A 52,345-nucleotide genomic window follows, 5' to 3' on the forward strand; every position below is an offset into this window, starting at 1 on the left:
GAAAATAAATCTGACTATCAGGAAATCGTTCGGATTTCGGACGCTCAAAATTGCAAAAGTGTGCTTATATCACCAGCTTGGCGAACTCCCGGAACCGGATTTCGCCCACAAATTCTGGTGAAGAGGCTTGTTTTTTATCTCAACAGCGAGTATTTCTGTCCTGTCAATACAAACAGCAGGATATTTCCGGAGCGCTCCGGAAATTCCCTGCTTTCATCCGTGTGTTCCATTGACTCATCATGATGCTCATAGCCGCAGCCTCCCGGCCGGAAGCGAAACGCCTCCTTCCCGGAAAAACCGGACCGGCAGATGCCGGACACACCCTCTTCCACGGCGGGCGGCGCGGCCCTTCAAGGCGGAAGCAACTATGCCCCCCGTCAATTCCCGGAGGCAGGGTCCGACAAACCGGTACAGCAGCCGCCGAAACGTCACCGACACGGAAACCACAGCCGCACCGCGGGAACAACCGCCGTTCACCGCAATCGCGGCGACTCCTCCGGCATGGACGATCCCGGCCTGCGACACCCGGAACGCGCCGGTACCGGAAGCGGACAAAACCGGCCCGGACGATTCAACCGAATATACCGGCCCGCAGGAGAGAGTCTGCCGTTGTGTCGACAACACCATTGACATCCGATCCCGGGATTATTTTTCCTCTGCAGCGGCCGTACCGTTCTTCTGCAGAACACCGGCTTCAACCAGCTTGTCGATCAGCTGCTGCATCGAATGGAAAGCGCTGAGAAATCCCTGCGGCGGCATAATGATGCGAAGATTCGAAGCCGGGATCGGCGCCTTGCCTTCCTGCTCCGGCTGAAGCGTCACGAAATCAAAACGAATCATGCCGCCGGCAAAATGAATCTGCCCGATACCGTCTGCGAAAACCTCTTGTTTCCTGTCCATTCAGAACGCCTCTCTGTTAGTTGAATTCCCGGTCAAAAACAAAAAAACCGCCCTCCCCGGAAAACAGGGGGAAAGCGGTCTTTGACAAAATAGAATGAATTGCAGAAATAATCTGCAAAAAAGATAGAACGCCCTACATCACAAAGACATATGGCATAAGACTTGCTTGCTTGCTTGCTTGCTTGCTTGCTTGCTTGCTTGCTTGCTTGCTTGCTTGCTTGCTTGCTTGCTTGCTTGCTTGCTTGCTTGCTTGCTTGCTTGCTTGCTTGCTTGCTTGCTTGCTTGCTTGCGCCTCACTTCGTTCGGCGCAAGTTCGCTGAATCCTCAGCGAACCTTCGGGAGCCGGAGATATGGAATCGACAGGGTGAGCGGAACCAGCCGCCCCGGAGACATCTCCGTGCGGCTGAACCGGAAGAAAACGGCACTCTGTGTTTGACCTCATGATCATACTCAAAAAAAGATTCTTATATAAATAATAGTACATTTTTCACGCAGATGCAAGTCAAATATTGAAATAATCCATATTTTTTGTATTATCAGGTGCCAATTGAAAAAGATTCCGCCGATTTTATACTGAAATAACGATACACCCAACCGTTTTCTTCCGATTCGGCTGACATTTAAACGACTAACTCCGGCCACGGCACAAGTCTGTTCGAACCGAAGAAATCATGCATGCAGGAATTGCGAAATCATCGCCCGTTCCTGCCCCCGTTGTTTCTTCAGGTCTCTGCAACCATTTTCGTTTCAGCGGATTTCATCGCTTTTCATTGCATTTCCATGCAATCTCCGGAACGGCCGCGATACCGCCGGGAGAAAACCGCTTATTTGGCGTAACGGTTGTAGTGCCGCCGGAAATCTCGGGGAGAAACGGCGCATTTCTCCTTGAACAGACGCGAGAAATAATACTGATCCTGCCAGCCGCACATGGCGGAAATCTCCTTGACGGTGAAAGCGGTGCTGGTCAGAAGACGCTTCGCGGCAAGTATCCTCGCGTCGATGAGCTCCGCGTAGGGAGACCTGCCGAAAAACTTCCGGTAGAGGACCGAAAACCGCTCCGGGCTCAGATTCACTTCGGCGGCGAGGGAACCGATGCGGAACTCGCGGCGGTACTCCTTCCGCAGGGAATCGCAGATTTTCCGGAACGCCGGGTAATAGTCGCGCTCGCTCGGCGTCATCACGGTCCGGCAGCGCATCTCTTCCGTATAGGCGCGCCGGACGGTCAGCAGCAGCTGGTGCAGCAGCAGCCGGACCGCGGTATCCGAATACCCGTCGGGATTTTCGAGCTCCGCCCGGATCGCCGCGATGCCGGATTCGAGCAGATCCGGCCGCCCGGTCGGCAACAGCGTGTCGTAGGGCAGCTTCAGCTCCGCAACGATCGGCGAAACGACCTCGAAAGCGGCCTTCAGCCAGTCGTTGCGGAACCCCTCGCGGGAACCCGGCACACTGAAATGATACTCCCTGAAGTCGAGACTGTGCAGGATGCAGCATCCCGGCGCGCCGGTTTCGATGCCGTTCCGGGTCAGAATCCGGACGGGAGTGCGGAAACACATGACAAGGCAGGTTTCGTCGATCGCTCCCGGCGAATCGAACCGGAATCCCGGCGCATGACCGGTGTCGATGCCGAGCAGGTGCGGTTGAATCAATTGACGCATACAACGGTTTTCTCCATCATTATAAATCCTTTCTCCATTCCGTTTTCACTAAAATAACGCATAATATCAGCAGACGCAAACAAACGGAAAGTGTATCCAATGAAAAAAATCGGAATCTGTTTCATCGGCTGCGGGAATCATGCCAACCGCTTTGTCTATCCCGCCCTCTCCGGCCTGCCGGACGCGGCGCTGCTGGCGGTCTGTTCACTCGACCCGGAGGAGGCGGAAACGAACCGCCGCAGACACGGCGCGGCACACGCCTACACCGACTACCGGGAAATGATCCGGCGCGAACGGCCGGAGGCGGTGATCGTCGTGGGGCCGCCGCAGCTGCACTTCGAGGCCGGCGCGTTCTGCATCGAATGCGGAATCCCGTTCTATACGGAAAAGCCGTCCGGCGCCGACGTCCGGCAGGCGCGGGAGCTGGCCGGACGGGCGGAAGCGGCCGGAGTCTACGGCCAGGTCGGCTTCATGATGCGTCACAGCGCGGTAATCCGCGAAGCCGGGCGGCTCATGGCGGAGCACCGGACCGGCGCGCCGGAGTACGGCATCGTGCGTTATTTCACCAGCGGCCCCTACCGCTCCGACGAAATCTACGGAATGCCGGGAACGGACGACCTCTCGTTCCTGCGCAGGTACCTGGCCGTTCAGGCGGTCCACCCGGTCAACCTCGCGGCGTCGTTCCTCGGGGATATCGCGGAAGTCACCTCCGAAGTCCGGTTTTCCGGCGAAAACATCCTGACGGAGATCCGGCTGAAGGACGCCGCCGGAAAACGGATGAACGCCCTTCTGCACACCTTCGTCGCGCCGGAATACGGCAACCTGAAATTCGGAACCGAGCTGTTCTTCGCCGACCGCAGCATGATCTTCACCAACGCCTTCGCCTCGCTCGACTACTACCCGCCCGCGCCGTCGCCGCATGGAAATTCACATCACTGGGAATTCGCCGCGTTCGGCAACAGCAACATCAAAATGGGCTACGAAACCGAACTGCGCTATTTCCTCGACTGCGTGCGGGGAAACGAGCCGCGCGAAGGCCTCGCCACGCTCCGGGACAGCCTGAAAACCATGGAAATCCTGGAAACCGTCGCCAACGAACAGGAGAAACGGGAACATGATTCGCAAAATTCTGACATTCAACGGGCTGGATAACGTGTCATTCACCACCGAAGAATACGTTCCGCCGGAGGGCGGCTGCGTGCTCTTCACCGACTTCAGCACGGTCAGCCCCGGAACCGAGCTCTTTTCCATCCGGGAAGGCCGGCCGGTGCAGCCCGGCTACATCCGGACCGGACACACCGCGGACGGACAACACTGTTTCGTCTTCCCGTCGATGGCGGAGAGCTCGGCCGGACACTGCAATCTGCACGCCCCCGGTCCCGGCTCGCTGCTGCTGCCGCTGCCGGACGGGCTGCCGCCGGAACTCGCCGGTTTCCTGCGGTTCATCAACATCGGGCTGCACCCCTTCTGCCGCCGGAAACCTCTGCCGGAACGCGTCGCGGTGATCGGGCTCGGTCCGGTCGGCAACCTCGCCGCCCAGACCTCGAAGCTTCTCGGATGCGACACGACCGGCGTCGATCCGTCGCCCGGACGACGGAAACTCGCGGCCCGGTGCGGAATCGGCCGCGCCATCCCGCCGGAGGATTTCAATACGCGCGAGCGGCAGTTCGATCTGGTCATCGACACGGTCTGCTCTTCCTCCAGTCTGGAAGCCTCCGCGCGAAGCCTGAAGGACGGCGGCGGATGCAGCATGGTCGGCATCGTGAAGGACGGCCCGTTCGCGGCCTCGCAGCTCTGCCGCGAAATCTGGAACCGCGACCTGCATTTCGAATCGGGGTGGGAGATGAAAAATCCACTCTCCCGGACCGAGCAAAATCTGAAGCGCGGCCTGAACTGGGTCCTCGCGGGCGGCTACACGCTGCGCCCGCTGCTCTCCGGCATCGTGGAGCCGGAACCGGAGGCGATCCGCGCCGCCTACCGGAATCTGGCGGACCATCCCGGCGACTGCTTCTGTTACGCGATCGACTGGAGACGGCTTTCCGAACGTTCCTCTCGCCGCAGAGCAGGATATCAATAAGCATCATCCGGATGAATACGGAAGAATTTTCCGGCCGGCCTATTGCCATCGAGCCAGATTTATCATATAATAAATATTCGGAGAGATGCCACGGATGCACGGCCGGCTTCCGCCCCTCTCTCTCCCGACACGGATATCCATGAAACAACCGGAATTCATTCACTCAACCCAAACAGGAGAAAATCATGAACAAACGCCGCTTCACCCTCATCGAACTGCTTGTGGTTATCGCGATCATCGCCATTCTCGCCGGAATCCTTCTGCCGGCGCTGAACCGGGCCCGCGAACGCGGCAGGTCGATCTCCTGCCTGTCGAACCTGAAGCAGCTCGGACAGGGCTTTGAATTCTACGCCATGACCTACAACGACTATTATCCCCGCAGCTACGGCACGATCGGCGGCTACACCGGTACGAATCTCTTCTGGCAGCGTCAGATCTATCCGATGATCTTCTCTTCGCTGAGCGCCGCCGGCAGCGAACTTCAGGCGTTCGCCAAAACCAGGCTCCACTGCCCCTCCGCCCGGCCCGTCGAAGGCGAGTGGCAGGAGTGGACAGTCATCACCTCCTATGCGATGAACGCCTATCTCGGCGGCGTCAACTGGGACAACCACGCATTCCCGGATGACCGCTTCTGCAAGCGGAACAAAATACGAACCCTCTCGCAGGCGTACCTGCTGGCCGAAGACTCTTCCGGCAACACGGGGAACGCCTACTGCCTGTACTCCTACGACTTCAACCTGCCGCCGAAAGTCCAGACGCGCCACACCAACTCCGGCAATTTCCTCTTCGCCGGAGGAAACGCGCGCTCGGTCACAATGGGGGAATTCACCCACTGGGACCAGTGGAACGGGCTTGAGATCGGCCAGGGCGTTTACCATAACTGTTACTGACCCGGCGGTGATTGCCATGAAATCCGGACTCATCTGTATCCTGCTCGCACTCGGTGCCGTTATTTCCGGCGGCGCGGAGGAAAACAATCTCAAATTCTACGCCTCGTTCGACCGTTCCGCGGAGCCGGAGCTCGCCCTCGACGGCGCCGGGCTCCGGGAGGCCGGAAAGCTCTCCTTCGTCGAAGGAAAATACGGGAAAGCGCTTCACTTCAGCCGCAAGGATTCGCCCGGCGACCTGCAGTACAACCTCGGCGGAATTTTCAGCCGGAATGAATGGACGGTCGCCATGTGGGTCAGGCCCGATCAGTCCGGGAATGCGAACTACGGCAGCCGGGAACCGGGGCGTTACCTCTTCCGCACCAACCTCGGCTGGGAGTGCGGCAACCTCTACGCCGGCTTCGACAACTGGGGCAAATTCATCCTGAACCACTTCGACGCGAAAAACCGTTACCGCGGCGTTGCGTTCTCCAGCCTCGGTTTCGCTTCCGGCGAATGGGTTCACCTCGCTTTCGGCTGCCGGAACGGCAAGCACCGGGTCTTCATCAACGGCAATGAAGCCGCCTGCACGAAAAACGAGGATGTCACCGAGCCCGGCCCTCTCCAGACCGTTCTCCGGCTCGGCAGCATGGACTTCCGGGCCGGAGACCAGTTCGAAGGCGCAATCGACGAGTTGAAGCTCTTCGACAAGTGCCTGACCGCGGAAGAGGTCCGGGAAGCGATGGAATCCACACCCGGCAGGGCCCGGCGCAAAACGCTCGTCTACGATCCGTTCGAAGGCGAAACCGCGCCGGCGGGGGCGGGCTCCTTCACGGCCTCGGAACTGGTCTTCCCGGCCGGCGGCGGCGTCAAAATCATCCGCCACGGCTATGACCGGCGCGGCAGCCTCGTGCTGGAGCGGATTCCGGGGCTCGGAGGCCCGGCCGTATCGTTCTCCTGCCGGTTCACGCCGGAATGGAACGGCGCCGACGACCGCGAAACGCACGGAATTCTGTATGCCGACGCGCCCGGCCTGCGCTGCGAGCTGGCCAAACGCGGCGAAAAACTCGCATTCACACTCGCCTCCGGCGGGAACAGACACGAAATCACGCTTGACGCCGCCCCGCTGAAGAAGGGAATCCCCGCAACGATCGCCGCGGGATTCGATCTCGTTTCCGGGGAACTTTACCTGGCGCTCGACGGAACCGTCGAACGGAAACGGACAGCGCCCGCCCCCCCGTCCGCCGCCGGGGCCGCAACCGGAAAACTCGGAGTCGGCGACCTCCCGGATACCGACGTTTACGCCCGGACGCAGGCGGAAGGAACCATCGCGGAGCTCTTCGCGGTCGACGCATTCGTCCTGCCGGACGAGCTTGCCCGTCTCCACGCGGCCGAACGGGCGGCATGGGAACGCAAACGGGCCGGAGAAACCCTCGCCCAGCTCCCGGTCCGGCCGGCGGAACTCCCGCTGTGGTCCCTCAACGGCGCGGAAACCGTCTCGACGGCGACCCGCAGACGAATGACGCTGAATGCACTGTGGCGCTTCCAGCTGACCGCGCCGGACCGGCCGTTCGATGTCCGGAACTGGGAGTATCTCGCCGTTCCGGGCCGGTACAGCGGCCAGGGCAACGGACTGGCCGACTGTGAATTCTACCGCCGGAACGCGCAACTCGCCCGGCTGCCCCGCAATGCGGATTACCACGGCCGGTCGCCCTACGACTATGTGAGCGGTTATTTCGAGCGCGCCTTCCGCGCTGATCCCGCCTGGCGCGGCAGACAGGTCATCTTCCTGCTCGACGAGCTCAGCAGAAGCCAGAAGGGGACGCTCTACCTGAACGGCCGGAAGCTGGCCGACCTGCCGGAAGGCGCCTTTTTCGAAATTCCGCTGCCGGCCGAACGGCTGAAATTCGGAGAGGACAATTTCCTGACCATCCACGCCGTCGACGACGGAGGCTACTGGAACTGGCGCGGAATCAAAGGCGACACCGCGCTTCTCATCAAACCGCCGGTCACGGCGGAATATCCGGGAATCGTCACCTCCGTAACCCGGAAAACCATAACCTTCGAACTGACGCTGCGAAACCGCTCCGCCGCCCCGGCGACTCTCCGCGCCGAAGCGCGAATCGCGGGCGGGGACGCTCCGGACGCCTTTGTCTCTCCGGACGTCACCCTCGCCCCCGGCGAGGAGAAAACGATCTCATTCGGCGGCAGATGGGAGAATCCCAGGCTCTGGAGCCCGGACACCCCCCATCTCTACACTGCGCACTTTCAACTGAAAAGCAGCTCCGGCATCCTCATCGACGAACCGGAGCCGGTCCGCTCTTCGGCTTCCGCGAATTCGAACTGCGCGGACGCGACTACTACCTGAACGGCAGCAGGATTCACCTCTTCAATCACGACGGCTGGGCCAACGCAAGCTCGGACCCCGAAGAAGCGCGCCGCGTCGCCCGGACGCTGAAGCGTCTCGGCTACAACAGCGTACGCACGCTGTTTCCGGTCGAGGCCAAAGACAATTATCCGGACAACATCATGCGCATATGCGACGAAGAGGGGCTGCTTCAGTTCGTGAACCTCGACGGCGTCACCGGCCGGGAGTTCGCAATCTGGAACGATCCGGAGGTCCGCCGGAATCTCGAAACGAGAATGGCCGCATCAATCCGCCGCCGGCGCAACCATCCTTCCTGCGTCATGTACTTTCTTTCCAGCAACTTCCTCGGTTACGGCTGGGATTACCATCCGCTGAAGATGGCCGACGGCTATCTGCCCGCGTTCCAGAAAAGCCGGGCCGGCATCTGCTCCGAGGCCGTGAAGATCATGCGGAAATACGATCCGTCCCGCCCGTTCTTCTTCCAGGCGGGCGGCAATTTCGGGCCGGTCATCACCAGCAACGCCTACTTCTGCTGGTGGCCGCAGGCCGAGCGCAACGCATGGCCGGAGGTCTGGAGCGCCATCGGAACAAAACCGCTGCACATCATCGAAACCGGATTCCCCTACATCCGGTCGTTCTACGGCATGGACCTGCAGTATCCCGGGGAAAAACCGCTGTTCTACCATGAAAACCTCGCGCGTTACTACGGCCCCGCCGTCTACCGGGATTCCGACCGGGAAATGCTTGCCTCCACCGCCGCCTCGACGCAGGGCAAAGCGGCCGAGGTCTACTATGACGCCCCCTGGCACCAGAAGCTCCGGAGCGACCTGCTCCGGGAAACAATCCCCCTCTGGCGCAGCTTCGGAATTTCCGGCATCTGCCCGTTTTCCGAAATCCACTATGCGTTCCGGAAACATGCACCGCACCGGACCAGCCACACCGCCAAAGCATGGGAGGTGGAGGCTCCGGAATTCCGCCGCTTCGGCTGGACCCCCGACCTGCGGAAAATCCAGTATCAGAGCGATATCGACTCCAGCCGGCCGCTGCCCGCCGCTTCGGCGCTGGCGGACGCTCTCGCTCCCCGGCTCACCCTCCTCGACGGAGGGGCCGCCGCGCCGAGCGACAGACGCCGCAACTACTTCGGCGGCGAAACGCTCCGGAAAGGGCTCACGCTGATCAACGACACGCAGGCGGAAACCCGTTTCGAAACCGGCTGGCGGCTGCTTGACGCGGCGGGAAAAACCGTCGCCGGGAACCGGAAAGGAGAGCTCCTCGCCCCCGGGGAAACCGCCCGGCTGCCGGTTGAAGTCAAACTGCCGGCGGTCGCCTCGCGCAGCAGCTTCCGGCTGACCGCCGCCGGCGCGGCGCGTGCCCTCGAAATCACCGTATTCCCGCGCCCGGCGGCGCGGCGGGCGGACTCCGTCGCCCTGTACGACGAAAAGGGATTGACCGCCGCCGCGCTGCAGGCCGCCGGGATCACCTGCCGCAACGCGATCGGGCTCGACACGCTTGACGGCATCACCCTGCTCACCATCGGCCGCGAGAGCCTGACGCCGGAGTTCGCATCCTTCGCCCTCCGGATGCACCTGAAAGAAAGGATCGACGCCGGAAAACTCAACGTCCTGTTTTTCGAACAAACCCCCGAAGCGCTTGCCGGGCTCGGGCTGCGCGCCAGACCGGTCTACGCCCGCGAGGTGTTCCTCTCCCCTGCCCTGTCCCTGCCCGGCCTCTCGGACGGCGACTGCCGGGATTGGGCCGGAAACGGAACGCTCGCGCCGTCGGAGCAGCCGCCCGCGCCGGAAACCGAAGAAAGCGTCGCCAGCCCGCTCTGGCACTGGAGCAACCGCAATATGGTCGCAAGTTATCCGCTTCGCCGCCCCGTGGAAGGCGACTGCCGGATTCTCGCCGCCTGCGGCATGGATTTGCTCTATACGCCGCTGCTCGAAATGCGTTCGGGCGCGGGGCGGATCGTCTTCTGCCAGCTCGAGATCTCCGGCCGGAGCGAGCCGGACCCGGCGGCACTGCTTGTCGCCTCGGGCCTCGTCACGGCCTATGCCGCCCCGAACCCGGAAAGAGGGGAAACGGAATTCCTTGCGCCGGCCGCCGTCACCCCGGCGGAGACGGCCGGTTATCTCGAAAAAGTCCGGAACGGCGCCGTCCTGCTCGCACCGCCCGGCAGCGGCCCGCTTTTCGGCCTGCGCGAAAAGACGGAAAACGTCAACCGGTTCGCCTTCACTCCGGCCGGGAAAGCCCACTGGCCGGACCTGACGGAACGGGACGGCTTTCTGCGTGCGCCGCAGACGCTCACCGTGCTCTCCGGCAAAGGACTCATCCCGCTGACCCTCCCGGCCTTCGCAGCCGAACTCCGGTATGGCCGGGGCAGAATCATCTTTCTGGAAACCCCTGCCGATCCGCAGCGCGAAGAGAGAGAACGCGGCCGGAAAAACGGCCCGGATTCCTCTGCGGAATGGAGCGCCGAGATTCTGGCGGAACGCTTCGCCCAGCTCAGAAACCGGATCATCGCCGCCAACAACCCCGGACTGCCCTCGACGGCGGAACGGCTCGAACGCCCGCTCGCCGCCGGGCAGCAGCTTGATTTAAGCGGCCGCTGGGAGTTCAAAGCCGGAGACGGCGGAAAGCCGGAAACGGTCGTCGTCCCCGGCTTCTACAACCTCCAGCTGCCGCACCACGAAGGATTCGTCGGAATTGCCGAATATCGCCGGACAGTCACGCTGCCGGAACATTTCCGCGGCCGGGAACTGCTCCTGGACCTCGGCGCAGTCGACGACCTCGACGAAAGCTTCGTCAACGGCGTGAAAATCGGAGCGACGGGCGAGGAGACTGCCGGATACTGGGCTGCCCGGCGGCGCTATCCGGTCCCTGCCGATCTCACGCAGTCCGGCAGGCTCGATATCGTCATCCGGGCGGAAAACCTGCGCGGGAACGGCGGCATCACCGGCCATGCCCGCCTCCTGCTGCCGGAAAAAGACGAAGACGCATCCGAGTATCCCTATACCGGGCTGAACGCCCGGTACGACACCGAAACCCACGTCCGCTGGTAAGCGGCCGCCGCGCGGATCAGAGGTCCTGAACCGCATGATCCGCCGGCAGGTCGCAGCCGGACCAGATCTTCACGGAGCTCCACGGTTCGGCCGGGGCGCTCCAGAATTCGTCGCTCTCCGGCAGGCCGAGCGGCAGGAAGGCCGTCGAAGCCAGGTAGAGGCTGCCGGTCGAAATGTATATCTCGCCGAGTCCCGGCTGGTGGCCGCAGAGGCCGATCCGGAGCCAGCCGTTTTCATCCCGGGTCCCGGGGGCATCCAGCGTGCGGGCGATGACGGCGGAAAGCGCTTCGCGGACGGCGGACGGATGCAGCTCCTCCGGCAGTTCCCGGCGCAGCGCGATCGCCGCCAGCGCCTGAAACGCGCCGCAGCGGTAGGCGATGGAGCGCCCGACCGCCGGAAACGACCCGTCCGGCGCGATCAGCCGCTCCTGAATCGCCGCATACCGGCGCATCCGGCGCAGAACCCGGGAGCGGAGAAGCTCCCACTCCTCCGCGTCACCGGCAATCGTCTCGACGACGTCCAGCATCATCGGCTGGATGACAAAACTGTTGTAATAGTCGAAAGCGAAGTTGCGCCCGTCGCCGTAAACGCCGTCCCCCTTGAACCACTGGTCATGCTGGCGCAGCGCATACGCCATGCGGGTCGAATCGGCCGGAAAGCCCATCTTCCGCAGCGCCGCCTCGACCATCGCGGAGAAAAGCAGCCAGTTATTCGGCCCCGGCGTGATGACCCGGGAGCGGATCAGCAGATCGGCCGTCAGCTTCCGCAGCTCCGGCGTCATGCCGCCGATGAGCCGCCGCGGGGCGCGCACCAGCGCGTGCGCGAAAAACGCGGTGTCCACCAGCAGCTGCAGATTCGGTTTCGGCTCGTCCGGCGGCGCCCAGAGGTAATCGGGGGAAGCCGGATCGACCGCCGCGGCGACCGCCTCAAGCGTCAGCTCCGCATACCGGCGGCGCAGGGCGCCTTCATCCGAGCCGTCCGGCCCGAGTTCAAGCCACGGCGCAATGCCGCAGAGCAGCCGCCCGAACGCCTCCATATGGGTGCAGTCGGAACGGGGCGCCGCGGACTCGACCGGCATCGCCTGTTTCAAAACCCTCTGCCGAAGCGCCTCCAGAACCGGGTCGGCCATGCGCCGCAGCTGCCGGACCCACTCCTCCCGCCGATTGTTCGCCATTGTCAACGACCTCTCTTTTCATTGGTGACAGGCACACAGTGTACGAAGAAACCCGAAACCGTAACGGTTCCGGGGCATAAAACGTTTTTTCACCTCTTCAAATCCGCCCGGCCCTCTCCGCTTCAGAGTTGAAATCCGTCGCCGGAGATGACCTTCAGCTGACCGGCCTCCCCTTTCAGCGGAGCCGGGGCGATATGGAATGCGGGCGAAACGGGGCCGAGCTCCGCCGGAGCCGACGCGACCATCTGGCCGTTGATATAGAGCCGCCGGCCTTCCCAGCCGGCCGCGTAGGTCATGCGGGTCCACCGGCCCGGCGGCACGGCTTCATTGGTGCCGATGGGCTCAAGCCACTTCTGCCCCTGCCGGACCCGGTGACGCACCGAGGGGCGTCCCTCGGCGTCGAGCCGGAACTCAAGCGTCAGGAAAGAGCGGTCCAGATCTCCGCCGGTCAGAATCGTTTTGCCGAAATCCTCCTTCTCCGGGCGGAACCAGTAATCGACCGCGCCGGAGAGGTCGCGGACGCCGGTCGCCAGGCGTTCCCCGCGCACCGCAGCTTCCGCGGAGGGTTCGGCCTGCCACGGCCCGGCGGCATCCGGAGCCGGCAGGAGCACCCCGAGAACCTTCCAGTTCTCCGGCTTGGCGGCTTCCGGAATCAGGTACTCGACCGCCGGGCCGGATACGAGACGGTCGCCGGGCCGATAAACGCCGATGCGTTTCTGCCCGGTCATCGTGACGCGGGAAAACATGCCGAATCCGGCCGGAACCCGCCATTCGTGCTCCTTTTCGTCGTCGCTCCAATGCGCATACCGTTTTTCCCCGGAAGACGAGACAAACTCAAGCAGAAAGCGGTTCGGATTCTCCTCCGCCCCGATCCGGCGCGAGAACCGGAAGCCGGCGAGCGCCTTCGCCACCGTCTTGAGAGCGACAGCGGCCGGCTTCTCCATCAGGAACGGCGGCGAAGTGAAGAGCCCGTAGTTGTGTTCGCTGTTGGTCGCGTCGCCGCCGTCGTTCCAGAGGTCATAATAGATCCGGCCATAAGCGAAAGCAGCGCCGCGCGCGGCACGCGCAGAGCCTGCCCGTTCTCGCCGTCGTGCTGGGTTGCGCTGAATCCCCATTCGCTGCAGACGATCGGCGGCAGTTCGCGGCCGGGACCGCGGTATTTCCGCATCAGTTCGCGCAGCACGGCGACATCGTCGAGCACCTCCTCCGGCCGGTGGCGGCGGTACGGGTGGAAGCTCACGGCATCGACATAATCGAACAATCCGGCCTTGAAGCAGGCCTCCATGTATTCCGGGGCGACGCGGTAAGCCGACGGGCCGAGAATCACAGCCTGAGGGTCCGCCTCGCGCATCGCCGGAACCGCGGCTTTCACCAGTTCCATGTACTCGCCCGGATCGTTGCCGGGCCAGAAGCCGCTGTTGTTCGGCTCGTTCCAGATCTCCCAGATCACGTCATGCCCGGCGTAACGCCGCACCAGCGCGGCGGCATAGGCGGAGTAGGCCCGGCGCCCGGCCTCGGAAATCACTTTCTGCTCCGGCTCGTAGAGTTTGTTCGCATAATCGATGATGGCGAGCACGCGCAGGCCGCGCGCTTTCGCATCGTTCATGAGCTTATCGACCTGCGAGAAGTCATAGACTCCCTTTTCCCGCTCGACGCGATCCCAGGTGATGTCCATGCGGAGCCATCGCATATCGAGCGACTTCAGCGCATCCATGCCGGACTCATGGTCGAAGAAATGGATGTTGACCCCCATCCCCTCCGGAACAATGCGGTTCCGGTCGAACAGTTCACTGCCGCGAAAATCGGCGGCAGCCAGCATGCAGCCGGCTGCCATGCTGGCAAGAAATATCGGAAACTTCATTCTGATTTCCCCGGATATCGATTACTGACAACGGAGCTTTCCTCCGGACAACCGGCATACGGAACAACGAAATCACGATATTCCACGAATGCCGCACCTTCCTTTAACATGAATCCAAAGACAATTGATGTCAAGCAGCCTCATGCAAAAATTGCGTCATTTTCCAACTCTCCGGTCCGGCGGTAAAAGATCCGGATAAAATAAGAATTGTTCTTGATTATATCTTAAATGAATACTATATTGATTCAGATTCAAAATTCAAAATCATTCAAACCGGATTGTCATGCCTCCCGAGATACATGCGGAACCGACAACACCCGTTACGACTCCCGGGTGGGAGCGCACGGACATTTTCATCTGTGAAAAAGGCGGAAGGATTCCGGACTTCGACTGGCCGGAAGGCGCAATGATTCCGCAGGAAGCGCTGCCGGAAAGGTCACCCATATGGAGATCCGGATCGTCGGACTTTGCGGACAGTGTTCAGCCGCCGGGCGGCAAAAACAGTTGTTTCCCCTAACCATAATCAACAGAAGGGACGGAAAACATGAGAAGCATCACGAAGTTCGAGCTGCAGTACGCGCACCGATTCTACAAATTCCAGGGGGAGGCCCAGTATCTGCACGGCCACACCGGCGTCCTGACGATTGAGGTAGAGGATGCCATCGAGCCCGGCGTCAACATGGTTTATCCCTGCAACGAGATTCAGAAAGTCGCCTGGAACGTGCTGAAAAACTTCGACCACGCCCTGGTCCTGCGGGAAGACGACCCGCTGCTTCCGGCCATCCTCGACGTCTACGAGAAGCAGGGGATCAGGAACGGCGCTCCCGCCAACAAGATGAAGGGGGAAGCTTTCCGGACCGGGCTTGCAACCGCCTATCCCGACTGCCGCCTGGTCGTCACCAAAGAGACCATGACGGTCGAAGGCATGATCAAGATCGTCTACGATCTGCTGAAGGACAAGCTCAACATCGCGAAGATCACCTTCACCAGCGGCGTCAATGCCGCCGCGCAGGAGTACGCGCCGGGCAAAACGATCGACCGCTGCCCGCTCTGCGGCGTCGCCCTGATCGACGGCGTCTGCCCGAAGTGCGGATACAGGAAGCACTGATCCGGCAGCACCGGTTCCGGACAGGTCATGCTGCGCCGAATACCATTCGCCCCGACCTGCCTTTCCGCTTTCCCGGCGGAAAGACAGGTCGGGGCGGACTTCATGCAAGAACCGGATTCACTCCGGTCACAGAAACCGGCCGGAAGGGAAACTGAGTTACCCTGACTTAACACGTTTCGGCATAAAACATCTGAAAAAAGCTGAATTGCAAATATCAATAAACTGCACTTGATCTCGGAAATTACAAGTGTTCAGCCGGGAAATAGAATTTATATTGGTAAAACGACTGTGCATGTGCTCTTCCTCGAAAATCGAATTTCAACATTGAGTTAAGATTTCCAAATTTCCCGATTGGATTGCCGGGATCGCTTTCCGTATCCGTTCATCCGGCCAGTTCCACCATTGCAGCTCCAACATGCGTGCCACAGTTGCTTCATCAAAACGCCTGCGGATCGGCTTTGCCGGCACTCCTCCGACAATCGTATAGGGCGGAACATCTTTGGTTACCACGGCACGCGTCCCTACGATGGCTCCGTCACCTATCGAAACGCCGGCGAGAATGACCGCCTCATAACCGATCCAGACATCGTTTCCTATGATGATGTCGCCTTTGTTGTCCCAGGCCGAAGCCACCTCTTTCCGCTCAAGTCCCCATTCTTCAAAAAAAATCGGGAACGGATAGGTCGAGAGTGAATGCAGCGTATGGTTCGCGCTGTTGAAGATGAATTTTGCTCCGCAGGCAATCGAACAGAATTTGCCGATGATCAATTTATCATGGTTGACCGGATACTGATACAATACATTGTTTTTCTCGAATAATACCGGATCATTGACGAAATCATTGTAGATCGTATATTCGCCGACCTGAATATTCGGATTCGTAATGACCTTTTTCAGATAAACCGTTTGGGTATCCCCGGTTCTGGGAAAGACGGCATGATTCATTTTCAGACAACTCCTTTGCTTTTTCCGGATTTCGGCTTTGGCGGCCAGGTCGAACAACATGGTTCGGCATTCAGCTGATATTCATCATCAATCAGATATCCCGAGAAGTGAGAATGGTTCCGCCGTCCCGTTTCATGGAAACCGGCACGTTCATACATTATTTTGCGCGAAATCATCAGGTCGCCGGCCGCGACAATAATTTTGCGCGGATTGTCGAAAAAAATCTGGCAGCATATCAAACAACATGCCGCGTGGAAAATCGGGGCTCCTTTCAAAATGACACTTCATTTTTGCCCGATGATCATCGTACTCATGCCGTTTTCATTGCCGGAATGCGGGAGCGCGACAAAACCGCAATGCTGATAAAAATCCCGTTGTCCTTCCGCCGCAAACAGTTCACAGCTTGCCCGCCAGCCGTCCGGAACGTCCCGGGCGATCCACTGCTGAACGGCCAGCATCAGGAACGTTCCTGCACCTTGCTTCTGAAATTCCGGCAGGACAACGACTTCCCGCACCATATACGCCATGGCGCGATCACCGATCAGTCGAGCCATGCCGATCAATGTTCCCCCATTGTAAAGTGAAAATGTGACCAATGAGTTCCGCAGCGCCGCGGCGCTCTGCTTTTCGGACGGCATTTCCCAGCCGGCCGCACATCCCAGGCGGTTGAATTCCGACGCGGTCAGAACATCGGTTTTGACGGAATAATGTTCCGTTCCAAGCAGTTTGACCGGAATCCAGATCCGGCAGAGATAGTCGTCTTTCTGCGAATCCTCCGGAGTTTCGCAGCAGCCGTACTCCTCAATATCCATGCCGTAAATGCGTTCCAGACCGCCCGGCCACTCCTTTTCGATTTCAGGATAGGTGCTCTGAATGGACTTGGGAAGAGCGCCGCGGGCTTCGACCTTCAGCCACGTTTGCGCGGGAATGGTGCGTACTTCAAAGCCGTCCGGTATTCTCGTCAGATCGGGACAGTTGAAAACGTGACAGACCGTTGCGCCGTCAGGCTTTTGCTCCACTTCGCAACGATTGCCGATGCCGTAATGGAATGTTCCGTCGGCGCTGCCGCCAAAACAGATGCCGAATTGTCCGCAGGCGATTGCGCCATTGCCGCTCCGGTAGTATTCCTCCCAGAATTTCGGAATTTCCTCCGCGGCATTTTTTGCATCAAACGACCGAATTTTCGCTAAAACGGTGAACTCCGGTACACACTCTATTCTGTAATTCATTTCTTACGATCCTGTTTTTGCAAATTTTCAGCGGCATATGCGGTTCGCACCGGCGGTCGGTGGGAATGATGCCGCGACAGGCTTGCGCCGCGTCGTTGACGATCTCATAAACGGTTTCAAAATCATCCTCCGCAACCGGACGGATCGCGCCCATGCCGAGGCAGAGCTGTCCTAACCTGACCTGTTTCGTTTTCGGCGGGAAATTCCGGCGATACCGCAAGCGGGCCGAAAGCGGCAATGAGCGGCGGTGAGCCGTCTTTGCGGACGCTGGAGCCTTTCACATAGAAAATCCCCCCGTTCCGGTCTCTCTTTCAGAACGCCGAATGCATGTTTTTCTCGACTTCGGCGATGGCATCAAGCAATTTTTTCATCGGTTCCGCCTGCGCTTCCGGGACATACTCGAAGAAGCCGGAGAGCTTTTCACACGGATATTCCGCGCACTCCGAACAGACCTTCACCTGCTTTCCCCCGACGCACTTGCGGATTTCACACGAATGCTCGCAGTGATGGCATTTGCGCCCGCCTTCGGTCATACAGCCGTCGCAGGGAATCAATTCGGCCCTGATGTCATCGCAATGATACCGTTTGCGCCAGTCGGCCGCAACGAGTTCAAGTTTTTCAGGGCTGTTTTCCTGTGTGGCGCGATAGGCGTCGCAACGGGAACAGACCAAGCCGCAGGGAGCAATATTGATTTGCATTTGATTCAATCCTTCCTTGAACAGATTTCCATTTGAATTTCATTGACATTTGCGGGGCGTTCCGTGAAATTCGCATACGCTCCGGCGACGGGTATTCCGTTCTCGCGCATGATCCGGCGTATTCATCGGCCGAATAGAGCCGCGGCGGACATCCTTCTTCAAAAAACGGATGAGGCGAAGTGCTTCCATACGGAAAATCCTGCTGTCCGCAGAGCAGAATCCGTTCCAGCTTATCCCGCTCGAATTTTGACAGCGTAAGTCCTTTTCTCCGCCATCCCGGAGTTGACTGGGGAAATGGGTATCGGCAAAGTCGCCGTTCATCAGATCCATCAGGTGCTTGCCGCCGGGCTTCAGGGAACGGGAGATGACTTTAAAATTTTATTATTTTCAGCCTATGGTTCGTTTTACTGCGACGAGTGGAGAAGCACTTTATGCGAGAGGGAAAAAATCATGCCTTTCAGATTCATCAACAAAATACAGCTCTCTTATGCCAGGCAGTCTACAGCAGGCAAAAAAAATGGCGGAGAGAGAGGGACTCTCGTAAATCTACATCATAACTATTGAAATTACAATAGTTTAACTGTGATTTATCGGTCGTGTTTTGAGGGAACACTTTGTGTACCAGTTTTTTGTTTTTGAGGTTAAAATTGCTTTTACGATAGCACCGTGACAAGGAAAATGCAAGTTCTCCCTCCTCCTGCGGGAGAACTCTGTTAAGTCCCTCTTGCATTCCGGTCTTAGCGGTGCCGATTGTTTCTACTATTTCCAAAGTATTTTTCGCCGAAGACAGGGTAGCCCTTTTATAATTCCGTTGCAGAGATACCCTCCCGGATAGTTCCGGATGGTCAAGAAATACCATTCGAGACAAGTCGGGGAAAGCCGCCTCGCATGACAATGAGACGGCTTGGAGTTCATCGTATCAGGAGAAATCTACTCTCAATACCATTTCCCGTCTCTCATACGATTGTCACGCCGCCTCTCTTCATCTCTTTTTTGTATTTTCCTTAACTCGTCATTAGTCTCCTGCATTTTCTTCTTAAGCTCCTGTTCAATTTTCTCTTGTTCCCGCATAGCTTCACGGGCTTCTTCCAATTGCTTTTTTGATTGTCTGGTTTTGGCATCATCACAGCCGGTAAAGACAAAGGCGGTCAGAAGGCTTGCGACGGTAAGAATCATTGCCTTTTTCATGTTTGGCATCTCCATAAATTTTCGTTGTTTCTGATTCAAATAAGAGCGTTCTTGAGGCGAATCAAACGCAGTCCATGCGTTTGATCGCCGCTGCTTTGCAGGGCGATTCAACAACGAAAATGGAAAGATGGAGAACGGATATGAGGACAGTAAAGCAGGACAATTGCGGTGATTGTCCACAAGTTATTTTTGTTTTTCATGCTCCTGCCTCCTTCAGGTAGTCTTTCGACTTATTGCCGGAGACAGGTAACTGGTACCATAAAAAGGTGGCCCAGTCACATCATATCGTGGTACCGCTAAGAACCCGTGTAAGAATGCAAAAGGGCCACCAGCACAAAGCAGGTGCTTCCCTTCAGCGACACTCTTACACTGTGAAATTAGCGGTTTCCGATATGAGTCTGCCGAAAGTCAAAAAATTATCTACGATTGTTAATCAAGCTCAGGTTATCATAACCCCAAAATTCCTTATTTTATCTTGAAATTTGCCGTAAAATCTTATTCCATCAACATAACACCATTAAAGGCGTTTTTCAAGCATCGATTACCGATAAAATTCCGATACCTTACCGATATTCGGTAGCAAATCTGCTTATCATGGTTTTAGCTGTTTTTACGCTCAATTAAGGGAGTTTTATCTGTTTATAGGTGGTTTATTCATACTTTTTAACTCTTGACCGTAATTCGGAAAAGGTGCGGAAAACATCAGGGAAAAAGGTGCGGGTTTTCTTTCTGCTTTTGGCCCCGAAAAAGGTGCGAAAAATCATTTGTCTTATAGTGGGGCGTGTCGGAGACGGCAGGGCTTGCCCGTGTGTCTTTCTCCCCACTGACCTGTAACTATAGAGTAATATTATCTACCCTACCTGATAAGGGTATTCCCAACTATACCAACCAAAAAGAGAGAAGAGAAAAAAGCGAAAGGGGCAAAACTCACTGCTCCACTTTCCGGGGACGGCCTCCCTTCCGGTTGGAACGCTGAATCAACCCGGCCTCTTCCAATGCCTTGAGGTCTGACCGGAGGGTCGTTTCCGAAAGACGGTATTTCTTCCGCTTCATCATTGCCAACAGTTCAGTCAAAGAATGATTTTCCGGTTCAAGGCGCAACAGGACCTCTCTCCTGCGTCTCAATTCCTTCTCCTTGTCCGACATCACATTCAGCTTTCCCGCTGCCGGGGGGCGTAATACACGTAATTCCAAGCGTTCCGCCGTTTCCTTGTCGATATTCCAGAATTTTGCCAATACCTGATTGCTGAAAAGGAAGGGGCATTTGTCCTCATCGTGATAAGCTCGCTCAACAACCTTCCTGACCGGAATGTCATTGACTTCGCCCTTTGTCGGATAGGGAGGGCGGCAGAAACGGGCCAGCTTCTCCAAATGCTTAACCGCCTCTGCTTCCTCTGTTCCTGCGTAAAGATGAAACAGGGCCATCGTCCGCAAAGAGTGATAACGCTTCCCCTTTTTTATCAGGCGTTCCCGGAACAGCTTCTCCACATCGGCAAGACGGTATTTCATGCTGGCCTTTACCCCATTGGCACGGGCCGGAGTGGAAAAGGGTGCGGCGGCACGTTTGAAAATCGTCACGGCTGGAGAATCAGGCGAAGGCGTTGCGTCTTTCACCTGTAGAAAGTTCATCATCTGCTCAAGGGTGTAAATCCTTTCCGGGGTCACGTCATCCAATCGGGAGGGCCAGTAACAAACTCTTGTCCCGGTAGAGGTGTGAATCGAGCTTGGAATCCGCAGAATCCGCGCTCCATCGGTCGCAAGGTGGTCTCCGGGCAGAAGCGGCAAACCGGCATTTCCCCGAATGGAATCTACAAGGGCGCGGTTACAGGCTTTGTAGTTCGTCAATATCCAATGCTTTTCGTAGTGGAATTTTACCGGTTCCAGCAACCAGAAGAGATAAATACCTCTGCCGCTCCGGGCGTAAACGCTGACCGGTGGAATCGTTCCCTGTTCCTCCAATATCATTGCCAGCAAAAGAGCTTGTTCCCATGTCAGGCGCTTTTCTCCGGGTATCTTTTCGTCAAGGTCATCCGGCAGGAGTTCCGGGCAATATTTGCCAAGCAGGAACTCATTCTCACAACCGAAACGGCCAACATCAATATCGACATAACAGGCATTCAGCCAGCGAATATTCTTTTCTTGTCTTGCCGGGCGCGGCAAAAAGGTAGCGGTACACGCGCGGCCTAAAGTCCGGTAATAGGAATTGACGGTAAAATACACGTTGTTCGTCAATGCCTGTGGAACATGGTCATAAAGCCTTTCCAGCACTTCATCCGTCTTTTCCTGTGCGATTGCTCCAACTTCTATCATCCGGTTCATTCCTTTGCGGAGCAGACAGAAATAACCATTCCGCCGATGGAACATGCGGAAAAAATCACCGTCAACCCTGATTGACTGTTCCTGCAAGTGCTTCCGAATCTGCTTGAAACGTGCTTCCAGTTCCGCATAAGGCTGAACCTTAAAGGGCACTCCCTCCTGTTCCTCCAAAGACTCCCGGAAATAATCCTCCGGGGTCTGGTAGGGTCTTAAGCGTAGAAAATTACTGTTCATGCCAACCTCCATCCGAAGCCGAATCCTGTGGCTCATAGCCGCAGGATCGGCGCGACTTCCTGCTCACCGTTTCGGCAGTTGTTCCACCTGTCCGGCTATGATTTCATCCTCAAGGGGCATCTTCCCCAATATCTCAAACATATCGATTTTATAATCGAGCTTCATGATATTTTCCAATCGAATCTCGGGGTTATATTCCTTTCCGTATCGGGCGAAGGTCATGGACTTTATCGAATGCCCGACCAATTCGGCAATCATGCTTTCCTGCACTCCCTGCTGTTTCAGGTTATCGGTGAAATTATGCCGGAAACTGTGAAATACCTTCTTGCTGTCCTGCGTCACATAACGCTTGTTGAAGTTCCGGTAGGATTTCGAGAAGTCATGCGCGTAACCGTGCCCCTCTTTGTATTTCAGCATCGGCCAGAGGCGGGGAACTTCCTTTGTCCTGCTCCGCTTCTCTTTCCGGCGCTCCAAGACGTAATTCAGGAATCCCAATTGCAACAGCACCGGATGAACCGGAACAATCCGCTTGCTGCTTTCGGTTTTCACGCTGGCTGTTTCGTCTCCCTCATCGGTTATCTCGAAACTGGGAATCCCCCCGACCGTGAAAATATTATCGACCTGTAGCTGACAAATTTCATTCATCCGTGCCCCGGAGTAAAGAGCAATCAGGGGAATCCAGAGCTTATAGGAGCGCCAGTTACGCAAACGGTCTTCCCGCAGGTTTTCAAATATTTTCTGCAACTCTTTTTGAGAGTACGGCAAGCGCTCCGTATTGGCTTTATGGCGTAAATCCAATTGCAGGTCCTCGGCCGGATTACGATGGACATATTCATGCTTGAAGCACCAGATGAAGAAGCCCCGGATTTGCGCCATCTGTAAATTGACCGTCTTCCGTGCCAGCGTCTTCCCTTTGTGCTTCGCCAGCAACTCCATGAGTGGAAGTCCCTGATACTTCGGATTCGTATTCCGGCCCGGAGGCAGTTTCAAAACCACATTGTCCCGGTAGTCCAGAAGGTTTTGATGTTTGACGGCTTTCACGTCCGTTTCCGCATCGAAGTATTCCATGAGGGTATCAAGCGCCGCCTTTGCAAGGCTTTGCATGGATATTCCCCAAGAGGCGTTCTTTTCGGCAAGGTAACGCTTGACCAACTCCCCAAGCGTCAGGACGGTTTCCGCTTCCCGGATTTCTGCGGCGCTACGATAATTGCCGGACATGATTTCATCATATAAGGTCTGGCTGTATTCCGTAGGGAAACGCTTCCCGGCTATCCGGTCATACTGCACTCGCGCAAGGAAAATCTGCATCAGGGTCCATTCCTGCGCCATGAGGTTGATATCGCTGCCTGTGTGAGGAACATCCCGGAGTGTTGCTTCCGCACATTGCTTGCCGCTGGGATTGCCGGAATTGAGTTCCTGTTCATAATGCGCCATGATATTCAAAGCTCCGGCTAACCCCTGCTTGCGTGTTTTGGGGCATATCGGCCCATAGTCGGCCAGTTGCCGGGCATAGTCTTCGATATATCCGGTTGCATACTCTTCGATAAGAATACGGCGTATTTCGTTCAAGGTCATGGTGCGCACTGCTCCTGTTTTCACAAGAGAATTTAACCTGTCGGTCAGTAATTTACAAGCACTTATGGCAATTTTCTGGTCAGAAGTCCGAAGGGATATTTTTATCTCTGCGGGAGATAAGGCGCTGTAGCCGTTTTGAGGAAGACGACAACGGAAGTAATATTTTCCATTGCGGGATACAAGGTGATTGACCGGGATATTCATTTTCCGCTCCCTGTGGCCCACTTTGTGTACCACTCGGGAACAACCGGTCAAATCCGTTTGAAATTTCAGAACTGTTCAAAATGAACAGGTTATAACGTAAATGGCGGAGAGAGTTACTTTCGACCCCCCTGTGTCTGAAACCCCGTTTTAACCTCACAAAACTCAGAATTTGGCGAGTGAAATGAGTTTAAAAAACGCTTCACTCGGCAGGATTCTGACTCAGAATGGTTCTCCACCCGTTGACAGTAATATATCCCCCTTTTATTCATATTTCAAACTGAAATCCAGAAATCGCGGCAATATCCTCAAAACCGATGACCGTCCCGTCCTCCATGACCAGCGTCTTCTCCGGAACGGAAATATGCCGCACCCGCCCCGTGACGGTAACATACGCACCGCCAGATTTCCGGTCATCGGGAACGAAATATTCGATGGTCGCCTCCGGGCGATCCGGCAGATTGGCGATGAGCGCGGCAAGACGGCGGTTCAATTCTTCGGCCTCCTGCGCGTCCAGTTCGCGCCTTTCGGCGGTCAGCCGGGCGGTTTCCCCTACCGCCGCTTCGTAGCCCGTCAGCGCGGCAAACGGCGCGAACTGTGCGGCCCTGTCGAGCATCGGCATCTGCGGATGGTTCTGCGAGACGTGGTGCGGCAAGTGGATGATGTCGGCATAAGGACTGTTCATTTCCGATGTCCTCCTATCTGTTCGTTCCGCACCTTGCCTGTCGCGCCTTTCTCCAGATTCATGCCCTTGAGGATGGCATTCGCTCCCATACGTTTTTTGATGTTGAGAACTGCCTGCTGAAGACGCTTCTCCTTGTCCAGCTCCGCCTGTTCCGCCGCTTTCTTTTTTTTCAGCGCCTCGTAATCCGCGAAAAGATCGGGCTGCTCCTCCGGGGCAGCCGGGATGTCCTTCTCGTTAAGGACGTGCGCCGCCACAACGGTGATGCGCCGAACCAGCAGATTCGGATCGACGCGGCGGTCGAACAGTTTCATCATGGCATCCGTAATAATTCTGCCGGATGAGGTGAAGCGATCAAGGTTAACCGAGCCGTGTGCCTCCTTGGGAATCTCTCTGCCGTAATGGTCGATTCGAACCGGCCCGGCATATCTCATGCGGCGGTCCGAATCGGTCAGATTGGAGGCGTCATATCCCACGGTCAGGACCAGCTGATCGGTCACGAGATGTTTTTCCACGAGATCGAGCACCAGCTGGTCGGTCATCTCGCGAGCGACCAGTTTCCCTTTGTCAAATTCATACGGCTCCTGCAGAACCTGACCGGAACTGATGCTGTTGTTCTCCGGTTTGTATGCCTTGATCTCCGCGATAGTGACCGGCTCCCAGCCCCAGGCATGGTCGATCAGCAGTTCCGCATTGATGCCGAACATTCGGTAAAGCAAATCCTCATTTCGGACCGACATCCGGGCAACATCACCCATCGTGTACATCCCGGCGGCTTCCAGTTTGCTGGCATATCCTTTGCCGACTCTCCAAAAGTCTGTAAGCGGTCGGTGTGACCACATCTTTTCCCGGTAGGACTGCTCGTCCAGTTCGGCGATTCGGACGCCGTCCTTGTCTGCGGGAATGTGTTTCGCCACGATATCCATTGCGATTTTGGCGAGATACAGATTCGTGCCGATTCCCGCCGTGGCGGTGATTCCGGTATTGGCGAGCACCTCCCGGATCAGCTTCATCGTGAAATCATGGGCGGAGAGTTTGTAAAGTTTCAGATAAGAGGTCGCGTCGATGAACACCTCGTCGATGGAATAGACGTGGATGTCGTCCGGCGAGACGTATTTCAGGTAAATGCCGTAGATCTGCGAGCTGACCTCGATGTAACGGGCCATGCGCGGCACGGCGACGATGTAGTCCAGTTCCAGGGACGGGTTCGCCGCCAGTTCCGGGGCGCTCACGGACTTGCCGCTGAATCGGTGTCCCGGCGCGATGCGCTGCCGCTGGGCGTTGACCTGCCGGACCTTCTGCACCACTTCGAACAGGCGCGGCCGTCCGGGGATGCCGCAGGCTTTCAGCGCCGGGGAAACCGCGAGACAGATCGTCTTGTCCGTCCGGGACTGGTCGGCAACCACAAGATTGGTCGTGAGCGGATCGAGCTTCCGGTCGGCACACTCCGCCGAGGCGTAAAAGGACTTCAGGTCAATGGCTATGTAGACGCGCGCTGTCATTGGTTTAGCACCTTGGCCAATGGGCACATAGTGAAATCAATATCTTCGCCGGAACGGTATTTTTCAAGCAGAGACCTTGAGCGAACCGCCAATTTACGGCGCACCTCCCGCCGCTCGCCCTTGATTCTGGCAATGGACATATTGTCATACGCCGTTGTCTGATGACGCATCCATGCGATTACCGCAGCCTCCGCACGTTGTTGAGTGGGAATGACCGTCAAAACGGCTCAAACCCGCATGAATACAGGGTTTTTGACCTGTCAATCTGCCTTGTGATACTGGATTGATACTATTCGTGTCAACCCGGTACACAAGAGAATGATTGCAAAGGGCAAGCAAGCCGCCCTGCTGAACGACAAATTCAGCAGGGCGGCTTTGCTTGTCCTATTTTTCTTTTCTCCAAGGAACATAGTAGTCAAACCGTTTGCTGTCGTCACAGGTACACGGCCAGTTGATTTTCCATTCAAAGTATTCCTCCCTGGTAATTTCCCCGGCGTGAAGTTCCTGCTGACGCAAGAGCCATTCCCGCATGAACTCATCTACCAGCCCATAGTTGAAGTATATGCCCACGGGAGGTTGAGCGGGCCAGTCGTCCGTGTCATTGTAGCGGACGGCGGTATCATCGGAGGCCCCCGTCTTGCCGGGATTGCGGACAAGCTGAAACAAGCGGATGGAGCCGGGGCTGTCCTCGTCCAGCCAGAAGAATGTCCGCATGAAGTCCTCGGCGCAGCCAGGACGGAGCGTGTAGAAGTTCTGGAAGTCTACCCGAAGCGCCTGGGCAATCTTGTCCAGCAGTTCCCTTTTCGGAACACGGTAATTCGTTTCGTACTGGGCAATACGGTTGTCCGCTCCCTTTTCCTCAAAACCGACAGCCAGCCCCAATTCCTTTTGCGTCATGCCTCGAAAAGTTCGGATTTTCTTGATTTTTTCTCCTACTGTCATATGTTCCACCGCCTTTGAACATAGTATAGCGCAAATAAGCGAAATACGCAAGAGAAAAATTAACAAAATTGCGAAATTTCCTCTTGACATTAACAACCATGCGAATGTATAATAAGGACGTTGGCATTAACAATTTTGCGAATAAGAAGCGAGGAGGTGAAAACATGAGCAAGGAACTGTTTGTACGGGCCGAGGAAGTGGCCGGGGTGCTGGGTATCTCCAAACCCTACGCCTACAAGCTGGTGCGGGAGATGAACGAGGAACTGAAGCAGAAGGGTTTCCTCACCATCCCCGGACGGGTGAGCAGGAATTACTTTGAGGAAAAGTTCTATGGACTGCGGGAAAATCAGTAAGGAGGGAACAAAATGCCAGCATACAAAGACAAGGCCAAAGGCACATGGTATGCGTCCTTTTACTTTGAGAACTGGACAGGGAAAAAGGAAAAGAAGATGAAACGGGGTTTCAAGACCAAGCGGGAGGCGCTGGAGTGGGAACGGACGTTCCTGCAACAGCAGACCGCTGACCTGGATATGACCTTTGAGAGTTTCGTGGCGCTCTACGCTACGGACATGAAAGGCCGTATCAAGGAGAACACCTGGGGGACGAAAGAGCATATCCTCTACAAGAAGCTGGTGCCATACTTCGGCAAGCGGAAAATGAGCGAGATTAGTTCTAAAGAGGTCATGGCGTGGCAAAGCGAAATGCTCAACTACCGGGACAAGAACGGCAAGCCCTACTCCCCCGTTTACTTGAAAACGCTGCACAATCAGTTGAGCGCCGTTTTCAATCATGCGGTGAAGCACTACAAGCTGAAAGCCAACCCCGCCGCCCAGGTGGGCAACATGGGCAAGGCCAAGGGCCGGGAAATGCTGTTCTGGACGAAAGCGGAGTATCTGAAATTTGCTGACGCTATGATGGACAAGCCCCTCTCCTACTATACCTTTGAAATGCTCTACTGGTGCGGTATCCGGGAGGGGGAATTGCTGGCCCTCACCCCTGGGGACTTCGACTTTGAGAAGCAGACGGTTTCCATCTCAAAATCCTATCAGCGTATCAAGGGCCAGGATGTAGTCACCGACCCCAAGACCGCCAAGAGCAACAGGGTCATTCAAATGCCCGCTTTCCTCTGTGAAGAAATGGAGGACTACATCAAGAGCCTGTATGCCGCAAAGCCGACAGACCGCATTTTCCCCGTGACGAAATCCTACCTTCACCGGGAGATGGACAGGGGAGCGAAAGAGGCGGGGGTCAAGCGGATCAGGATTCACGACCTCCGACACAGCCACATTTCCCTGCTGATTGACATGGGCTTCACCGCCCTGGCAATCGCTGACCGGGTGGGACATGAAAGTATCGACATCACCTACCGCTACGCTCACCTGTTTCCCACCCGGCAGGCGGAGATGGCGAACAAACTGGACATGGAGCGAAAGGGGGCTTAAATCATGTCTGCAAAGAACCTTGACAACCACAACCGATGGAGAAGCAAAACCATAGCGTTCCGGGTGTCCCCGGAGGAAAACGAACAGATTGAGATTGCCGTCCGCCTCTCCGGGCTGACCAAGCAGGACTACATCACCCGGCGGCTCTTAGACCGGGCCGTGGTGGTGCAGGGCAATCCCAGGGTCTACAAGGCCCTGCGTGACCAACTCGCCGCCGTCCTGGGGGAACTGCGGCGCATTGAGGCCGGGGGCGGCGTGGGGGATGAACTTCTCGCCACCATTGACCTTATCTCGATGACGCTGGGCGGCATGAAGGAGGATTGATAGATTGATGGATTCCAGAGAAACGAAAAGGACTGTCCCGGTTCCGTCTGTTGGCGCAGACGGGGAACAGCCCATTTCACAAACAACTATCAAAAGTATAGCAGAGGAAACGGCTGAAAACAACCCCCAAGAGGAAAGTTTGGAAGAAATGCTCCGAGATATGCGGCGCATGAGCGACTCGGCTTACCTCCACACGGTTTCTATGAACGACCTTTACCAGAACATCTACCAGAGCAGACCGCCCGTCATTGACGGTCTGCTCTACCCTGGGACATACCTCTTTGCGGGAGCGCCCAAGGTGGGCAAGTCGTTCCTGATGGCCCAGCTTGCCTACCATGTCAGCACCGGCCTCCCGCTGTGGGACTATCCCGTTCACAAGGGGACTGTCCTCTATCTGGCGCTGGAGGACGATCACCGCCGCTTGCAGGGGCGGCTATACCGAATGTTCGGCACAGAGGGCACCAACGACCTGCTCTTTGCGGTCTACGCCAAGCAGCTCGGCGTTGGCCTGGAGGAACAGCTAAAGAAGTTCGTCCGGGAACACCCGGACACCAAGCTGATTATCATTGACACCCTCCAGAAAATCCGAGAGGCTGGCGGGGATAAGTACAGCTACGCCAACGATTACGAGGTGGTGGGGAAACTGAAACGATTTGCCGATGATTGCGGCGTCTGCCTCCTGCTGGTACATCACACCCGGAAACAACAGGCCGATGATAAGTTCGATATGATCTCCGGCACCAACGGACTGGCGGGAGCAGCGGACGGAGCCTTTCTTCTTCAAAAGGAGAAGCGGACGGACGGCAACGCCGTTCTGGACGTGGCCGGGCGTGACCAGCAAGACCAGCGATTCTATCTTACCAAGGACAAGGAACGGCTGATATGGACGCTGGAGCGTACGGAAACGGAGGCATGGACAGAGCCGCCCGACCCGGTGCTGGAGGCCGTAGCCGCCCTTGTAACAGCGGAAAGCCCCTCTTGGGCAGGGACGGCCACAGAACTGGCGGCGGCGCTCCAGACTGACATGAAGCCCAATGCCCTGGCAATGCGGCTGAATGTCCGGGCCGGGAAGCTGCTGACAGACTACCACATCCGCTATGAGAACAGCAGGAGCCACGCCGGGAGAAGTATCAGCCTGACGCTGGAACCGCCCCAGGCGTGACGACCGTGACGGCTTTTTTGAGGGCGGGGGCGGTGTCTGAAACATCGTCACAGTCGTCACGGCTGTCACAGGGAGCGGCCCCAGACGTTTCCCACCCCCACCGCAACCCAGCGAAGCGGTTGCGGTGGGGAGAGGAGGGGCAAGGGAGCGGAGTGAGGGATGGACACAAGGCCGTCCCGAATGGAGCGGACTTTGACCCGACGAGGTGCAGGGTGCCCTTTTCTGCGAAGTATACCCTGCGGGTAAAAGGGCGGCCCTGCTGGGGGAGGCAACCGCACACCGAGCCGCAGCGAGGCGTTTCGGAGGCCAACCGCCGCTTGCGGCGGCTCTTAGGCCGGAGATGTTGCCGGGGACAAAGCCCCCACACCCCCTCGGAGAGCCCACGACACTTTGCAGCCCGAAGGGATGAAAGTGTCATAGTGGGTTATTACACTTCCCGCAGGAAGTGCCTCCCCTGAACTTCCGTCCTCGATCAACAACCCAACATCTGAAACAGGAGGATTTTTGCCTATGGCGAGAGGCGACGGTATTGACCGTATCAACGCAAGAAATATGAGGCTGACCGAAACCAAGATCGGCAACACCCAGCAGCACAATGAGCGTGAGAAAGATTCCTATGTCAACCAAGACATTGTATTAGAGCGGACGCCGCTCAATGTCCATTTCAAAACCCCGTCCGCTGGGTATCGGGAGATATTTGCTCAAATGGAGGCTGATGGCGTGATTTCCACCCGTGGTATCAAGGAGGACGCCTTTCGATACAGTGAGCTGGTCTTTGACGTAAACTCCGCTTACTTCTACAATCACGGCGGGTATGACTTCGCAAAACAATTTTACACCGAAGCCTATAAAGCCGCAATCAAAATCGTGGGTGGAGAGCAGTATATTTTGTCGGCGGTCATGCACGCCGACGAGCGCAACCGGGCCATGTCCGAGGCGCTGGGGGAGGACGTGTACCACTACCACCTCCATGTGGTCTATATCCCGGTGGTGGAGAAGGAGATACGCTGGACAAAGCGGTGTAAGGACAAGTCCCTGGTGGGAAAGGTCAAGGAAACGATCATGCAGGTGAGCATGAGTAAGAAGTGGGCGTCCAAGTCCATTCTGGACGAAGCTACCGGAGAACCGCTATGCACAGCTAAGGGCAAGCCCGTCCTACGAAAGTCGTACAGTGTCCTGCAAGACGATTTCTTTGAGCATATGCGCTCCGCTGGCTATGACAATGTAGAGCGCGGGGAGCGTGGCAGTTCCGAGGAACATCTGACTGTTATGCAGTTCAAGACGGAGCGTGAGCAGGAACGGCTTGCACAGCTTCAAGAGGCATCGGCGCTGGCCCAGGTTGAGGCCGACCAAAAGAATAAGGAGGCGGCAGCAGCCGAGAAGAAAGCGGCCCAGGCCAGGGCAAAGCTGGACGATGTAGCTCCCTTGCTCAAGGGCATGGAAAAGCTGGCGGCGGACTTCTCCGACGATTCAGAGCGGACGCTGCCGGAGGCGGGGCCGCTGGAATCGGCCAAGTCTTACCGAGAGAAGAAGGCCAAGCCCCTTTGGGAGAAAATCGTCAAAGTGCTGCGCTCCGTCTATCGGGCCTATTTCGACCTCAAAAGCAGGTTTGAGCGGTTGCAAAGCGCCTATGATCGGGAGGTCAGCAAGAACGGCTCTCTTTCCACCAGGATTTACGAGGTCTGCGCCGAGAGGGACGGCTTAAAAGGACAGGTCAGGGACTATGAGCGGGTCAGACGGGCCATTGGCCCAGAACAGGCGGACAAGATATTGGAGGCTGTTTACCAGCAGGAACAGGCTGAAAAGGAACGGAAACGGGCCGCAAGGCCCAAAATGAGAGTAGGCGCACGATAATCAAAAAAATGGAGGTAACATTATGGAAAAGTACATCTTCGACGAGAGCAACGGCCTGTGGTATGAGTTGCAGAGGAACTAACAATATCCGGGCGTGTGCGGCGGAAATCGTGGACACAGAAATTATTTGCGCATGAGGCCCCAAATCGAAGGGTGTCCCGGTGAATGCCCTCCTGATTTATTTGGGACAGCGGGTAAAAACTTCTTGCATTTTAGAGTGTACTATGCTATATTGCTGTCATCCTGATTTGAGGAGTCTATTCAACATGCGGCAAGGTATTCTTAAATAAAATTTGATAATGGGCACAAAAATAATTGCCCCTTGCAGGGGCTTGGTTTTTGTACCCAATTTAAGAATGCTTTTGCCTTTTTATCAAATATCGTGACGGATAACGGCTCATGTTAGCTGAATGCGTTTCCATGTATCCGAAGTCATGATCCCCAGTGGTAAAAGTATTTTACTGCTGGGGATTTTTATGCCCTTTGGGGCTGTAAAGGGAGGACAATCACATGAAAATAATCAATATTGGAATTCTTGCCCATGTAGACGCTGGAAAGACGACCTTGACGGAGAGCCTGCTATATGCCAGCGGAGCCATTTCAGAACCGGGGAGCGTCGAAAAAGGGACAACGAGGACGGACACCATGTTTTTGGAGCGGCAGCGTGGGATTACCATTCAAGCGGCAGTCACTTCCTTCCAGTGGCACAGATGTAAAGTTAACATTGTGGATACGCCCGGCCACATGGATTTTTTGGCGGAGGTGTACCGCTCTTTGGCTGTTTTAGATGGGGCCATCTTGGTGATCTCCGCTAAAGATGGCGTGCAGGCCCAGACCCGTATTCTGTTCCATGCCCTGCGGAAAATGAACATTCCCACCGTTATCTTTATCAACAAGATCGACCAGGCTGGCGTTGATTTGCAGAGCGTGGTTCAGTCTGTTCGGGATAAGCTCTCCGCCGATATTATCATCAAGCAGACGGTGTCGCTGTCCCCGGAAATAGTCCTGGAGGAAAATACCGACATAGAAGCATGGGATGCGGTCATCGAAAATAACGATGAATTATTGGAAAAGTATATCGCAGGAGAACCAATCAGCCGGGAAAAACTTGCGCGGGAGGAACAGCAGCGGGTTCAAGACGCCTCCCTGTTCCCAGTCTATCATGGCAGCGCCAAAAATGGCCTTGGCATTCAACCGTTGATGGATGCGGTGACAGGGCTGTTCCAACCGATTGGGGAACAGGGGGGCGCCGCCCTATGCGGCAGCGTTTTCAAGGTTGAGTACACCGATTGCGGCCAGCGGCGTGTCTATCTACGGTTATACAGCGGAACGCTGCGCCTGCGGGATACGGTGGCCCTGGCCGGGAGAGAAAAGCTGAAAATCACAGAGATGCGTATTCCATCCAAAGGGGAAATTGTTCGGACAGACACCGCTTATCAGGGTGAAATTGTTATCCTTCCCAGCGACAGCGTGAGGTTAAACGATGTATTAGGGGACCAAACCCGGCTCCCTCGTAAAAGGTGGCGCGAGGACCCCCTCCCCATGCTGCGGACGACGATTGCGCCGAAAACGGCAGCGCAAAGAGAACGGCTGCTGGACGCTCTTACGCAACTTGCGGATACTGACCCGCTTTTGCGTTGCGAAGTGGATTCCATCACCCATGAGATCATTCTTTCTTTTTTGGGCCGGGTGCAGTTGGAGGTTGTTTCCGCTTTGCTGTCGGAAAAATACAAGCTTGAAACAGTGGTAAAGGAACCCTCCGTCATTTATATGGAGCGGCCGCTCAAAGCAGCCAGCCACACCATCCATATCGAGGTGCCGCCCAACCCGTTTTGGGCATCCATAGGACTGTCTGTTACACCACTCTCGCTTGGCTCCGGTGTACAATACGAGAGCCGGGTTTCGCTGGGATACTTGAACCAGAGTTTTCAAAACGCTGTCAGGGATGGTATCCGTTACGGGCTGGAGCAGGGCTTGTTCGGCTGGAACGTAACGGACTGTAAGATTTGCTTTGAATACGGGCTTTATTACAGTCCGGTCAGCACGCCGGCGGACTTCCGCTCATTGGCCCCGATTGTATTGGAACAGGCATTGAAGGAATCGGGGACGCAGCTGCTGGAACCTTATCACTCCTTCATCCTCTATGCGCCCCAGGAATACCTTTCCAGGGCTTATCATGATGCACCGAAATACTGTGCCACCATCGAAACGGCCCAGGTAAAAAAGGATGAAGTTGTCTTTACTGGCGAGATTCCCGCCCGCTGTATACAGGCATACCGTACTGATCTGGCCTTTTACACCAACGGGCGGAGCGTATGCCTTACAGAGCTGAAAGGATATCAGGCCGCTGTCGGTCAGCCGGTCATCCAGCCCCGCCGTCCAAACAGCCGCCTGGACAAGGTGCGCCATATGTTTCAGAAGGTAATGTAAAGATACATAATCGTCAAGACGGCAACAATCAGAAGTTATGGAGGGTAACAATGGAATATAGTAAGGAAGATTTAATGGAAGCAAAAAAGCAAATTTGGGGAGTGGGAGAGAACATGGGAACAGAGGAAAGTAAAAAAATCTGGGAGGAGAACGCACAATTTTGGGATAATGCAATGGGTGACGAATCTAATGAATTTCACAGAGAGGTAGTGCGTCCCAAAGTAACGGAACTTCTATCTCCTAATCCTGCGGATTACATTTTGGATATTGCGTGTGGCAATGGAAATTATTCTTCGTATCTTGCACAAAGAGGCGCTTCGGTTGTCGCTTTTGATTACAGCAAAAAAATGATAGAATTGGCTAAAAGACGGCAATCACAATATGCAAAACAAATTGAATTTTGTGTGGCGGATGCGACCGATAGAAAAAGTATATTAGAATTAAAAAGAAATCGAGCCTTTACGAAAGCAGTTTCTAATATGGCAATTATGGATATTACGGATATTGAACCACTTCTTATGGCTGTTTATGAACTGTTGCAGGAAAGCGGAATTTTTGTCTTTGCAACGCAACACCCTTGTTTTGTCACGTTGACTGAAAAATATATGACACCGCACAGTTACTATGATATAGCGATTGAAGGGCAACCGAAAGAGCAGATTTATTATCATCGTTCCATACAAGATATTTTTAACCTTTGTTTTAGAGCTGGATTTGTCATTGATGGATTTTATGAAGAATGTTTCAAAACCAACAAAGAAATTCCTATGGTAATGATAGTAAGGCTTAAGAAGGTAAAACGTGATAACTTAAAATAAATTCAAGTTTGTCGGATAAATAGCAAACCCAGCCGAGCCAGCGGGCGGCGGCGCATACGCGCCGCCGCCCGCCTTTGCTGGTAGGCAATCAAGGGGCGACAGCAAGGAGTGCTGCCGCCCTGCACTATTATTCAGAGAGGGGGAATTTCCATGAACGACCAGAAAGCCTACCAAGAGTATATCCAGCGCAGATACAACGCCTTTTGCAAGGCTGTTATCCGCTATGCCTGGCAGCGTCCGTCCGTGCCGGAATTATGTAGAGCTCCACATAATTCTGTTGCATTTCCCTGCCTTTTATGATACTATTTTGATACTAAGAAAATTAACAGCCGAAAATAACAGGTAAAATATTAACAATTTTGCGAATATTTTGCTTGCGAAAACACACCAGATGTAACTTCATATACTTGAATTTGTCGAATGGGAATTCGTTCCGTTCTTGCGACTGTCCCGCTCCCGACCGGAACCGCCTGTTCGGTTACCGCATCGGCAAGACGCCGTGCGAAATCCTCATATCGCGGCGCAAAGGCAAGAAAGTCAATGACTGCCTGTCGGAATTCAATGACATAGGCTTCCTGTTCCGCTTCGCGCTTTTTACGGGCGGAATCCAATTTCTTCTGATACGCTGGATCGGCGCGTTCGGCTGTCAACTCCCGCCGAATGGATTCAATCCGTGCCGAATCGGTCCAAAGTCCGAGTGTTTCGAGCCTGTTTTTCCGCTTATGAACCAAAATCCAGCAAATACCGGTCTTTTTCAAACGGCGGGTCAACGCCGGATCTCCGGCCGGACAAAAACTCCAGCCCGTTGGCGGCGAGACCTCCCGTCCGTCAAGCAAAACGGTATTGGAGGTCTTTCCCCGCCATACCTGAGGATGAGTTGTTTTCGCTGGCTGTGTCATTCCTGCTCATCTCCGCCGTCTTCAAAATTTCCGAGGCAAAAGTCATAAAACGTCACCCTGGTATTTTCTCGGATTGTCTTGCTCAGACGGCGAAGTATCTTGGAAAATTCCTTTTGACTGCATTCATACTGAAGCAGAAAACAGGCCGCCGCCGTCCAGATCATATTATGAAGAAACGATTGCGACGGGGAGTCCGGATCGTTGGCCATGGCCGAAAATATTTTTATGAAAGCATCGTTGTTTACGTTGGCGATATATTCATTTTCCACAAGAGCTTCAATGATGTTTCGGACGAAGGAAATGAAAAAATTGTTGCAATACGCATCCTCCATTGTATCTTTTCGGAAGAGAGACTTCAGCGAAGGGAAGTCCGCCTGAAAATCGCATGATTCCATTCCCATCACGGAAACAATCACTTTGCCCCGCACAAAGTTTTTGACATCCTTTTGGGCCGGGATATTGTCGTGTTCGTCGACAAAAATGCAATCCGGATCGCCATCCCATCGCGGGCATTTCCGCTTGACGAGTTTCAGTAGCTCCGGATGTATGACAGCCGGCGGTTCGGCATCCTCATATTGAGGCGGCGGTTCTCCATGGGAGTTCAGTTCATAATCTGGACAATCATCGTCTTCATCTTCTATTATAAAAGGGGATGTGAATGGCAAAAAATTATGTAATGACGCTGTTTTGTCAGGACAATCTTCCATATTTACGCCCCATTGCGTTTGAATCCCCATAGAATTCAGGTACTCGAAAAACGGATTTCTCGCAGATGATTTTTCAGGACATTCATCTTTCAAATAAGCAATCGCCTGTGGTTTGCCATCGACAACTTTCACATCAACAGAAGCAATGGTATCAGTATCTTCCCGATACTCTCTCCATTTCAACTCAGCTGCATCAAAAACATACTGTGATGCACTATGACCACTTCCGAAGTTTTCTTCTGTAAACTTTTTTAAGAATTTCTTTACATCTGAATATGTCTTTTGCATTATGCAGGCGTTCCATGCAATCATGGTAAAGTTTGCAATAAACTTCCTCATAGCAGACACGACTTCTTTGTCGAGTTTTTCTTGATACTGAGCCTTGTCCCAAAGGCACTCGCAAATTTCAGCAAAATGCTGTTTCGTTTTTTCTGCGCTCATTGTACATTTTCCTTATTTAAAGAGTTCATCTTCTCACTCTGTTCTGCGGATGGCTGCGACTTCCCGTGTTCCCATTCAGAGACCTTTCTGGCAGTAACGCCGAAGATTTCTCCAAACTTCACCTGCGTGAGTTTCATCGCTTTACGCAGAGCGGCGATGTCTTCGGCACAAAGGGGCTTTTTAGGCTCGCTGACGGGCTTTGCTGGCAGTTCCGGGAAAGTGTCCCCCGGTCGGGCTTTCGCCCGTGGAGAGCCGTTTACAAGCGTTGCGGCAACATCACGGATCGCAGTCATTTGCCGGGGATAAAGTTCAATTTTTCGTTGCACAAGACCGGCGATTTCTTTACGGACCAGAATCTGCTGTTCTGCATCAAGTTTGCTTCCGGCAAAGGCGCAGTCGGCAAGCTCCTGCCGCCCGGTAACATGGATGTTCCAAGCAATCATTCCCATTTGCCAGACAATACTCCGTCCGGTAAGATCCGGACCTCTGGAGTCATCAATATATTCCGGCAAGACAGGTTCGCAAAGCTTTTCCAAAGCAATGGATAAGCGTTCCGTCAGCGACTGCTGATTATGGATCGCCTGCTGTTTTTTTGCCTTGAGCTTCGCTTTCCGTTTCTGTTCTTTTGTCGGCTTTGCCATATTACCTGTTCTCCTCTCCGATGCCCATCTTCTCAATCAGGCAGTTCAGGCTTTTGTCGTGCTGGGACTGGCTGATCGCACCGGTGGCAAGGAACGTGTCGAGCAGTTCCTTCTGGCGACGGAATAACTCCAGCTTCTTTTCGGCCGGAGACAAAGTGGCCCAATTATCAGATTTGCCAGCTTCCGTCATTTATACCTCCAGCACAAAGGATTCCAGCCGGTCGTAATCACTGCCGACGTTGACTCCCATGAAGCCGGGAACGACCTCTCCGATCACGCGCCGGTGGGTGTGGCCACAGATCAAATAGTTGTTGTAAAGCGGATCAAAAGGCAGATCGTGAACAAGGTCCTGCATGCCGGTATAAAAGCTGTAATGGCCCGGCTCGTGACCGTTCAGCCTGACGTGCGGAACGTGATGCGTGCAAAGCGCAGTCGGCATCCCCGGCTTCATACTGGTCCGGATCATATCAACGTAATAAGCGTTAAATTCCATGTAGCGGCTTTCAACGTCGATGATCCGCCAATCTTGCCAGCCATCCCACTGGTCGATTCGCTGATTATCCCGGATGCGCATGGAGCCGTCAAAGAACAGCGTTCCGCCGACGAAGTTCACGCCATCGAGGATCACGCTGCCACAAAGGTCCAGATAAAAGATATTTTTGTCGGCAACGGTCTGCGCCTTCAGTTTTTCCAAAGTGTCCTCAAACGTCCGGCCCCAGAACTCGTGATTGCCCAGCGTGACCACGATCGGCAGGTCGCCGGAGATCACGCTTCGCAACAAGGCCGAAAGCAGGCGCACCTGGGCCGGGCAAACGGTGTCCCCGGTAACGACAACGGCTCCAGGAGAAACCTCGGCCACACGCGCCGCTATGCCCGACAGAAACGGAGACAGCTTCTTCCGGTCGATCGCGTCAACGACCGCTTCGGAACGCAGGTGAAGATCGGAAAGGCAGAGGATATGCATAACACGCCCTTTTATAATAACGAGTTATCCGTCCACATTTCGCACTGGCTGATTACGGTTTCCAGAGCTTCTTCCTGACCTTCAGGCGGATATTTGTATTTTTTCAGCAGGCGTTTTACCATTGAACGCATTTTTGCTCTGGCGGTTTCTTTTTTCTGCCAGTCAACGGTTCGATTGCTTCGGAGCATTTCGGTCAGTTCTTTGGTGATCGCCACCAACTGGTCATTGTCGTAAAAGTCTTTGACTGCCTGCGGTTTGGTCAAGGCATCATAAAACGCGATCTCTTCGACGGATAAGCCAAGCTGATTACTGCTGGCGGCGGCAGCGGCGATTTCGGCTGCCATCTTTTTCAGTTCTTCGATCACTTCTTCGTTGGTCAGCATACCGTTGAGGTAAGCGTTCATCGCCCGCTGGAGCTTTTCAGAAAAGAGTTCCGATTTCACCACATTGGTACGACGATAGACCGAGACCTGTTCTGCGATCAGTTTTTTCAGAATTTCAATAGCAACATTCTTTTCCTTCATCTTGGAAATTTCTTCCAGGAACTTTGGATCAAAAAGCGAAAAACCTTCTTTTACATCGGCAAAAAGGTTGATAACGCCGTCGCTTTTGATACTCTGTTTCAGCAGTTCATTGATCCGTTCGTTGATCTCTTTCAATGAGAAATGCTTGGGATTGCCGGTAATACGGGTAAGCATGGTTCTGACGGCTTCAAAGAAAGCAGCTTCATAACGTTCGTTTTGCGGAACAATGCTGCGACAAAGCGACAACGCCTGACGAAGCAGCAGACCTTCTTTGATAAAGAGTTCTTTCTTTTTCGGTTCTTTCGGATCGGAAAGGAAGTTCACGCCGCCAATGATAAGTTGGGAACGCTGAAGGTCGGTTCCGTCCATAAAGTTGGCATAATCGAAACCGTGAAAGAGATCCCGGCAAACTTCCAGTTTCTCCTGAAATTTGGGCAGTACAGCCTTGCCAATATCGGTATCCCCGTAGTTGCTCTGGTCGCGTTTGGAATAGTCGTTCATCGCCTGTTTCAATGCGCTGGCAATGCCGACATAATCGACCACAAGACCGCCTTCTTTATTTTTGAACACACGATTAACACGGGCAATCGCCTGCATGAGATTGTGTCCGGACATGGGCTTATAAACGTACATCGTCGCCAATGACGGAACATCAAAGCCGGTGAGCCACATATCAACAACGATAGCGATTTTCAGCGGATCGTCGTTGTCTTTGAACTTACGGGCAAGTTCATCTTTGCGGGACTTGTTGCCGATGATACTGCGCCATTCTTCGGGATCGTCGTTGCCGGAAGTCATCACCACTGCAATTTTTTCATTCCAAGCGGGACGCATTTCGAGGAGTTTCCGGTAAATATCCATTGCAATCGGTCGGGAGTATGCCACGATCATGGCTTTGCCGGTCAATTCCTGCGCCCGGTAGTTTTCGTAGTGATCCACAATGTCATTGCAGAGAGCTTCTATGGTCTGGGGTGCTCCGAGGATGCTTTCCATTTGGCCCAGCTCTTTTTTGCTTTTTTCGATGGCGTGTTCTTCTGCGTTTTGTGCCAGAAGCTCATATTCAGAGTCGATCTTTTTCAAGATCTTTTCGTCAAGGTTCAAATGAATCACGCGGCTTTCGTAAAAGACAGGGCGTGTTGCGCCATCTTCCACAGCCTGAGTCATATCGTAAATGTCGATATAGTCACCGAAAACCTCGCGGGTGTTGCGGTCTTTTTGCGAGATCGGAGTTCCGGTAAAACCGATAAATGTGGCATTGGGGAGACTGTCGCGGATGATCCGGGCTGTACCGATATGAATTTTGCCGTCCTCGTTGATCTTTTCAAAACCATACTGTCCCCGGTGAGCTTCGTCCGCCATTACAACAATGTTGCGCCGCTGAGAAAGTGCGGAATCGGATTCCTCAAACTTCTGCATGGTGGTGAAAATAATGCCGTTTGCTTCCCGATTGGCAAGCAGCTCTTTCAGGTTCTCCCGGCTGGAAGCCTGCTGCGGAATCTGCCGGAGGAACTCCTGACACTTGGAAAACTGTCCGTAGAGCTGATCGTCAAGGTCATTGCGGTCGGTCAATACAACAATGGTGGGACTGTTGAGTTCCTGCTGGAGCAAGTGGGCATAAAAGACCATAGACAGGGATTTACCGCTGCCCTGTGTGTGCCAGAAAACGCCGCCGCGCCCGTCGGTCTGTGTGGCATTAACGGTGGAAACAACAGCTTTGCGGACAGCATAGAACTGGTGATAACCAGCGAGGATTTTCGCATCATTGCCATTGTCGCGGGAAAAGCAAATGAAGTTCCGCAAAATGTCAAAGAAACGCTGTTTTTCCAACATTCCTTCAAAAAGCACATTAAAGTCAGCAAAGGCTGTGCTTTCGGTTTCGCCGTCAACGGTTTTCCATTGCATAAAACGATCTTCGCCGGAGGTGATCGTTCCGACACGGGTTTCCGCCATATCGCTCATAACACAGAAAGCATTGTAAACAAAGAATGACGGAATTTCCAGCATATAGTTGCGGAGCTGCCGGTATGCTTCCGAGGCATCGGTTTCTTCTCTTGACGGAGATTTGAGTTCAATAACGACCAGCGGCAGACCATTGACAAAGATTACCACATCGGGGCGTTTTTCGGAGTGTTCCTGAAAGGTCCATTGATTGGCGACAATAAAACTGTTGCGGTCAATATGGGCATAGTCGATCAGGTGAACACGCTCATATTTCTGCTCGCCGTTATGAAAATAGGCTACCTCAATACCATTTTGCAGATAATCAGTAAAAATGATATTCCGCTGTTCCAGTTTGCCGTTTTCGATATTGCGGAGTTTGAACAAGGCTTCGTTGATCGCCGCCTGAGGAATACCAGGATTGACAGCGATAAGAGCCCCTTCCAAAACATCCGAATACAACGGATCGGTATAGTCCCGAACCACATCCGGCCCGTAAACATGGGTATATCCGAGCTGTTCAATCAGCTGGATCACCGCATTTTCATAATTTGCTTCTGTATATGCCATATTTTATGCTCTTTTCTTTAATGAAACTGGACCCTCATACAACGATTTATTTTTTTGACAATGGTCCAAAACAAAATCCAACCACGATTGATACCAGCGCCAATCTTTTCCCGCAATCATTACGCCAAATCCTTTTGCAGTATTTTTAGCATCTTCTTGCTTGACTAACATGGTATGTTCATGCATCCTAAATTTTCCATAACCTTTAGACTGCACATAACTTACTATCTGACCAGGTAAAAATTTAGGGCGTTCTGTTTCTTTTATGACAGCGTAGTGAGCATTTACTTTTTCTGCCAATTCAGAATCAGCTTTCACAAATTCAATTACTTGGTCAGCTTGTCCTTTTCTGTTTGCCGTTTTGGGAACAAAAAGAATGCGATAAGCATATTTGGGAGATCCATATTCTACATCAGACAGTAATTTATCAAAATTAAGAATATATGACTTTATATTTCCTGGCAAATCTTTTTTGTCAGACAGCATTTCTTTTTGTTCATCAGAAATAGATGAAAATTGCAAACTAAATGATAGATGACGCTGCATTGTGCTGTCATTAAATAATTTTCTTAAATATTCATCATAGTTCAAACAACAGGCTTGAAATTTAGCGGAGAGAATATCATCTATACGCGTTGTCATTTGGTGTTCTATTTCGTGTCTTATGCCAATGAGAAAACGTAAATTATTGGATGTATCTTTATCTAATGGCGAGGATTCATCGTTTAAACATCTTTCGAGTTCCCAGAATTTATATGCACCATTTTTTGTTCGATCAAATTTTCTTTTTCCATTGGCTTGAGTTTGAAAATAGCGATATTCAATGCCTGTGCTTCTATAAAATGCATGTAACAAATATGTCCAGGCTATTATCATAAGGACAATATAGGTTTCAGCTTTAAAAGAAATATTAGGGTTATTAAATATTTGAACGGCAGAAAGTGCAGCTTCTTTTGATTTTTGCAATAATTCTTGCTTTACTGAACCAACTCTACGAATTCTTCCCATAATTTTCTGCTCCGCTAAATTGCTATTTAGATTTCCACTTCCGACACGTCGATTTCCCCGGACATCAGCTTGGGCAGCAGGGCGTCCCGCAGCCGAGTCAGTCTTTGGTTTTCTGATTCAAGTAATTCTTGCTGGTCAAATAAAGGCTGTGTAATCGTTGAAAAATTCATCAAGGCTTCTTTCGCAGGGATAACAGCTGGAATAGCTTTCATTACACTGCCAGACACTTCTTTAAATGTTGAACCAGATGCCATTGATTCAATCTTAGGCAAATTGTGCTTCAGAAAACAATAAACAAATGCAGTTCCGATATGTAAATGCGGTACAACAGATTTGAACCCTTGATTTGTGGTGATTTCATTTTTTGCAATAGCAATATAACCGATAGGAGCTCTCGAACTAAACAATACTGTTCCGCGTGGCATAATGACAGCACTGCTATTTCGCAATCCTGCTGGCGTTATATCTGACTCTCCCTTCGATATGAACTTTGATTTGTTTCCCGACAAATCTTTAGGCGTTATCCATGCAATTCCATTTGATGTATAGTATTCAGGCTTCGCTTTGGATGGGGTACTTCCGCCAACAACATTTCCCAGATCCGCAATAGTACCTTGTTTCCAATTTGCACAATGCTGCGAATTTATGAAAAAATCTTCAAAGAGCACTCGTATTTGTTCTTCCAAATTATGGTTTATCTGAGTGTTCCATCGTATCTTTGAATCAAGAGAAGATAAAATATCGACAGTCAAATCCTGTTGTGAACGCGGGGGAAGCGGAATCTCCATATTTGCGTATGTTTGAGCATTTATATTTCCGCGTGTACTTCCAGTGTTAAAAGATGCGATCCAACCACGATACGCTTCTGAAATGGCATAATATTTTATAAACAAGGGATTCACTTTCTGGTGATCAAGAGAAAATTTAATCAAAAATCCTGCGTAAACAAGTTCACCATCCCGAGAGTCGTAAAAATAACTTCTTCCCGTACTGTTGCCAGTTCTTGCAAAAACAATGTCATTCTCTTTCAGAATATAATTTTTTGCTTTGGGATCGTTCACAGATTTCTTATCGGCAAGATTCAATGTTCCATCATCATTTATATCCGTTATACGCAGATAAGTGTAAAGATCCTCTGAAAATGGAACCGCAGAAGCAGGGATACCATAATTACCTTTTCCAATGCAAATATCTGATAATTTTACTTTTGTTATATTCATCCCACATACCTCCGGTGAGCAATTTTTACGTTACTTTGATTGACCAGAGCATAGCACATGGTCGTATCAATCTTTTTATGCCCAAGCAGACGCTGGACTTGTTCAATTGGCATACCTTTATCAATCGCACGTGTTGCCAGTGTTCGCCGGAACCGGTGCGGATGTACATTTTCAATAGCAGCGATTCTCCCCAGCTTCCGGAGTAGAAATTCAACCCCGCCGATTTCCAGCCGTTTGTGCGGGGATCTCAGCGAAACAAAAAGAGCCGGGTTATCGTCTGTTCTGCTGTTCAAATATTGCCACAGATGAATCTTTGTCCGGGCATCGAAATAAACTTCCCGTTCGCTGCTGCCTTTCCCGAAAACGATGCAGGATCGCTCGTTGAAGTTTATATCCGTTCGGTTCAGTTTGACCAGTTCTCCAACACGCATCCCGGAGGAAGCCAGCAGTTCCACCATTGCCAAGTTGCGAATTTCAGAACAAGTATCACGCAAAACTTCAATGGTTTCGTCGGTAAACGCTTCTTTAATGATCTTTGCGGTCTTGATCCGATGGATACGCCGCACCGGACTTTTAACGATATAATCTTCATCCTCAAGCCAGGCAAAAAAGCTGGAGAGAATCCGGCGTATATTGTCAATAGTAACCTTGCTGACATTCCGTTCCTGTTGGTATTCTGCCAGATACAGGCGAAGATCGTCGGTATCAATCAGCGTTATTTCTTTTTTGATCCAGGCAAAGAAGCGACCTATTGTTTCCTGATAATAAATGACCGTTTTCCCGGAACAGCCTTCTATTTGCTTTGCCGAAATAAACATGGTCAACAGGCGATTATTCGCTTCTTGTGTATTATCAACAGGCGAGACCGGTTCGGAGATCTGGTATTTTTGCAGACAGCTCCGCATAGCGGTCACCAGCTGTTCTTTCTGGCGATCGCTCAATTTTCCGTTCATAGCCTGTTGAATTTCCTTCATCAATTTTTCTTTCATATTGTTTCTCCTGATTTATGATGGTTAAGGTAAACTGCACATATTATATCAGGATACTCCGCTAAATTGCTATTTAGATTTCCACTTCCGACACGTCAATTTCTCCGGCCATCAGCTTCGGAAGCAGTGCGTCACGAAGCTGTGCCAGTCTTTGGGATTCCATTTTGTTTGTTTCAATAGTTTCCCAGAAAAAAGATGTCAAACGGTCAAATTCTTTTAACACATTTTCTGCGGGAAGTACGATTTTTATTGCATTAAGTATATCTGTTGTCATGCTTGGAACCGCAGAACCACTATTCATAGATGCTAAATCTAAGGCCGATAAAATATGGTATGTATATTTAGCTGCTCCTGCTTTTTTCGGCACAGAATAAAACATCGTATCAACGGTCCAAAAATCGCCAATTACCCGCATAACATTATTCAAAGTACCTTTCCGAGGGATCAAAACTGATTCCCCTGAAAATAAAGCTTTTTCGGCATAGCGCATAAGTCCTCCCGATCCATAAACAGGAATTGCTCCATCCGCCAATTTCTTATGATCCTTTCCATACCGTATTTCAAGCATGTCTTTTAATGTGCCTACATTCCATCCTGCTGGGATCTGTCCAAGTTCAGAGTCGACAAACGCTCCATTCTGGAACGGATCAAAATCTACAAACCAAGATTTGAAGATTGCCTTTGCCTGTTCTTCCAAATTATGGTTTCCATAAGCAGGAAACAGGCACAAAGCCATAAAAATTGTCACGATAACAATTTTCATGCAGCGATCCCCTCCAAATTATGGTTTATCTGAGCGTTCAGCTCAATTTTGTCGTCAAAGGCTGTCAAAATTGAAGCAACTTTTTGTTGTGTCTTCAGGTCTGGTAAAATTACTGAGATGGATTCAAATGTGTCCCGCGTAATGGTATCAAAAACAGAGCCGTGAGTATTCTTTTTTATCGTTTCGATGGAATGACGCAGCAAATAAAAAAGATAGTCATTACAGGTTATTCCAGGCTTTGCTCTTAAACCATAGCAAGATTGATTAAAAGCCATTTCCTTTGCAACCTGGGCCAATACCCCAACTGTTCCCCGCGCAGAAATGATGATTTCTCCTGGATACAATATTCGAGTGGAACTATTGTTTAGTCCAGCCTCTGTAATTGTTTTTTCGGTTGTAAATACATGTCTAAAATCGTTATTAAAGTCGACAACAGAAAGCCAGGGAATATCGCCACCCCAATAATCTGAACGAGAGGTTTTCGGAGTTCCACCACCTATAATATCTGCCAATTCAGACAATTTATATTCTTTCATATCATTCCACCTCGAATCCAATGGCTTTCAGATTCTTTTTGATCTCGCTTTCCAGATCGTGGGATTTTGCGAACAGTGCTGAAAGTTCGGTGGTCAGGCGTTCCATTTTTTCATCGAAAGGCTCGCCGTCATCTTCCTGTTCTTCAATGCCAACGTATCTGCCCGGAGTCAGAATATAATCCTGTTCGGCAATCTGGGCTGTGGTGGCAACAGCACAGAAGCCTTTGACATCTTCCAGCGTCCCGTTTTCGTAGGCATCAAAAGTTTTTGCAAGTTCCTGAATGTCTGCATCGGTCAGCATACGCAGTTTCCGGGAAACCATCGTTCCCATTTTGCGGGCATCAATAAAGCAGGTTTTCCCCTTTTGCTTTTTATTGCGGCTCAAGAACCACAGCGAAACCGGGATCTGTGTCGTATAAAAAAGCTGTGTCGGCATTGCAACGATACAAGATACGAGATCATCTTCAATGATATTTTTGCGGATTTCGCCTTCGCCGCCGGATTGGGACGAAAGAGAACCATTCGCCAACACCATGCCAATTTTGCCGTTGGGAGCCAGGTGGTGGATCATGTGCTGAAGCCAGGCAAAGTTCGCATTGCCTGACGGCGGCACACCATATTTCCAACGAACATCATCTTTCAGGCGATCCGCCCCCCAATCGGAAAGGTTGAAGGGAGGATTTGCCATCACAAAGTCAGCTTTTAAAGTCGGATGACAGTCGTTGAAAAAGGTATCCGCGTTATAATTTCCCAGATTTGCTTCAATGCCCCGGATCGCCAGATTCATCTGTGCCATCTTCCAGGTGGTCGGATTGGAGTCCTGACCGTAAACCGAAATATTGTTGATATTGCCCTGGTGGTTTTCCACAAACTTTGCCGACTGCACAAACATGCCACCGGACCCGCAGGCAGGGTCGTAAACCCGGCCGTTGTAAGGCTTCAGGAATTCAACCAACGTTTTAACCACACAGGCTGGTGTGAAAAATTCTCCGCCTTTCTTGCCTTCCTGTTCGGCAAACATAGCAAGGCAGTATTCGTAAGTGCGGCCCAGAATGTCGCGGGTGTCGCCATGATCTTTCATCTTGATATTGGTGAAAAGGTCCACCACATCACCCAGACGGCGTTTGTCCAGTTCCGGGCGGGCAAAGTTCTTCGGCAAGATGCCTTTCAGTCGGACGTTTTCTTTTTCAATCAGAATCATCGCATCGTCAATGGTTCTGCCGATTTCAGGCGTATGAGCCGCGTCTGCAATCTTTGCCCAACGTGCTTCCGCCGGAACGAAGAACACATTGCAGGAGGTGTATTCGTCCCGATCTTCCGCAAAGTCCGGATCTTCCGCCATAAGTTCATTATAGCGGGCCTCAAATTTGTCCGAGATATATTTCAGAAAGATAAGCCCAAGAACCACCTGCTTATATTCCGCAGCATCCATATTTCCGCGCAAAATACAAGCGGCATCCCAGATCTCTTTCTCAAAACCAATATTCGCAGTGTTTTCTGTCATGTTTTATCTCCTTGAGTGTGGTTATATATCCGTAATATATCATCGGAACCTGGACATCTAACGTCCACTCTATTACGCTTTGTTAATTTTTTTTCTACTTTTTTCAGGACCGCCTTTTGCCAGCCAGCCCTCGATCTGGTCTTTTTTAAACTTCCAACATTTACCCATCTTCATTGACGGCATATTATAGTTGGCGATCCAGCGGGAAATCGTGTCATGGCTGACGCCCAGGTAAGCACAAATTTCCTTCATTGAAAGCCAGCGATCGTCCATAATAACCTCTTGTCGTTATTTGAGTTTTGTAAGTCTATAACTCCAATATACAAAAGATAGCATACTTTTTCAAATTTTCAAACGCGATTCTACGCACACATACGATTTTTCTAAGATAAAAACAAAAAATCCGACCCGAAAGCAACGCCCGGATCGGCTCAAAAAGTCATTTATTTTCCCAAGTGCAAATTTGGCACTTTGGAATTGCACTTTGAAAGTTACTCCACCACCACATACCTCATCACCGTCGTCAGGAGATCGTCGTAGTTGCCCGCTGTGGCCTCGGAGACAAACGTGTTGGAAACGTCTGGAAGAACAGGTGCGAAAATTTGCGCTTCATGAAGGCGAGATCATGGTTGTGACCGGACCTGTTCTGCCGAAAGAGAAAAGCATCACGATCGGAAACAACAAAGTCACGGTTCCCGATCGGTACTACAAGGTCGTCTATGACCTGACTCCGCCGCAAAAAATGATCGGTTTTATCATTCCAAATAATGGAAGTACCCGTCCTCTGCAGGATTTCGCTGTCACGGTTGATGCGGTTGAAAAAGAGACCGGGCTGAATTTCTTTTCTCTCGTTCCCCGGCAGGAGCAGGATCGTCTGGAAAGCACAATTACACTGGATGCGTGGTCGTGGTAGTCTCTCAGCTGATCCGGTTTGAGAGATGCCCGGGGAGCCATCCGACTACGACTTGATTGCTCTCCTCATCCCAGAAGAAGTAGATCCGCATGCAGTAGCGCGGCTCACGTGAGTTGCCTCGCTCAATGTGAAACTGAAGCATTCTCCGATTGTTGCTTCCCGGTGGATAATTGACGAAATAGGCATCGCCCTCCTGACCGGCTCTGGCTTTATCGATGGAACCGGAAAAATCCATGCCGTATTTTGCCAACGCAGTTCGAAAGGACTCATCGCTGCCAATCCCCATGCGACTGTTGCGGTATTCATTGGCGAGGATAAGAAGAGCCCGGTATACCATCTCCGGCTCGACATATTCCGCTTTCCCGACAGCCCGCTCTGCGCGTGGATGGAGAATCAGACGTCCTGCGAGATGCTGGCGGACCCAGTCCGGCATGGCATCATATCCCCGGGGAATCGGCACGTCCGTATCAAGCTCTTTGTCACCTCTTTGACGTTTCAGATGGTTGCGCAGAACATCAATCTGCCGACGCAGGGAAATATTTTCATTCCGGTAGAATTCCGCGATTTCCTGGGCTTGTTCCACTTCGGCCAGCCAATCCGCATTTTCTTCTTCCGCCGCGTCCAATTTCCTCTGGAGGGCCGCGACATGATGGTTCAATGCAGCTTCGCGCGCAGGTGCATTGGCAAGGTGCGTGGAGTGAGCCAGCTCCAATTCCGCAGCAAGAATCCGGGCATCTGGAACGAAATACAACCCGCGCCAGTCCGTCCGGTTGGTGGATGCTGTTTGATGGACGGTATGGATCAGGAATGATGTGTAAGCATTCGGTCCGCGATCTCCGTCATATACCCAATACCAGATTTTATCTTTTCTGTTGCCCGGATGGCCTGCGGGAATCCCTTTCTCAATATTGACATTTTGAAAATAGGTCCGGCATGCTCCGTCGTAAACCGCCCAGGGTTTCCCGACACGCTTTGTCCATGCAAACGCCGCCTGAAAGGAAAGCCGGACGATGTGTGCATATCCGGCAACCTGTCTGGCGAGATAATCATCGTTGACCAGAAAACCTGGAGGATTCGGTGTGAGCGTCCAATGATTCCAGTTTACTTGAGAAATCACAATAACCGGCAAGTTGCGATACGGAGAAGTGATAAGAGCATAAAGATCTTCAATTTCGGCTGGATCATTAATTTTCCATGAAGAAGCAGAGATCGGTCTGAACTGGGCCAGGCTGATTCTGGAAAGCAACTCCGTCACAAGAGGCAGTTGCGCTTGCGCTTCCTCCAGCGGGATTTCTGTGGAAATCTCAATTTTAATACCGAACAACAACCTGCCGTTCTCTTCAATCATAGCGACATCATAGAACCAGCAGAGGTTATTCTTTGTCGTAAAACGGAACCGGGCAGTCCAGAGGCGGCGTTCTTCAACCGATACGCATTCACATCGTCCTCTTTCACTATCAAGTTCAAAACTGCGGTATTCCGTTGCTTCTGATGGCAGTTTTACATACAGATGCTTTGCAATGTAACTCAGCACCAGATCCGCGACCGCATGCAAGGCATTATCCAGATCGCCCGATGCATTCACGGTGGCCCGGAGCTGATAGACGGTTAGCCGCCGGTGGCGGAAATTTGTGTTTGCATAAGAAAACGGCATGAACAGCTCCTGCATTAGAATATGTAATATACCATGAAAAGAGTCTTATGGCAACGTGTTCTTTCTCTTTTTCCGGAGGTTGGATCTACTCTATCACCCATTCACCCTCCACCGCCAGACGCGGACAGCGCAGAATGCGAGGAATGAAATCCCTGTAATGCAGAACATGACGATTCCGAGCGGAAGCCAGAGATACATCAGCCCGAGCCCGGCGGCAATGCTTCCGAACAAGCACATCAAAACGATCAGTTCTGCGAGTTTGATTTTCTTTGCGGTCTGCTCAATCAATACAGTCTCTTCCATGGTTCACCTCGCCTTCCAGTCGCCGGAGGGAATGATTTTTGCCTGTTCCGGCAGATGGTTCATGATGTAGATCCATGCCTGAACAGTCGAACCGTCAGGCAGGCGGAAATCCGTCAGAACACGATCGTAGAGGCGTGGATATCCCTCCAGACGGTCGACATCTGCCCAGTCCCGGATCGGGATCTCTATCAGTTCGACTGTGACCTTCGTTTTCCCCGCCGGGACAAATGCCGGGAATCCCCATCCGGTGTCATAGAGTGTGCCTGGGATGGTTGCGTTTCTGCGGGAAATGGCATTCCGGCAGAAACGTTCATTCCGTTCGCCGGAACGGAGTGTGCCGTATGCGGCGATCAGGACAGTTTCTTTTTTCATTTGCGCCTCCTTTTTCTGATAAAGCTTTTGTCAAAAATTTTCATTTTATGACAATGTTAAATACTTCTATTTCAATGAGGAAACTACAAATTCAGTAATTTCCTCTCTTTTTTCGGATTTCAAAAGGTTCAAGAGGCCTTTCTTGTGGCATGTTATTTTGCCTGAAACTTCCAACAAGGAGGTCCTCTTGAAAAACTCTCTCGATAAGCTCGCGAAATGGCTTTGCCGGCAACTCACTTGCGATGAATTTGCCTCCATCGTTCCGCTCTTTCTTGAAATACTTTCCGGGACACGGTCCGGATTTGAATTTAAACCGGAACCTAAAACAGAAAATTATCGCAAATTTCTTGTTGATCTCCCCCCGCCACTTTCAGCGCCTCCCTCTCGCGCCCAAGTCGACTGGCGCGAACTCAAAGATGCAATCGAAAAACAAACCGGCAAATTGCTAAAGCCGGTTCGGCGTCGCGGCGGCTTCAGCGTTCCGGAGCATTGCCGGTGCGAACACTGCAATGCTCCCGCCGACTTCCTTTACCTCAATGATGGCCAAAAAGGCAATCAAGTCCGTTGCAAAATCTGCAATCATCTTGGAACCACCGGACGCATCCGGCAAAGAAGCGGCGCCAAATATTTTTGTCCGCATTGTGGCTCGGCGCTCTCCGTCTGGAAGCAACGCGCCCATGAAACCATTTACAAATGCTTCAGCTACAAGTGTCCGCATTATCTTACTCAAGAAAGCCGATTGACCGGTGAGGAACGCGTCAAACGACAAGCGCAAAAGTTCGATCCGAACTACAAGCTCCATTATCAATATCGCGAATATCACCTGAAACCGGAGGATTTGCTCTGCCGCCGTCCGGAGTTCTCAACCAACGTCGATTTGCGGAGCATTCACAACTCCCATCATGTCGTCGGCCTAGTGTTGACCTTTTTCGTCAACGCCGGACTCTCATCCCGCCTGACCCGCGATCTGCTTTGGGGTCTCTTCGGAATCAAACTTTCCCATCAGACCGTCATCAACTACGTCAATGCCGCCGCTGCCCGAATCGCGCCATTTCTCGATGCCGACTTACCGAAACCCGGCCCTATAGCCGCCGCCGACGAAACCTATCTCATCATCGAAAACGAATGGCATTACACCTGGTTCATCATCGATGCGGCGTCCAGAGCCATCTGCGGCTACAACCTTTCCGATACGCGCGGAACCGTTCCGGCACTGGCGACGTTGCACGATGCTTACGGAAAGCCAGAAACCAATCAAGGAAAGCAATTTATCCTCGTTCGGGATGGGCTTCCGTCGTACGATTCGGCATTGCTGGCCTATAATCAAGGGCTGGAGGCTCCGGTCTTGACCGGACCAAAAGTCATCGGCCTGGAAAACCTCGACGAAATCAGCAAGGAATTCCGCCCTTGCAAACAGTTGGTCGAACGCCTCAATCGCACTTACAAATTCCATACCCGGCCAAGGGCCGGAATGAAAAGCATGGAAGGCGCAACTTGCCTGACCACTTTATTTGTAGCATATTACAACTACCTCAGGCCGCATGGCGGATTGAAGCATTCACCGCTGAGCCGGGAACCATTGCAAGGCATTGAGCGTTATCCAAAACAGTGGGAAACCTTGCTGGCTATGGCCGCCGCATAATTCTGAAATCCGATTTTTGTGCTAAGTTGCAGGAAAATGGTTTGAAGAGTTTGTAAAAACGGGTAACACTTTTCTCTGAACAAGGAGGAAGGTGTGAAATGAAAGCTGCACCGGAAACAGGGCCGAATCGGAGTGGAACCCGTT

47 protein-coding genes and 1 pseudogene are annotated in these 52,345 nt (G+C 52.9%); 17 read left to right on the forward strand and 31 right to left on the reverse strand.

The features are described 5' to 3' along the window. Positions 1–243: hypothetical protein (locus FYJ85_RS23385; protein ID WP_206213358.1), on the forward strand; the 243-nt coding region annotated here is incomplete at its 5' end. A gap of 402 nt (positions 244–645) precedes the next feature. Here FYJ85_RS23385 and FYJ85_RS20595 read toward each other — a convergent pair. Continuing rightward, a complete protein-coding gene (locus tag FYJ85_RS20595; protein ID WP_106052642.1) occupies positions 646–900 on the reverse strand; it encodes a hypothetical protein in 255 nt (84 codons plus the stop codon). A gap of 824 nt (positions 901–1,724) precedes the next feature. Continuing rightward, positions 1,725–2,555, reverse strand: coding sequence for a helix-turn-helix transcriptional regulator (locus FYJ85_RS20600; RefSeq protein ID WP_154420603.1), 831 nt, complete (start codon positions 2,553–2,555; stop codon positions 1,725–1,727). Positions 2,556–2,654: 99 nt separating this feature from the next. On the opposite strand from FYJ85_RS20600, the gene FYJ85_RS20605 reads away from it, so the two are divergent. The 5 genes from FYJ85_RS20605 to FYJ85_RS23900 all read left to right on the forward strand — a co-directional run bounded on the left by FYJ85_RS20605 (position 2,655) and on the right by FYJ85_RS23900 (position 10,928). After that, entirely contained in the window at positions 2,655–3,707 is a 1,053-nt protein-coding gene (locus tag FYJ85_RS20605; RefSeq protein ID WP_106052645.1) for a Gfo/Idh/MocA family protein, read from the forward strand. Beyond that, the gene (locus FYJ85_RS20610; RefSeq protein ID WP_154420604.1) at positions 3,670–4,632 is read left to right on the forward strand and encodes a zinc-binding dehydrogenase; all 963 of its coding nucleotides are present in this window, start codon (positions 3,670–3,672) and stop codon (positions 4,630–4,632) included. Before FYJ85_RS20605 ends, FYJ85_RS20610 begins: the two co-directional genes overlap by 38 nt. Before the next feature lie 185 nt (positions 4,633–4,817). Next, positions 4,818–5,522 (forward strand): prepilin-type N-terminal cleavage/methylation domain-containing protein, encoded by a 705-nt coding sequence (locus tag FYJ85_RS20615; RefSeq protein WP_106052647.1) that lies wholly within the window; start codon positions 4,818–4,820, stop codon positions 5,520–5,522. A 16-nt stretch (positions 5,523–5,538) separates the two neighbouring features. Further along, entirely contained in the window at positions 5,539–7,866 is a 2,328-nt protein-coding gene (locus FYJ85_RS20620) for a LamG domain-containing protein (protein WP_206213359.1), read from the forward strand. A gap of 11 nt (positions 7,867–7,877) precedes the next feature. Continuing rightward, positions 7,878–10,928: a glycoside hydrolase family 2 TIM barrel-domain containing protein gene (locus tag FYJ85_RS23900; RefSeq protein WP_338116714.1), complete on the forward strand. Its 3,051-nt coding sequence runs from the start codon at positions 7,878–7,880 to the stop codon at positions 10,926–10,928. Between the two features lie 16 nt (positions 10,929–10,944). Here FYJ85_RS23900 and FYJ85_RS20630 read toward each other — a convergent pair whose 3' ends face one another. The 3 genes from FYJ85_RS20630 to FYJ85_RS20640 all read right to left on the reverse strand — a co-directional run bounded on the left by FYJ85_RS20630 (position 10,945) and on the right by FYJ85_RS20640 (position 13,963). Next, complete coding sequence (locus FYJ85_RS20630) at positions 10,945–12,102, reverse strand: DUF2264 domain-containing protein (RefSeq protein ID WP_154420607.1); 1,158 nt, start codon at positions 12,100–12,102, stop codon at positions 10,945–10,947. A 122-nt stretch (positions 12,103–12,224) separates the two neighbouring features. After that, a complete protein-coding gene (locus FYJ85_RS24345; RefSeq protein WP_154420608.1) occupies positions 12,225–13,046 on the reverse strand; it encodes a LamG-like jellyroll fold domain-containing protein in 822 nt (273 codons plus the stop codon). Next, a complete protein-coding gene (locus FYJ85_RS20640; protein WP_154420609.1) occupies positions 13,046–13,963 on the reverse strand; it encodes a cellulase family glycosylhydrolase in 918 nt (305 codons plus the stop codon). Before FYJ85_RS20640 ends, FYJ85_RS24345 begins: the two co-directional genes overlap by 1 nt. A 544-nt stretch (positions 13,964–14,507) precedes the next feature. Here FYJ85_RS20640 and FYJ85_RS20645 point away from each other — a divergent pair. Continuing rightward, complete coding sequence (locus FYJ85_RS20645; protein ID WP_154420610.1) at positions 14,508–15,071, forward strand: 6-pyruvoyl trahydropterin synthase family protein; 564 nt, start codon at positions 14,508–14,510, stop codon at positions 15,069–15,071. Positions 15,072–15,389: 318 nt separating this feature from the next. On the opposite strand, the gene FYJ85_RS20650 is transcribed toward FYJ85_RS20645, so the two are convergent. The 3 genes from FYJ85_RS20650 to FYJ85_RS20660 form a co-directional block, all read right to left on the reverse strand. Beyond that, positions 15,390–16,016, reverse strand: a complete 627-nt coding sequence (locus FYJ85_RS20650) for a CatB-related O-acetyltransferase (RefSeq protein WP_106052652.1) — start codon at positions 16,014–16,016, stop codon at positions 15,390–15,392. Between the two features lie 284 nt (positions 16,017–16,300). Then, positions 16,301–17,245, reverse strand: a complete 945-nt coding sequence (locus FYJ85_RS20655; RefSeq protein ID WP_154420611.1) for a GNAT family N-acetyltransferase — start codon at positions 17,243–17,245, stop codon at positions 16,301–16,303. A 311-nt stretch (positions 17,246–17,556) separates the two neighbouring features. Beyond that, positions 17,557–17,943 carry a DUF3795 domain-containing protein gene (locus tag FYJ85_RS20660; RefSeq protein ID WP_106052655.1) on the reverse strand — a complete coding sequence of 129 codons (387 nt, stop codon included), beginning with the start codon at positions 17,941–17,943 and terminating at the stop codon, positions 17,557–17,559. 294 nt (positions 17,944–18,237) lie between these two features. On the opposite strand from FYJ85_RS20660, the gene FYJ85_RS20665 reads away from it, so the two are divergent. Beyond that, on the forward strand, positions 18,238–18,507 hold the full coding sequence (locus tag FYJ85_RS20665) for a hypothetical protein (RefSeq protein WP_154420612.1): 270 nt from the start codon (positions 18,238–18,240) through the stop codon (positions 18,505–18,507). Between the two features lie 372 nt (positions 18,508–18,879). On the opposite strand, the gene FYJ85_RS20670 is transcribed toward FYJ85_RS20665, so the two are convergent. From FYJ85_RS20670 to FYJ85_RS20700, 7 genes and pseudogenes are all read right to left on the reverse strand, one after another. Then, positions 18,880–19,131: a hypothetical protein gene (locus FYJ85_RS20670; protein WP_154420613.1), complete on the reverse strand. Its 252-nt coding sequence runs from the start codon at positions 19,129–19,131 to the stop codon at positions 18,880–18,882. A gap of 927 nt (positions 19,132–20,058) precedes the next feature. Next, the gene (locus FYJ85_RS20675; protein WP_154420614.1) at positions 20,059–21,681 is read right to left on the reverse strand and encodes a hypothetical protein; all 1,623 of its coding nucleotides are present in this window, start codon (positions 21,679–21,681) and stop codon (positions 20,059–20,061) included. 63 nt (positions 21,682–21,744) lie between these two features. Beyond that, entirely contained in the window at positions 21,745–23,460 is a 1,716-nt protein-coding gene (locus tag FYJ85_RS20680) for a site-specific integrase (protein ID WP_154420615.1), read from the reverse strand. A 265-nt stretch (positions 23,461–23,725) separates the two neighbouring features. Next, positions 23,726–24,142, reverse strand: coding sequence for a YolD-like family protein (locus tag FYJ85_RS20685; RefSeq protein ID WP_154420616.1), 417 nt, complete (start codon positions 24,140–24,142; stop codon positions 23,726–23,728). Further along, positions 24,139–25,641: a Y-family DNA polymerase gene (locus FYJ85_RS20690; protein ID WP_154420617.1), complete on the reverse strand. Its 1,503-nt coding sequence runs from the start codon at positions 25,639–25,641 to the stop codon at positions 24,139–24,141. The genes FYJ85_RS20685 and FYJ85_RS20690 overlap by 4 nt, the downstream gene beginning before the upstream one ends. Continuing rightward, a pseudogene (locus tag FYJ85_RS24500) lies at positions 25,638–25,853 on the reverse strand (DUF2293 domain-containing protein); the annotation flags it as partial. The pseudogene FYJ85_RS24500 and the gene FYJ85_RS20690, both read right to left, overlap by 4 nt. Positions 25,854–26,025: 172 nt before the next feature. Beyond that, positions 26,026–26,583: a helix-turn-helix domain-containing protein gene (locus FYJ85_RS20700; RefSeq protein WP_154420618.1), complete on the reverse strand. Its 558-nt coding sequence runs from the start codon at positions 26,581–26,583 to the stop codon at positions 26,026–26,028. Positions 26,584–26,747: 164 nt separating this feature from the next. On the opposite strand from FYJ85_RS20700, the gene FYJ85_RS20705 reads away from it, so the two are divergent. The 7 genes from FYJ85_RS20705 (at position 26,748) to FYJ85_RS20735 (ending at position 34,613) form a co-directional block, all read left to right on the forward strand. Further along, entirely contained in the window at positions 26,748–26,936 is a 189-nt protein-coding gene (locus tag FYJ85_RS20705; protein WP_024724606.1) for a transcriptional regulator, read from the forward strand. Between the two features lie 12 nt (positions 26,937–26,948). Next, a complete protein-coding gene (locus tag FYJ85_RS20710) occupies positions 26,949–28,025 on the forward strand; it encodes a site-specific integrase (protein ID WP_154420619.1) in 1,077 nt (358 codons plus the stop codon). A 3-nt stretch (positions 28,026–28,028) separates the two neighbouring features. Further along, positions 28,029–28,349: a plasmid mobilization protein gene (locus FYJ85_RS20715; protein ID WP_024964702.1), complete on the forward strand. Its 321-nt coding sequence runs from the start codon at positions 28,029–28,031 to the stop codon at positions 28,347–28,349. A 7-nt stretch (positions 28,350–28,356) separates the two neighbouring features. After that, positions 28,357–29,511, forward strand: a complete 1,155-nt coding sequence (locus tag FYJ85_RS20720) for a helicase RepA family protein (protein WP_025296206.1) — start codon at positions 28,357–28,359, stop codon at positions 29,509–29,511. A gap of 510 nt (positions 29,512–30,021) precedes the next feature. Beyond that, positions 30,022–31,365: a plasmid recombination protein gene (locus FYJ85_RS20725; protein ID WP_024963477.1), complete on the forward strand. Its 1,344-nt coding sequence runs from the start codon at positions 30,022–30,024 to the stop codon at positions 31,363–31,365. Between the two features lie 510 nt (positions 31,366–31,875). Then, positions 31,876–33,795 (forward strand): tetracycline resistance ribosomal protection protein Tet(W), encoded by a 1,920-nt coding sequence (gene tet(W), locus FYJ85_RS20730; protein ID WP_154420620.1) that lies wholly within the window; start codon positions 31,876–31,878, stop codon positions 33,793–33,795. A 50-nt stretch (positions 33,796–33,845) separates the two neighbouring features. Continuing rightward, on the forward strand, positions 33,846–34,613 hold the full coding sequence (locus tag FYJ85_RS20735; RefSeq protein ID WP_154420621.1) for a class I SAM-dependent methyltransferase: 768 nt from the start codon (positions 33,846–33,848) through the stop codon (positions 34,611–34,613). 350 nt (positions 34,614–34,963) lie between these two features. Here the strand turns inward: FYJ85_RS20735 and FYJ85_RS20745 are convergent, their stop codons facing one another. The 13 genes from FYJ85_RS20745 to FYJ85_RS20805 all read right to left on the reverse strand — a co-directional run bounded on the left by FYJ85_RS20745 (position 34,964) and on the right by FYJ85_RS20805 (position 47,590). After that, the gene (locus FYJ85_RS20745) at positions 34,964–35,512 is read right to left on the reverse strand and encodes a hypothetical protein (RefSeq protein WP_154420623.1); all 549 of its coding nucleotides are present in this window, start codon (positions 35,510–35,512) and stop codon (positions 34,964–34,966) included. Then, positions 35,509–36,660 (reverse strand): hypothetical protein, encoded by a 1,152-nt coding sequence (locus FYJ85_RS20750; RefSeq protein WP_154420624.1) that lies wholly within the window; start codon positions 36,658–36,660, stop codon positions 35,509–35,511. Before FYJ85_RS20750 ends, FYJ85_RS20745 begins: the two co-directional genes overlap by 4 nt. Further along, positions 36,657–37,301: a helix-turn-helix domain-containing protein gene (locus tag FYJ85_RS20755; RefSeq protein ID WP_154420625.1), complete on the reverse strand. Its 645-nt coding sequence runs from the start codon at positions 37,299–37,301 to the stop codon at positions 36,657–36,659. Before FYJ85_RS20755 ends, FYJ85_RS20750 begins: the two co-directional genes overlap by 4 nt. Before the next feature lies 1 nt (position 37,302). Continuing rightward, on the reverse strand, positions 37,303–37,491 hold the full coding sequence (locus FYJ85_RS20760) for a hypothetical protein (protein ID WP_154420626.1): 189 nt from the start codon (positions 37,489–37,491) through the stop codon (positions 37,303–37,305). Then, positions 37,492–38,265: a metallophosphoesterase gene (locus FYJ85_RS20765; protein WP_154420627.1), complete on the reverse strand. Its 774-nt coding sequence runs from the start codon at positions 38,263–38,265 to the stop codon at positions 37,492–37,494. Positions 38,266–38,276: 11 nt separating this feature from the next. After that, positions 38,277–41,297: a type I restriction endonuclease subunit R gene (locus FYJ85_RS20770; protein ID WP_154420628.1), complete on the reverse strand. Its 3,021-nt coding sequence runs from the start codon at positions 41,295–41,297 to the stop codon at positions 38,277–38,279. 3 nt (positions 41,298–41,300) lie between these two features. Then, a complete protein-coding gene (locus tag FYJ85_RS20775) occupies positions 41,301–42,305 on the reverse strand; it encodes a DUF3644 domain-containing protein (protein ID WP_154420629.1) in 1,005 nt (334 codons plus the stop codon). A gap of 26 nt (positions 42,306–42,331) precedes the next feature. Next, positions 42,332–43,525, reverse strand: a complete 1,194-nt coding sequence (locus FYJ85_RS20780; protein WP_154420630.1) for a restriction endonuclease subunit S — start codon at positions 43,523–43,525, stop codon at positions 42,332–42,334. Then, on the reverse strand, positions 43,522–44,514 hold the full coding sequence (xerA, locus tag FYJ85_RS20785) for a site-specific tyrosine recombinase/integron integrase (RefSeq protein ID WP_154420631.1): 993 nt from the start codon (positions 44,512–44,514) through the stop codon (positions 43,522–43,524). The genes FYJ85_RS20780 and xerA overlap by 4 nt, the downstream gene beginning before the upstream one ends. Positions 44,515–44,587: 73 nt before the next feature. Further along, positions 44,588–45,277 (reverse strand): restriction endonuclease subunit S, encoded by a 690-nt coding sequence (locus FYJ85_RS20790; RefSeq protein ID WP_154420632.1) that lies wholly within the window; start codon positions 45,275–45,277, stop codon positions 44,588–44,590. Further along, the gene (locus FYJ85_RS20795) at positions 45,274–45,813 is read right to left on the reverse strand and encodes a restriction endonuclease subunit S (protein WP_154420633.1); all 540 of its coding nucleotides are present in this window, start codon (positions 45,811–45,813) and stop codon (positions 45,274–45,276) included. The genes FYJ85_RS20790 and FYJ85_RS20795 overlap by 4 nt, the downstream gene beginning before the upstream one ends. Position 45,814: 1 nt before the next feature. After that, positions 45,815–47,317 (reverse strand): class I SAM-dependent DNA methyltransferase, encoded by a 1,503-nt coding sequence (locus FYJ85_RS20800; protein WP_154420634.1) that lies wholly within the window; start codon positions 47,315–47,317, stop codon positions 45,815–45,817. A gap of 72 nt (positions 47,318–47,389) precedes the next feature. Beyond that, a complete protein-coding gene (locus FYJ85_RS20805; protein ID WP_154420635.1) occupies positions 47,390–47,590 on the reverse strand; it encodes a helix-turn-helix domain-containing protein in 201 nt (66 codons plus the stop codon). Positions 47,591–47,801: 211 nt separating this feature from the next. Here FYJ85_RS20805 and FYJ85_RS20810 point away from each other — a divergent pair, with 211 nt between their 5' ends. Continuing rightward, complete coding sequence (locus tag FYJ85_RS20810; RefSeq protein ID WP_235903251.1) at positions 47,802–48,230, forward strand: DNA/RNA non-specific endonuclease; 429 nt, start codon at positions 47,802–47,804, stop codon at positions 48,228–48,230. Positions 48,231–48,234: 4 nt separating this feature from the next. On the opposite strand, the gene FYJ85_RS20815 is transcribed toward FYJ85_RS20810, so the two are convergent. The 3 genes from FYJ85_RS20815 to FYJ85_RS20825 all read right to left on the reverse strand — a co-directional run bounded on the left by FYJ85_RS20815 (position 48,235) and on the right by FYJ85_RS20825 (position 50,559). Beyond that, positions 48,235–49,884, reverse strand: a complete 1,650-nt coding sequence (locus FYJ85_RS20815) for a hypothetical protein (RefSeq protein WP_154420637.1) — start codon at positions 49,882–49,884, stop codon at positions 48,235–48,237. A 93-nt stretch (positions 49,885–49,977) separates the two neighbouring features. Then, positions 49,978–50,187, reverse strand: a complete 210-nt coding sequence (locus tag FYJ85_RS20820) for a hypothetical protein (RefSeq protein WP_154420638.1) — start codon at positions 50,185–50,187, stop codon at positions 49,978–49,980. Positions 50,188–50,190: 3 nt separating this feature from the next. Next, positions 50,191–50,559: a gamma-glutamylcyclotransferase family protein gene (locus FYJ85_RS20825; RefSeq protein ID WP_154420639.1), complete on the reverse strand. Its 369-nt coding sequence runs from the start codon at positions 50,557–50,559 to the stop codon at positions 50,191–50,193. 187 nt (positions 50,560–50,746) lie between these two features. Here FYJ85_RS20825 and FYJ85_RS20830 point away from each other — a divergent pair, with 187 nt between their 5' ends. Beyond that, positions 50,747–52,201, forward strand: coding sequence for a DDE-type integrase/transposase/recombinase (locus FYJ85_RS20830; protein ID WP_206213363.1), 1,455 nt, complete (start codon positions 50,747–50,749; stop codon positions 52,199–52,201). Positions 52,202–52,345 lie beyond the last annotated feature (144 nt).

This window comes from Victivallis lenta, assembly GCF_009695545.1.
GTDB lineage: Bacteria > Verrucomicrobiota > Lentisphaeria > Victivallales > Victivallaceae > Victivallis > Victivallis lenta.

Excerpts from the sequence above, each read along its gene's own strand:
- FYJ85_RS20715 (WP_024964702.1), top strand. The coding sequence starts at position 28,029 with ATGTCTGCAAAGAACCTTGACAACCACAACCGATGGAGAAGCAAAACC.
- xerA (WP_154420631.1), bottom strand. The coding sequence starts at position 44,514 with ATGAAAGAAAAATTGATGAAGGAAATTCAACAGGCTATGAACGGAAAA.
- FYJ85_RS20680 (WP_154420615.1), bottom strand. The coding sequence starts at position 23,460 with ATGAATATCCCGGTCAATCACCTTGTATCCCGCAATGGAAAATATTAC.
- FYJ85_RS20755 (WP_154420625.1), bottom strand. The coding sequence starts at position 37,301 with ATGGCAAAGCCGACAAAAGAACAGAAACGGAAAGCGAAGCTCAAGGCA.
- FYJ85_RS20790 (WP_154420632.1), bottom strand. The coding sequence starts at position 45,277 with ATGAAAATTGTTATCGTGACAATTTTTATGGCTTTGTGCCTGTTTCCT.
- FYJ85_RS20760 (WP_154420626.1), bottom strand. The coding sequence starts at position 37,491 with ATGACGGAAGCTGGCAAATCTGATAATTGGGCCACTTTGTCTCCGGCC.
- FYJ85_RS20800 (WP_154420634.1), bottom strand. The coding sequence starts at position 47,317 with ATGACAGAAAACACTGCGAATATTGGTTTTGAGAAAGAGATCTGGGAT.
- FYJ85_RS20665 (WP_154420612.1), top strand. The coding sequence starts at position 18,238 with ATGGGTATCGGCAAAGTCGCCGTTCATCAGATCCATCAGGTGCTTGCC.
- FYJ85_RS20670 (WP_154420613.1), bottom strand. The coding sequence starts at position 19,131 with ATGAAAAAGGCAATGATTCTTACCGTCGCAAGCCTTCTGACCGCCTTT.
- FYJ85_RS20595 (WP_106052642.1), bottom strand. The coding sequence starts at position 900 with ATGGACAGGAAACAAGAGGTTTTCGCAGACGGTATCGGGCAGATTCAT.
- FYJ85_RS20765 (WP_154420627.1), bottom strand. The coding sequence starts at position 38,265 with ATGCATATCCTCTGCCTTTCCGATCTTCACCTGCGTTCCGAAGCGGTC.
- FYJ85_RS20700 (WP_154420618.1), bottom strand. The coding sequence starts at position 26,583 with ATGACAGTAGGAGAAAAAATCAAGAAAATCCGAACTTTTCGAGGCATG.
- FYJ85_RS20825 (WP_154420639.1), bottom strand. The coding sequence starts at position 50,559 with ATGAAAAAAGAAACTGTCCTGATCGCCGCATACGGCACACTCCGTTCC.
- FYJ85_RS20655 (WP_154420611.1), bottom strand. The coding sequence starts at position 17,245 with ATGAATTACAGAATAGAGTGTGTACCGGAGTTCACCGTTTTAGCGAAA.
- FYJ85_RS20685 (WP_154420616.1), bottom strand. The coding sequence starts at position 24,142 with ATGAACAGTCCTTATGCCGACATCATCCACTTGCCGCACCACGTCTCG.
- FYJ85_RS20605 (WP_106052645.1), top strand. The coding sequence starts at position 2,655 with ATGAAAAAAATCGGAATCTGTTTCATCGGCTGCGGGAATCATGCCAAC.
- FYJ85_RS20820 (WP_154420638.1), bottom strand. The coding sequence starts at position 50,187 with ATGGAAGAGACTGTATTGATTGAGCAGACCGCAAAGAAAATCAAACTC.
- FYJ85_RS20780 (WP_154420630.1), bottom strand. The coding sequence starts at position 43,525 with ATGAATATAACAAAAGTAAAATTATCAGATATTTGCATTGGAAAAGGT.
- FYJ85_RS20600 (WP_154420603.1), bottom strand. The coding sequence starts at position 2,555 with ATGCGTCAATTGATTCAACCGCACCTGCTCGGCATCGACACCGGTCAT.
- FYJ85_RS20620 (WP_206213359.1), top strand. The coding sequence starts at position 5,539 with ATGAAATCCGGACTCATCTGTATCCTGCTCGCACTCGGTGCCGTTATT.
- FYJ85_RS20750 (WP_154420624.1), bottom strand. The coding sequence starts at position 36,660 with ATGAGCGCAGAAAAAACGAAACAGCATTTTGCTGAAATTTGCGAGTGC.
- FYJ85_RS20640 (WP_154420609.1), bottom strand. The coding sequence starts at position 13,963 with ATGAAGTTTCCGATATTTCTTGCCAGCATGGCAGCCGGCTGCATGCTG.
- FYJ85_RS20705 (WP_024724606.1), top strand. The coding sequence starts at position 26,748 with ATGAGCAAGGAACTGTTTGTACGGGCCGAGGAAGTGGCCGGGGTGCTG.
- FYJ85_RS20720 (WP_025296206.1), top strand. The coding sequence starts at position 28,357 with ATGGATTCCAGAGAAACGAAAAGGACTGTCCCGGTTCCGTCTGTTGGC.
- FYJ85_RS20645 (WP_154420610.1), top strand. The coding sequence starts at position 14,508 with ATGAGAAGCATCACGAAGTTCGAGCTGCAGTACGCGCACCGATTCTAC.
- FYJ85_RS20610 (WP_154420604.1), top strand. The coding sequence starts at position 3,670 with ATGATTCGCAAAATTCTGACATTCAACGGGCTGGATAACGTGTCATTC.
- FYJ85_RS20735 (WP_154420621.1), top strand. The coding sequence starts at position 33,846 with ATGGAATATAGTAAGGAAGATTTAATGGAAGCAAAAAAGCAAATTTGG.
- FYJ85_RS20710 (WP_154420619.1), top strand. The coding sequence starts at position 26,949 with ATGCCAGCATACAAAGACAAGGCCAAAGGCACATGGTATGCGTCCTTT.
- FYJ85_RS20815 (WP_154420637.1), bottom strand. The coding sequence starts at position 49,884 with ATGCCGTTTTCTTATGCAAACACAAATTTCCGCCACCGGCGGCTAACC.
- FYJ85_RS20690 (WP_154420617.1), bottom strand. The coding sequence starts at position 25,641 with ATGACAGCGCGCGTCTACATAGCCATTGACCTGAAGTCCTTTTACGCC.
- FYJ85_RS20630 (WP_154420607.1), bottom strand. The coding sequence starts at position 12,102 with ATGGCGAACAATCGGCGGGAGGAGTGGGTCCGGCAGCTGCGGCGCATG.
- FYJ85_RS20745 (WP_154420623.1), bottom strand. The coding sequence starts at position 35,512 with ATGACACAGCCAGCGAAAACAACTCATCCTCAGGTATGGCGGGGAAAG.
- FYJ85_RS20650 (WP_106052652.1), bottom strand. The coding sequence starts at position 16,016 with ATGAATCATGCCGTCTTTCCCAGAACCGGGGATACCCAAACGGTTTAT.
- FYJ85_RS20770 (WP_154420628.1), bottom strand. The coding sequence starts at position 41,297 with ATGGCATATACAGAAGCAAATTATGAAAATGCGGTGATCCAGCTGATT.
- FYJ85_RS20660 (WP_106052655.1), bottom strand. The coding sequence starts at position 17,943 with ATGCAAATCAATATTGCTCCCTGCGGCTTGGTCTGTTCCCGTTGCGAC.
- FYJ85_RS24345 (WP_154420608.1), bottom strand. The coding sequence starts at position 13,046 with ATGGAGAAGCCGGCCGCTGTCGCTCTCAAGACGGTGGCGAAGGCGCTC.
- FYJ85_RS20795 (WP_154420633.1), bottom strand. The coding sequence starts at position 45,813 with ATGAAAGAATATAAATTGTCTGAATTGGCAGATATTATAGGTGGTGGA.
- FYJ85_RS20775 (WP_154420629.1), bottom strand. The coding sequence starts at position 42,305 with ATGGGAAGAATTCGTAGAGTTGGTTCAGTAAAGCAAGAATTATTGCAA.
- FYJ85_RS20725 (WP_024963477.1), top strand. The coding sequence starts at position 30,022 with ATGGCGAGAGGCGACGGTATTGACCGTATCAACGCAAGAAATATGAGG.
- FYJ85_RS20675 (WP_154420614.1), bottom strand. The coding sequence starts at position 21,681 with ATGAACAGTAATTTTCTACGCTTAAGACCCTACCAGACCCCGGAGGAT.
- FYJ85_RS20615 (WP_106052647.1), top strand. The coding sequence starts at position 4,818 with ATGAACAAACGCCGCTTCACCCTCATCGAACTGCTTGTGGTTATCGCG.
- FYJ85_RS20805 (WP_154420635.1), bottom strand. The coding sequence starts at position 47,590 with ATGGACGATCGCTGGCTTTCAATGAAGGAAATTTGTGCTTACCTGGGC.